At 64.0% G+C, this 55,777-nt stretch carries 50 protein-coding genes and 4 tRNA genes (2 of these 54 running past the window's edge); 27 read left to right on the top strand and 27 right to left on the bottom strand.

Annotated elements, in window-relative coordinates; all coding sequences use genetic code 11:
* On the top strand, positions 1–675 hold the 3' portion of the coding sequence (gdhA, locus tag ACIPK7_RS25600; RefSeq protein ID WP_192431708.1) for an NADP-specific glutamate dehydrogenase. 660 nt of this gene lie to the left of the window's left edge; the window shows 675 of its 1,335 coding nt (coding positions 661–1,335); its start codon lies beyond the left edge, outside the window; its stop codon occupies positions 673–675.
* 161 nt (positions 676–836) lie between these two features.
* On the opposite strand, the gene ACIPK7_RS25595 is transcribed toward gdhA, so the two are convergent.
* From ACIPK7_RS25595 to ACIPK7_RS25555, 9 genes are all read right to left on the bottom strand, one after another.
* A complete protein-coding gene (locus ACIPK7_RS25595) occupies positions 837–1,868 on the bottom strand; it encodes a cytochrome-c peroxidase (protein ID WP_401090980.1) in 1,032 nt (343 codons plus the stop codon).
* Positions 1,869–1,996: 128 nt separating this feature from the next.
* Entirely contained in the window at positions 1,997–2,356 is a 360-nt protein-coding gene (locus ACIPK7_RS25590) for a hypothetical protein (RefSeq protein ID WP_401090978.1), read from the bottom strand.
* Positions 2,357–2,458: 102 nt separating this feature from the next.
* The gene (gene rtcA, locus ACIPK7_RS25585) at positions 2,459–3,484 is read right to left on the bottom strand and encodes an RNA 3'-terminal phosphate cyclase (protein WP_401090976.1); all 1,026 of its coding nucleotides are present in this window, start codon (positions 3,482–3,484) and stop codon (positions 2,459–2,461) included.
* Entirely contained in the window at positions 3,481–4,281 is an 801-nt protein-coding gene (locus tag ACIPK7_RS25580; RefSeq protein ID WP_401090974.1) for a nucleotidyltransferase domain-containing protein, read from the bottom strand. Before ACIPK7_RS25580 ends, rtcA begins: the two co-directional genes overlap by 4 nt.
* A gap of 18 nt (positions 4,282–4,299) precedes the next feature.
* Positions 4,300–4,878 carry a hypothetical protein gene (locus tag ACIPK7_RS25575; RefSeq protein WP_192431804.1) on the bottom strand — a complete coding sequence of 193 codons (579 nt, stop codon included), beginning with the start codon at positions 4,876–4,878 and terminating at the stop codon, positions 4,300–4,302.
* Positions 4,879–4,887: 9 nt separating this feature from the next.
* Positions 4,888–6,114, bottom strand: coding sequence for an RtcB family protein (locus ACIPK7_RS25570; RefSeq protein WP_192431703.1), 1,227 nt, complete (start codon positions 6,112–6,114; stop codon positions 4,888–4,890).
* Positions 6,111–6,509, bottom strand: a complete 399-nt coding sequence (locus ACIPK7_RS25565) for a zinc-ribbon domain containing protein (RefSeq protein WP_401090972.1) — start codon at positions 6,507–6,509, stop codon at positions 6,111–6,113. The genes ACIPK7_RS25570 and ACIPK7_RS25565 overlap by 4 nt, the downstream gene beginning before the upstream one ends.
* A 31-nt stretch (positions 6,510–6,540) precedes the next feature.
* Positions 6,541–7,683: a slipin family protein gene (locus ACIPK7_RS25560; protein WP_401090970.1), complete on the bottom strand. Its 1,143-nt coding sequence runs from the start codon at positions 7,681–7,683 to the stop codon at positions 6,541–6,543.
* 362 nt (positions 7,684–8,045) lie between these two features.
* A tRNA-OTHER gene (locus ACIPK7_RS25555) sits at positions 8,046–8,118 on the bottom strand.
* A gap of 285 nt (positions 8,119–8,403) precedes the next feature.
* On the opposite strand from ACIPK7_RS25555, the gene rtcR reads away from it, so the two are divergent.
* Entirely contained in the window at positions 8,404–10,005 is a 1,602-nt protein-coding gene (gene rtcR / locus ACIPK7_RS25550; protein ID WP_401090968.1) for an RNA repair transcriptional activator RtcR, read from the top strand.
* A 13-nt stretch (positions 10,006–10,018) separates the two neighbouring features.
* On the opposite strand, the gene ACIPK7_RS25545 is transcribed toward rtcR, so the two are convergent.
* Both ACIPK7_RS25545 and ACIPK7_RS25540 read right to left on the bottom strand, forming a co-directional pair.
* Positions 10,019–11,884 (bottom strand): DUF4105 domain-containing protein, encoded by a 1,866-nt coding sequence (locus tag ACIPK7_RS25545; RefSeq protein WP_192431699.1) that lies wholly within the window; start codon positions 11,882–11,884, stop codon positions 10,019–10,021.
* 61 nt (positions 11,885–11,945) lie between these two features.
* Entirely contained in the window at positions 11,946–12,434 is a 489-nt protein-coding gene (locus ACIPK7_RS25540; RefSeq protein WP_038803701.1) for a DUF3015 domain-containing protein, read from the bottom strand.
* A 231-nt stretch (positions 12,435–12,665) separates the two neighbouring features.
* Between ACIPK7_RS25540 and ACIPK7_RS25535 the strand changes: the two genes are divergently transcribed.
* The 6 genes from ACIPK7_RS25535 to ACIPK7_RS25510 all read left to right on the top strand — a co-directional run bounded on the left by ACIPK7_RS25535 (position 12,666) and on the right by ACIPK7_RS25510 (position 17,901).
* Positions 12,666–12,989 (top strand): TraR/DksA family transcriptional regulator, encoded by a 324-nt coding sequence (locus ACIPK7_RS25535; protein ID WP_192431698.1) that lies wholly within the window; start codon positions 12,666–12,668, stop codon positions 12,987–12,989.
* 96 nt (positions 12,990–13,085) lie between these two features.
* A complete protein-coding gene (locus tag ACIPK7_RS25530) occupies positions 13,086–15,590 on the top strand; it encodes a Lon protease family protein (RefSeq protein ID WP_401090966.1) in 2,505 nt (834 codons plus the stop codon).
* 146 nt (positions 15,591–15,736) lie between these two features.
* Positions 15,737–16,078: a hypothetical protein gene (locus ACIPK7_RS25525; RefSeq protein WP_401090964.1), complete on the top strand. Its 342-nt coding sequence runs from the start codon at positions 15,737–15,739 to the stop codon at positions 16,076–16,078.
* Positions 16,079–16,265: 187 nt separating this feature from the next.
* Complete coding sequence (locus ACIPK7_RS25520) at positions 16,266–16,760, top strand: TIGR00645 family protein (protein ID WP_017521628.1); 495 nt, start codon at positions 16,266–16,268, stop codon at positions 16,758–16,760.
* Between the two features lie 125 nt (positions 16,761–16,885).
* Positions 16,886–17,182 carry a DUF6482 family protein gene (locus ACIPK7_RS25515; RefSeq protein ID WP_045217224.1) on the top strand — a complete coding sequence of 99 codons (297 nt, stop codon included), beginning with the start codon at positions 16,886–16,888 and terminating at the stop codon, positions 17,180–17,182.
* 101 nt (positions 17,183–17,283) lie between these two features.
* Entirely contained in the window at positions 17,284–17,901 is a 618-nt protein-coding gene (locus ACIPK7_RS25510; RefSeq protein ID WP_401090962.1) for an FKBP-type peptidyl-prolyl cis-trans isomerase, read from the top strand.
* Positions 17,902–18,034: 133 nt separating this feature from the next.
* Here the strand turns inward: ACIPK7_RS25510 and ACIPK7_RS25505 are convergent, their stop codons facing one another.
* Together ACIPK7_RS25505 and ACIPK7_RS25500 are read right to left on the bottom strand one after the other, a co-directional pair.
* Entirely contained in the window at positions 18,035–18,259 is a 225-nt protein-coding gene (locus tag ACIPK7_RS25505; RefSeq protein WP_017521625.1) for a hypothetical protein, read from the bottom strand.
* Between the two features lie 170 nt (positions 18,260–18,429).
* Entirely contained in the window at positions 18,430–19,398 is a 969-nt protein-coding gene (locus tag ACIPK7_RS25500; protein WP_401090961.1) for a polyprenyl synthetase family protein, read from the bottom strand.
* 242 nt (positions 19,399–19,640) lie between these two features.
* Between ACIPK7_RS25500 and rplU the strand changes: the two genes are divergently transcribed.
* The 5 genes from rplU to ACIPK7_RS25475 all read left to right on the top strand — a co-directional run bounded on the left by rplU (position 19,641) and on the right by ACIPK7_RS25475 (position 23,275).
* A complete protein-coding gene (gene rplU, locus ACIPK7_RS25495; protein ID WP_138212169.1) occupies positions 19,641–19,952 on the top strand; it encodes a 50S ribosomal protein L21 in 312 nt (103 codons plus the stop codon).
* Positions 19,953–19,990: 38 nt separating this feature from the next.
* On the top strand, positions 19,991–20,248 hold the full coding sequence (gene rpmA / locus ACIPK7_RS25490; RefSeq protein ID WP_017521622.1) for a 50S ribosomal protein L27: 258 nt from the start codon (positions 19,991–19,993) through the stop codon (positions 20,246–20,248).
* Between the two features lie 159 nt (positions 20,249–20,407).
* Entirely contained in the window at positions 20,408–21,628 is a 1,221-nt protein-coding gene (cgtA, locus tag ACIPK7_RS25485; RefSeq protein ID WP_192431694.1) for an Obg family GTPase CgtA, read from the top strand.
* 61 nt (positions 21,629–21,689) lie between these two features.
* Entirely contained in the window at positions 21,690–22,808 is a 1,119-nt protein-coding gene (proB, locus tag ACIPK7_RS25480) for a glutamate 5-kinase (RefSeq protein WP_401090960.1), read from the top strand.
* 11 nt (positions 22,809–22,819) lie between these two features.
* Positions 22,820–23,275: a CreA family protein gene (locus ACIPK7_RS25475; RefSeq protein ID WP_081517335.1), complete on the top strand. Its 456-nt coding sequence runs from the start codon at positions 22,820–22,822 to the stop codon at positions 23,273–23,275.
* A gap of 130 nt (positions 23,276–23,405) precedes the next feature.
* Here ACIPK7_RS25475 and rpsT read toward each other — a convergent pair whose 3' ends face one another.
* Entirely contained in the window at positions 23,406–23,675 is a 270-nt protein-coding gene (rpsT, locus tag ACIPK7_RS25470; RefSeq protein WP_009617555.1) for a 30S ribosomal protein S20, read from the bottom strand.
* A gap of 253 nt (positions 23,676–23,928) precedes the next feature.
* Here rpsT and murJ point away from each other — a divergent pair, with 253 nt between their 5' ends.
* The 6 genes from murJ (at position 23,929) to ispH (ending at position 31,357) form a co-directional block, all read left to right on the top strand.
* The gene (murJ, locus tag ACIPK7_RS25465) at positions 23,929–25,467 is read left to right on the top strand and encodes a murein biosynthesis integral membrane protein MurJ (protein ID WP_401090958.1); all 1,539 of its coding nucleotides are present in this window, start codon (positions 23,929–23,931) and stop codon (positions 25,465–25,467) included.
* 106 nt (positions 25,468–25,573) lie between these two features.
* A complete protein-coding gene (gene ribF, locus ACIPK7_RS25460) occupies positions 25,574–26,512 on the top strand; it encodes a bifunctional riboflavin kinase/FAD synthetase (protein WP_401090956.1) in 939 nt (312 codons plus the stop codon).
* A gap of 21 nt (positions 26,513–26,533) precedes the next feature.
* Positions 26,534–29,368 carry an isoleucine--tRNA ligase gene (gene ileS / locus ACIPK7_RS25455; RefSeq protein WP_401090955.1) on the top strand — a complete coding sequence of 945 codons (2,835 nt, stop codon included), beginning with the start codon at positions 26,534–26,536 and terminating at the stop codon, positions 29,366–29,368.
* Positions 29,361–29,870, top strand: coding sequence for a signal peptidase II (gene lspA / locus ACIPK7_RS25450; protein WP_401090953.1), 510 nt, complete (start codon positions 29,361–29,363; stop codon positions 29,868–29,870). Before ileS ends, lspA begins: the two co-directional genes overlap by 8 nt.
* Positions 29,863–30,315 carry an FKBP-type peptidyl-prolyl cis-trans isomerase gene (gene fkpB, locus ACIPK7_RS25445; RefSeq protein WP_192224654.1) on the top strand — a complete coding sequence of 151 codons (453 nt, stop codon included), beginning with the start codon at positions 29,863–29,865 and terminating at the stop codon, positions 30,313–30,315. Before lspA ends, fkpB begins: the two co-directional genes overlap by 8 nt.
* A gap of 97 nt (positions 30,316–30,412) precedes the next feature.
* Positions 30,413–31,357, top strand: coding sequence for a 4-hydroxy-3-methylbut-2-enyl diphosphate reductase (gene ispH, locus ACIPK7_RS25440; protein WP_401090951.1), 945 nt, complete (start codon positions 30,413–30,415; stop codon positions 31,355–31,357).
* A gap of 65 nt (positions 31,358–31,422) precedes the next feature.
* Here the strand turns inward: ispH and ACIPK7_RS25435 are convergent, their stop codons facing one another.
* The 7 genes from ACIPK7_RS25435 to ACIPK7_RS25405 form a co-directional block, all read right to left on the bottom strand.
* Positions 31,423–31,851 carry a type IV pilin protein gene (locus tag ACIPK7_RS25435; protein WP_401090950.1) on the bottom strand — a complete coding sequence of 143 codons (429 nt, stop codon included), beginning with the start codon at positions 31,849–31,851 and terminating at the stop codon, positions 31,423–31,425.
* Complete coding sequence (locus ACIPK7_RS25430; RefSeq protein WP_401090948.1) at positions 31,848–36,563, bottom strand: pilus assembly protein PilY; 4,716 nt, start codon at positions 36,561–36,563, stop codon at positions 31,848–31,850. The genes ACIPK7_RS25435 and ACIPK7_RS25430 overlap by 4 nt, the downstream gene beginning before the upstream one ends.
* An 18-nt stretch (positions 36,564–36,581) precedes the next feature.
* Positions 36,582–37,061, bottom strand: coding sequence for a PilX N-terminal domain-containing pilus assembly protein (locus ACIPK7_RS25425; RefSeq protein ID WP_401090946.1), 480 nt, complete (start codon positions 37,059–37,061; stop codon positions 36,582–36,584).
* Positions 37,058–37,735, bottom strand: coding sequence for a PilW family protein (locus ACIPK7_RS25420; protein ID WP_401090944.1), 678 nt, complete (start codon positions 37,733–37,735; stop codon positions 37,058–37,060). Before ACIPK7_RS25420 ends, ACIPK7_RS25425 begins: the two co-directional genes overlap by 4 nt.
* Positions 37,732–38,214: a type IV pilus modification protein PilV gene (gene pilV, locus ACIPK7_RS25415; protein WP_401090943.1), complete on the bottom strand. Its 483-nt coding sequence runs from the start codon at positions 38,212–38,214 to the stop codon at positions 37,732–37,734. Before pilV ends, ACIPK7_RS25420 begins: the two co-directional genes overlap by 4 nt.
* A complete protein-coding gene (locus ACIPK7_RS25410) occupies positions 38,211–38,738 on the bottom strand; it encodes a GspH/FimT family pseudopilin (protein WP_401090941.1) in 528 nt (175 codons plus the stop codon). Before ACIPK7_RS25410 ends, pilV begins: the two co-directional genes overlap by 4 nt.
* 150 nt (positions 38,739–38,888) lie before the next feature.
* Positions 38,889–39,419 carry a GspH/FimT family pseudopilin gene (locus ACIPK7_RS25405; RefSeq protein WP_401090939.1) on the bottom strand — a complete coding sequence of 177 codons (531 nt, stop codon included), beginning with the start codon at positions 39,417–39,419 and terminating at the stop codon, positions 38,889–38,891.
* A gap of 194 nt (positions 39,420–39,613) precedes the next feature.
* Between ACIPK7_RS25405 and thiO the strand changes: the two genes are divergently transcribed.
* Positions 39,614–40,723: a glycine oxidase ThiO gene (thiO, locus tag ACIPK7_RS25400; protein ID WP_401090938.1), complete on the top strand. Its 1,110-nt coding sequence runs from the start codon at positions 39,614–39,616 to the stop codon at positions 40,721–40,723.
* Positions 40,724–40,736: 13 nt separating this feature from the next.
* Here the strand turns inward: thiO and ACIPK7_RS25395 are convergent, their stop codons facing one another.
* The 4 genes from ACIPK7_RS25395 to ACIPK7_RS25380 form a co-directional block, all read right to left on the bottom strand.
* Complete coding sequence (locus ACIPK7_RS25395) at positions 40,737–42,074, bottom strand: sigma-54-dependent transcriptional regulator (RefSeq protein WP_401090936.1); 1,338 nt, start codon at positions 42,072–42,074, stop codon at positions 40,737–40,739.
* Between the two features lie 15 nt (positions 42,075–42,089).
* A complete protein-coding gene (locus ACIPK7_RS25390) occupies positions 42,090–43,679 on the bottom strand; it encodes a PAS domain-containing sensor histidine kinase (protein WP_192431677.1) in 1,590 nt (529 codons plus the stop codon).
* The gene (locus tag ACIPK7_RS25385) at positions 43,669–43,911 is read right to left on the bottom strand and encodes a PP0621 family protein (protein ID WP_401091003.1); all 243 of its coding nucleotides are present in this window, start codon (positions 43,909–43,911) and stop codon (positions 43,669–43,671) included. The genes ACIPK7_RS25390 and ACIPK7_RS25385 overlap by 11 nt, the downstream gene beginning before the upstream one ends.
* A gap of 154 nt (positions 43,912–44,065) precedes the next feature.
* Positions 44,066–45,091: an outer membrane protein assembly factor BamD gene (locus ACIPK7_RS25380; RefSeq protein WP_138212188.1), complete on the bottom strand. Its 1,026-nt coding sequence runs from the start codon at positions 45,089–45,091 to the stop codon at positions 44,066–44,068.
* A gap of 147 nt (positions 45,092–45,238) precedes the next feature.
* Here ACIPK7_RS25380 and rluD point away from each other — a divergent pair, with 147 nt between their 5' ends.
* From rluD to clpB, 3 genes are all read left to right on the top strand, one after another.
* A complete protein-coding gene (gene rluD / locus ACIPK7_RS25375; RefSeq protein WP_192431674.1) occupies positions 45,239–46,198 on the top strand; it encodes a 23S rRNA pseudouridine(1911/1915/1917) synthase RluD in 960 nt (319 codons plus the stop codon).
* Positions 46,195–46,920 carry a peptidoglycan editing factor PgeF gene (pgeF, locus tag ACIPK7_RS25370; RefSeq protein ID WP_401090933.1) on the top strand — a complete coding sequence of 242 codons (726 nt, stop codon included), beginning with the start codon at positions 46,195–46,197 and terminating at the stop codon, positions 46,918–46,920. The genes rluD and pgeF overlap by 4 nt, the downstream gene beginning before the upstream one ends.
* Before the next feature lie 254 nt (positions 46,921–47,174).
* Entirely contained in the window at positions 47,175–49,739 is a 2,565-nt protein-coding gene (clpB, locus tag ACIPK7_RS25365) for an ATP-dependent chaperone ClpB (protein ID WP_401090931.1), read from the top strand.
* Between the two features lie 126 nt (positions 49,740–49,865).
* Here the strand turns inward: clpB and ACIPK7_RS25360 are convergent, their stop codons facing one another.
* Together ACIPK7_RS25360 and ACIPK7_RS25355 are read right to left on the bottom strand one after the other, a co-directional pair.
* Complete coding sequence (locus ACIPK7_RS25360; RefSeq protein ID WP_192431671.1) at positions 49,866–50,219, bottom strand: PilZ domain-containing protein; 354 nt, start codon at positions 50,217–50,219, stop codon at positions 49,866–49,868.
* Between the two features lie 11 nt (positions 50,220–50,230).
* Positions 50,231–52,531: a DUF1631 domain-containing protein gene (locus ACIPK7_RS25355; protein WP_401090929.1), complete on the bottom strand. Its 2,301-nt coding sequence runs from the start codon at positions 52,529–52,531 to the stop codon at positions 50,231–50,233.
* A 216-nt stretch (positions 52,532–52,747) separates the two neighbouring features.
* On the opposite strand from ACIPK7_RS25355, the gene ACIPK7_RS25350 reads away from it, so the two are divergent.
* The 4 genes from ACIPK7_RS25350 to ACIPK7_RS25335 form a co-directional block, all read left to right on the top strand.
* A tRNA-Asn gene (locus tag ACIPK7_RS25350) sits at positions 52,748–52,823 on the top strand.
* Between the two features lie 9 nt (positions 52,824–52,832).
* Positions 52,833–52,909 (top strand) — tRNA-Pro (locus ACIPK7_RS25345).
* 6 nt (positions 52,910–52,915) lie between these two features.
* A tRNA-Lys gene (locus tag ACIPK7_RS25340) sits at positions 52,916–52,991 on the top strand.
* Between the two features lie 603 nt (positions 52,992–53,594).
* On the top strand, positions 53,595–55,777 hold the 5' portion of the coding sequence (locus ACIPK7_RS25335; RefSeq protein ID WP_401090927.1) for a type I secretion system permease/ATPase. Its footprint extends 7 nt past the window's final position; 2,183 of the gene's 2,190 nt are visible here — the first part of the coding sequence; its start codon is at positions 53,595–53,597; its stop codon lies off the right edge, out of view.

Below are 55,777 nucleotides of genomic sequence, written 5' to 3'. Positions count from 1 at the left end.
CTCAAGGCCCGCGAAAGCGGCTTCGACGGCCAGCGTGTGGCCATCTCCGGCTCCGGCAACGTGGCCCAGTACGCCGCGCAGAAGGTCATGGAACTGGGCGGCAAGGTGATCTCGCTGTCCGATTCCGAAGGCACTCTGTTCTTCGAGGCCGGCCTGACCCTGGAACAGTGGGAGGCCGTGATGGAGCTGAAGAACGTCCGTCGCGGCCGTCTCAGCGAAATGACCGGCCCCGGCCTGCGCTTCATTGCCGGTGAGCGCCCCTGGTCGCTGGCCTGCGATATCGCGCTGCCCTGCGCTACCCAGAACGAGCTGGATGCCAACGACGCGCGCACCCTGCTGGCCAACGGCTGCATCTGCGTGGCCGAAGGCGCGAACATGCCGTCGACCCTGGAGGCTGTGGATATCTTCATCGACGCCGGCATCCTCTACGCACCGGGCAAGGCTTCCAACGCCGGCGGCGTCGCCACCAGCGGCCTGGAGATGAGCCAGAACGCCATGCGCCTGCTGTGGACCGCCGGTGAAGTGGACCAGCGCCTGCACGGCATCATGCAGAACATCCACCATGCCTGCGTCGCCTACGGCGAGGAAAATGGCCGGATCAACTACGTGAAGGGCGCGAACATCGCCGGCTTCGTCAAGGTCGCCGATGCGATGCTGGCCCAGGGCGTGGTCTGATCGCTCCCTGTAAATGAAAGACGGGCCCGATGGGCCCGTTTTTCTTTGTGGCTCGTGCAGGCTTTTCGTAGGAGCGAGCTTGCTCGCGAATCGGTCTGGCTCCCCTGCTCGGCTCGATCTCGAGCAAGGGCTGGGCGCCCCTCGGTCCTACAGGCCTGTCGTTAATCCACCGGTTTGGGCGTGGTCGCGGTACTCGGCGGCAGCAGCGGGTATTCCACCTTCGGCTGATTTCCGGTGGCGGTCTTGAGGAAGGCGACGATGTCGCCGACTTCCTCGGCGTTCAACTGTTTGCCCAGCTGCGCGGTACCCATGATTGCCACTGCTTCCTCCAGGTCCCAGACCTGCCCGCTGTGGAAGTACGGTGCGGTTAGAGCGATGTTGCGCAGGGGCGCGGCGCGGAACACGTACTGGTCGTTCTGCGTCTTGGTCACTTCGAAGCGGCCCTTGTCGCCGGTGGGCAGAATCTTGCCGTCGGGCTTCTTCACCAGGCCGAACGGGAAGTAGGCCTGGCCGCCCATGTTCACGCCGTTGTGGCAACTGATGCAGCCCGAGCTCATGAAGGTCTGCAGGCCCTTTTTCTCCTTGGCATCGAGGGCATTGTCATCGCCCTTGAGGTAGAGGTCGAAGCGCGAGTCCGGGGTGATCAGGGTCGACTCGAAGGCCTGCAGCGCGCGGGCCATGTTGTCGAAGCTGACCGGTTGCTTGTCGCTGGGGAAGGCCTTTTCGAAGGAGGCGACGTACTCCGGCATGCTGCGCAGCGTGGCCTCGACGTTCTTCGGCGTGTTGTGCATCTCCACCGGGTTCTGCACCGGGCCCTTGGCCTGTTCCTCCAGATCCTTGGCGCGGCCATCCCAGAACTGCGCGACGTTGAAGACCGCGTTGAATACGGTGGGCGAGTTGCGCGCACCTTTCTGCCAGGCGTGGCCGCTGGAAGCGGGCACGTTGTCGGCGCCGCCAGTGCCGATGTTGTGGCAGGTGTTGCAACTGATCACATGGCTGGCGGACAGGCGTGGCTCGAAGAACAGTTGCCGGCCCAGTTCAACCTGGTTGGGGTCGAGCTTGTCGCTGGCCTGCTCGGGGATCGGTTTGAAGATGCTGTTGGCTTGGTCGCGCAGGGTGTCGGCATCGGCGTGGGCTGCCGCCGTGCTCACGGCCAGCAGCAGGCTGCCCAGGGCCAGTTTGATGGGCTGCATGTGGAGTCTCCTTGTCTCAGGCTTTGGTTTCTTTCTTCTGAGTTCAAGGAGAGGGCAGCGGGAGGATTGGCGGCTTGACCGAAATCAAGCGGGTGCTCCGGCGTGGGTGTGGATGGTTGCCGCAGCGGTCAGTTGCCGCGCAGGGCGCGGGATAGCGCGCGGTCTTTCTGTTGTTCCCAGTCGCGGTCCCGGTCGCTGTTGCGCTGTTCTTCGTACTGCTGGCGCTCCTGGCTCACGCGCATGGCCTGGCATTGCTGGAAGCCGTCGTTCCAGCCCAGGGCGTATTTCGGCTCGCCGAGGTAGCGCGGCACGTTCTTGCGGAATTCGCCGGTGATGGCTCCGGCCGCCTGGCGACCGCTGCCGCAGCCGTCGTCATAGCCGTCGGCATAGGCGGGCGGGTAGCCCTGGGCGATGAGAGTTTCGTGGGTGGTTTCGCAGCCGGCGAGCAGCGCGGCGCAGAGCAGGCCGAGGGCGGCGCGGTGCGCCATGGAGACTCCCGTGTGCCGATGGGGCGGGCACACACGCCGGAAGAGTTGGCGCCACTCTGGGTGACGTGGCGCCAATCTAGCCAGCGGCTCGTGAGGAAAGCGTCAAGCCGGCGTGATGCGGATGTGCTGGCCAGCTGCCGGCCTCGTCGCGCAATCGATCCGCACCGGTAGGAAAGCTTCGATCACCGCGCGATTGCTCAGCAGATGATCGCTCAGCGTCGGCGTGATGAAACTGCCGCCGCCGGCCAATGCCATGGGCAGCAGCAACTGGTCGGCGAGGTGCTCCTCGACGCTGGTGCCGCCGCGGCGCCAGTCGTCGGCCTGGCGTAGCGCCTGGCTGGCCACGCGCTCGGCGCTGACCCCGGACTGACCGAAGGCGCAGAACACCAGGGTCAACTGCTCGCACTCCACTTCCAGTAGCAAGGCGTTGCCCGGACCCTGGTCTTCCGGAAGGCGGACGACCTGAGCGGAAGCGGCGTGCCAATCCTGGTGCCGCTTCACCTTCTCCAGCTCGCGATCCCCCACGTGACCGGGAATGGCCGCCAGCAGGGCGCGGGCCGAGCGCGAAAGCACGGCGCCGGCTTCCGGCAGATGCAGCGGCTGCAACTCGCCGGGCGTGGTGCGCACCAGCAGCTCACCGCCGCCAGCCGGCATGAAGCCGTGGCGCAGCAGCTCGAAGTCGACCTTCGCGCCCATGCGCCGCAGCAACGGCAGCCAGCTGCGCTCGATAAAGTCCGCCGGCGGCGCCAGCGGGTTGTGCGTGCCGCCGCTGATCTCCAGGCTGCTTGGCCCATCGGCGAACAGCATGGCCGGCAGCAGCGTCTGCAACACCAGCACAGCGCTGCCCGCGCTGCCGATGGCGAAGCGGTAGTCGCCGCCGCGAATCGCGCCGGGGCGGAAGCTCAGGCTGCGCGAACCGAGCTCGTCGCCTTCCACCTCCGCGCCACAGATTTTCGCCGCCGCGCGCACGGCCGTCAGGTGCTGACGCAGCAGCCCCGGCCGCGAGCGGCGGCCACGGATGTTGACGATGCGCAGCGCCTTGCCGGTGATCATCGACAGACTCAGCGCGCTGCGCAGTATCTGCCCGCCGCCTTCGGCGCCGTCGAGTTCGATCAGGTGTTTGTTCATCTGGCGTATTTCCTCACCTGCTCGCGCAGGTAACGGTCCAGGCGCTCCGTGTCGTGACAGCCGCCACGGAGGGCGCCGAGGGTTTCCGCGCGTTGCAGTTGTTCCTCGATCAGCCGGTGCAGGGCCGGGCGCGCCGGGCCGTACTCGGCCTCTACCGCCTGGCGCTTGAGCACCAGCAGTTCCTCGACTTCGGCGCGCTGCGCGGCATCGTCGAGGGTCGCTTCCATCAGTGTCTCGAAGACCATCGGCGGCATGCCGAGGCCCTGGTCGATCCAGCGCACCGCCAGCAGCGGGCGCAGCACGTAGAGGTACTTCTTGTAGCGAACCTCTTCGCCCTGCAGATAGCCGCGGAAGTTCTTCTTCGCCATCGACAGGTAGTGCGCCCTTGCGGCGGCGGGCGAGTAGAAATCCCGCGCCAGCTGGCGCAGGCCTTCGGTCGCTGCTGGTTCGCTGCGGTACACCAGCGGCGAGTCCAGCCACTCCAGCAGCGTCGGGTTGGATTTACGCAGCAGCCGCAGCGTCTTGCGCAGTTCCCAGCCGCTGAGGTCCAGTTCGTCGGTCAGCGGGCGCTCCAGCACGTCGCGCGGCTCTTCTACGCGCAGGTACCAGTCCGGCTGGTGCACGTAGACGAAGCGCACGTCGTAGTCGCTGTCCGGTGAGGCGAAGCCCCAGGCGCGGCTGCCGGATTCGCATGCGTAGAGCACGGTCACGCCGCGCTCCTGTTCCAGTCTTGCCAGTTCTTCCAGTACCCGTTCGCGCATGGCGGCGGGGAGTGGATGGCGCTCGTCCCTGTTCATCGGGTGTTCCTTGTTCTTTCAGTCCGTCGCGCTGGCGGCCAGCGCGGACAATGTTCGTCGTCGCGGGTTGTACAGGGTGAGGCACCAGATGCCCCACCACTCCTTGCCGTCGTCGAAGTAGATGCTCCAGTTGCTGCGGTGCGGTTCGGCATCGCCGTCGCCAACCCAGTCGAGCACCTGCAGGCCTTCGTCCGGATACAGCCGCAGTGCCTGCAGCCATTCGCGGAAGTCCGCGACCTGCAGCTGGGTGCCATAGGGCGGATCGCGGAAGGCGCGGCACAGCGGGCCGTCGTCGCGGTTCAGCTCGCGTATTTCCTCGATGCCGAGCGCCTGCGGGCGGGCCTGGGCCAGGTCCGGCGTCAGGTCTGCCCACTTGTGGTTGGCGTACTGCGGGTGGTGGGCGATGACTTCCGCCTGCCACTTGCGCGCGCGTTCCTGGATGGAATCGAACAGCAGCTGCAACGCCAGGCGATGTTCCACCTCGCCGGGCGTGGCGGTCGGGTCGAGTGTCAGCACACGGAAGTCGAAGACGCAGCGCTCCTGTTCCAGGCGGCTGCGCAGGGCCTGTATGCGCTGGTTTTCCATGGGTTGCAGCATGTCTTCACTTCATCCTTTCACGCACACCACCTGGCGCAGGGTATGCAGCACTTCCACCAGCTCGCGCTGGGCGTCCATCACGGCGTCGATGTCCTTGTAGGCCATCGGGATCTCGTCGATCACGTCGGCGTCCTTGCGGCATTCGACGTGGGCGGTGGCGCGTACCTGGTCCTCGACGCTGAACAGCTTCTTAGCCTTGGTGCGGCTCATGGTCCGCCCGGCGCCGTGGCTGCACGAGCAGAACGCCTCTTCATTGCCCAAGCCGCGGACGATGAAGCTCTTCGCACCCATCGATCCCGGAATGATGCCCAGCTGACCCTTCTGCGCAGACACCGCGCCTTTGCGCGTCACCAGAACCTCTTCGCCGAAGTGGCGTTCCTTCTGTACGTAGTTGTGGTGGCAGTTCACCGCTTCCAGGCTCGCTTCGAACGGCTTGCGGATGATCTGCCGCGCCGCCGCGATCACCGAGTGCATCATCAGCTCACGGTTCTGCCGGGCGAAGTCCTGGGCCCAGCCCACGGCTTCCACGTAGTCGTCGAAGTGCTGGCTGCCTTCCTCGAAGTAGGCCAGGTCACGGTCTGGCAGGTTGGCGATGTGCTGGCGCATATCGGCCTGGGCCAGTTCGATGAACAGGTTGCCGATGGCATTACCCACACCACGCGAACCGCTGTGCAGCATGAACCAGACGCGGTTGGCCTCGTCGAGGCAGACCTCGATAAAGTGGTTGCCGGTACCGAGGGTTCCCAGGTGCTTGCGGTTGTTGGTTTTCTCCAGTTTCGGATGCTTGTCGGTAATCACCTTGAAGCGGCCGGCCAGCGCGCGCCACGCGTCGTCGGCGTGCTCGGGCACGTTTTCCCAGGCGCCTTTGTCGCGGCCTGCCCGGGTGTTGCTGCGGCCGTGCGGTACGGCTTTCTCGATGGCAGTCCGCAGGCCGTGCAGGTTGTCCGGCAGGTCCGCGGCCATCAGCGAGGTGCGCGCCGCAATCATTCCGCAGCCGATATCCACACCCACGGCCGCCGGGATGATGGCGCCTTTGGTGGGAATCACGCTGCCGATGGTCGACCCCTTGCCCAGGTGCACGTCCGGCATCACGGCCAGGTGCTTGAAGATGAAAGGCATCTTCGCGGTGTTCATCAGTTGCTGCCTGGCGTCGTCTTCCACCGGCACGCCCTGGGTCCAGAGCTTGATCGGTTTGCCGTTGGCGACTTCCAGCAGTTGGAAGGTCTTGGTGCTCATGTTTCGACTCTCTTCATTTGCTTGGCGGGCTGGCCGGCAGCGGGTTGTGCCCGGCCATCGCGAATTCGTTTGTTCAATCGACAGGCGCGGCAGCGTATCGCCGTGGAAAACACCTGTCCCTTACAGTCTTCGTACCACCACTTCTGCTGGGCGGCGGTCCAGGTCTGCTCGGCGCCGCAGTCGTGGCAGATGAAATCCCGGTCCTCGTACCAGCCACGGCGCACGAACAACGGGTCGCCGTAGCTGTTGTAAGGCGCCAGGTTCGAGCGGTTGACAGGGACGCTGCCGGGCGGAACGACCTGGCCCGAAGGATGCCAGGCTGGCGCGGCCTTCTTCGCCTTGCGTTGCTCGCGCGCCTGGCGGATTTCCCGGCGGCGTTGCTTGTTGCTCTTCACCGTGCTGTCTCCTGCGCCGGGCTGGCCTGTGTCAGGCCTGCTTCAGCGTTACCAGTCCATTCAATACCTGATCCAGGCCGCCGAATACCGAGATGCGGTCGATTCGTTCGGCTACCCGCTCCAGGGTTTCCAGTTCCTTCAGGCGCAGGGCAGTGGGGTTGTCCTCCATCACCTTGGCTGTGTTCAGCAGCGAGCGGGTCGCCGAGGTTTCTTCGCGACGACGGATCACGTTCGCCTGCGCGGCCTTCTCCGCTTCCACAACCTGGGCCAGCAGGGTCTTCATCTCGCCCGGCAGGATGATGTCGCGCACGCCCAGGCCGCTGACCTCGATGCCGGTGCCCGGCAGGCGCTCCTTCAGGTAGGCGCTGACCGAGTCGTCGATGAGCTGCTTGTTTTCCAGCAACTCATCCAGCGAGCGGGTGCCCACCGCCGCGCGCAGGCCGAATTGCAGCTCGCGGTAGAGGTGTTCCAGCGGCTTGGACAGGCTGGAAAACGCTGTCAGCACGTCGCTGTAACGCCAGTTGGCGGCCAGGTTCAGGCGCAGGCTCACCTTGTCGCGGGTGAGGATTTCCTGGCCGCTGACTTCCAGCGCCTGGATCCGCGTATCGATCAGCTCCACGCTGACCTGGCGGTTGTAGCGCCAGAAACCGTACTGGCCTGCCGGCAGCAACTCGATCACCGCACCGTCGACCTTCAGCACGCCGACCTGGTAAGCCGGTACCAGGGTCACCAGCAGCGCCTCGACGCCGACCACGCTGCGACCGCGCAGGTTGCCCTGCATCTGCTGCAACAGCGCCGGAGCCACGCGGTACTCCTGGCTCAGGTCGATGCGCTCCAGGCGCTGTTCGGTCTGGCCTTTCCAGTACAGCCGGCGGCTGCCCGGCGCGAGGATTTCCGCCAGCACGCCGTCCTCGAAGCGCAGGCCGGCCTCGTTCTCGGCCAGGTCCATGCGGGTGAAGTAGCGTTCGACCAGCGCCGGTTCGGACTGGCGCAGGTAGCCAGCCAGGCGGTGATCGAACAGCGGGGTGTTCAGGCTGAAGGTTTCCACGCTCAGGCGGTTGTGCAGGTCCAGGTGACGGTGGATGCCCGGCTCGAGGACTGCCAGGAAATCGCCCTCGGAGTACAGCAGGCCGCGTTCGTTCTTCTTCACGGTAAAGCGCTTCAGCAGTTTCATCTCTCTTCCTTCTTCTGTTGTGCGTGCTTCTTGTTGTGCTGGGTGCCGGTGTCCGCCAGCCCGTCGGGTGGCGAGGCGGGGGCCTGCGAGAGCCAGGTGCTGCGGACTGCCTGTCCATTGCGCCGAATCCATCGGCCAGCACTTGTCTTGTCGCGGGCCCGGTCCTCGTACCGGGCGGGCCGGCGGTGGCTTCGGGTCCCTGGCGTATTCGGCCTTCCTGGCCTGTTTGCGCCTGTCCCGTCGCCCACCGGCGGGGTGTTGCCTACATGAGTAGCTGCCTTAACAGGGCAGTGTTCGAGCGGGAGTCGAACCCGCGACAGGCCATTTCGTGGATGGCTGCTCTACCGGACTGAGCTATCGAACGGCGCGGGCAGGATTCGAACCTGCGACGGCTCCATCAAAGTGGAGTGCTCTACCGGGCTGAGCTACCGCGCCATCGACCGTGACTGCTGCAGCGGCATGCACGAAGCCGACACCAGGGGTGGGCTCGGGCACCGGCGGGAGTTGAAGTCCCTGCCCGTGGGCTGCATCAGCGATGCGGTCGAGGGAGATATAGCGAGGGGCGTGCCAAGGTTGCTTTCTGGTTATCTTGTTTTATTTCAAGTTGTTGATAGATAAGGATTTAAATTTGTTTTCAGTGTGAATTGCCGGATCTCCGGATTGGCCGGCTTATTGATTTGTGGATATTCTTGGATCGTTATTTATCTTTATGGATAAAAGATGAAAGCCAAGAAAACCGTCGCCATCGGCTTCCTCGGTTCGACGCTGGATCGCGTCGGCAAGGGCGCAGCGCGCTGGCAGAAATGGCGACCCACGGTCGGTCTGTGCCAGCAGCAGGACCTGCTGGTCGACCGCCTGGAGCTGATCCACGGGCTGGATGCGCGGGATGTCGGGCTGGCCGAGCGTATTGCCGCCGACGTGCGGCTCGTTTCCCCGGAAACCGAGGTGCGCCTGCAGCCCATGGCGCTGCGCAACCCGTGGGACTTCGAGGAGGTCTACGGCGCGCTGCACGATTTCGTTGGCGGCTACGCCTTCGATACCGAGCACGAGGATTACCTGGTGCACATCACCACCGGGACTCACGTCGCGCAGATCTGCTGGTTCCTCCTCACCGAGGCGCGCTACTTGCCGGCGCGACTGGTGCAGGCTTCGCCGTCGCGGCGCAAGGACGAGGCGCGGCAGCCGGAAGGGACGGTCACGGTCATCGACCTCGACCTGTCGCGCTACGACCGTATAGCCACGCGCTTCCGTCGCGAGCAGGAAGAGAGCCTGGCTTTCCTCAAGTCCGGTATCGCCACGCGCAACGCCGAATTCAACCGCTCCATTGAGCAGATCGAGCGGGTCGCCGGACGCTCCCGCGCGCCGATGCTGCTGATCGGCCCGACCGGTGCCGGCAAGTCGTTCCTTGCTCGCCGCGTCTACGAACTCAAGCGCGCGCGGCATCAGTTCCAGGGGCGCTTCGTCGAGGTGAACTGCGCGACCTTGCGCGGCGATGGCGCAATGTCCGCGCTGTTCGGCCATATCAAGGGCGCCTTCACTGGCGCGCAGAACGCCCGCGAAGGCCTGCTGCGGGCGGCGGATGGCGGCATGTTGTTCCTCGACGAGATCGGCGAGTTGGGCCTGGACGAACAGGCCATGCTGCTCAAGGCCATCGAGGAGAAGCGCTTCTTCCCGTTGGGCTCGGATCGCGAGGTGGGCAGCGACTTCCAGCTGATCGCCGGCACCCACCGCGATCTGCGCGAGCGCGTCGCCGAGGGGCTGTTCCGCGAGGACCTGTTCGCCCGCATCAACCTCTGGACCTTCGACCTGCCGGGGCTGGCCGGGCGCCGTGAAGACATCGAGCCGAATATCGATTTCGAGCTGGAGCGCCACGCCCGCGAGCAGGGGCGACTGGTGCGTTTCAACCGTGAGGCGCGCACGCGCTACCTGGCGTTCGCCAACTCGCCGCAGGCGCTATGGAGCGGCAGCTTCCGCGAGCTGTCGGCGTCAATCACGCGGATGGCGACGCTGGCTGATAGCGGGCGGATCGACGAGGCATTGGTGGAGGAAGAGGTCGGTCGGCTGCACCGTTCCTGGGGCGCTACCCAGGCGCAGAGTCCGCTGGAGAGCCTGCTGGGGGAGGGCGCCGAGGCGCTGGACCTGTTCGACCGCCTGCAACTGGAGGCGGTGATCGACGTCTGCCGGCAGGCGCGCAGCCTGTCCGATGCCGGCCGCCAGCTGTTCGCCGTCTCGCGCCAGGACAAGCAGAACCCCAACGACGCCGACCGCCTGCGCAAGTACCTGGCGCGCTTCGGCCTGGATTGGGCGTCGTTGCGGGACTGAGACGCGCTGCGCCTCAGTAGTGGTACCAGCGCAGCTCCAGCATTACTTCACTGCGCGGGCTGGCCTCATGGCTGAACTCGCGCTGGGCAGACAGGCGCAGGCCGAGGTTGCGCCCCAGCTCCACCTGCTGGCCGAAGCTCAGGGTGCGGCGCACTTCGCCATTGTGGAAGTAGTCACCCTTGCCCTCGAGGCTGAGGTTGCCCAGCGGGTTGCTCCACAGCACGCCGGTGTCGAAGCCCATGGCCGGGGCGATGGTGGCGGCGAAGTCCGGGTTGTTTTCGATGCGCGCGGTGCCCAGGGCGTAGGCCTGCAGGTCGTCGGTGAGCTTCCAGCTGCCGCCGGCGCCGCCATTTAGGTGGCCGACCAGGGTGTCGTGGTCGTTGTCGCTGTGCTTGCCGATCACCCGCTCCCAGCCACCAGCGACCTGCCAGGACAGCGGCTTCAGCAGCTCGTTGCGCGGCGTCATCGAGCGGATGGTGACCAGGTCCAGTTGCTGCAGTTGCCAGCGGTTGCCTTCGTACTGGCGCAGCTTGAGCTGGCCGATCTCGATCTGCGCGCCGAGGGGGAAGCCGTAGGCGTTGTCGTCGAGGTCGTGGTAGGCCATGCGCAGGCCGTATTGGGCGAAGGCTTCGCCGTCGCGGCTGCCCGCGCCAACCTGCCAGGTGCGTGACTCGTGGCCGTTCTCCGGCTGGCCGGGGCGTTCCACGTCCAGTGCCGGCGGCGGGTTGCGGTTGATTGCCTTGAGCAGGTTGTAGCTGCGCGAGGCGGTGGACTGATCGCGTTCCTGGCCGGTGGCGCGGTAGCGCACCAGGCGGAAGGCGGTGTCTTGCACCAGCGCCTGGCGGTCGGCAGGCAGGGCGGTGAACGCGGGGCTCTGCAGCTGGCTGTCATCGTCGGCGATGTGGCGGGCCAGCACCTTCTCGTCGTGGCTTAGCGGTTCGCCGCGGGCCAGCAGTTCGCGCTCGCGGGAGGGGCGGTAGTCCACCCGGTCGATCAGCCCGGCGTCCTTCACTGCGCGCACCGTGTCGGTGGGGATGGCGGTGAGCGGGAAGTGGTCGGTGAGCTCGGTGCCGGGGCGGGCGATCTCCAGCAACTCCAGCAGGCGGAACGAGCAGTTCTCGTCGAAGAAGTAGTACTTGAAGCGGATCTGCTTCAGCTCCCAGACGTGCTCGACCATGCGCGCGGTTTCTTCCGGCGTGAGGTTCAGGCGGTATTCCCAGAGGTCGCGGTTTTCCAGGCGGCTGTATTCGGAAAGTTTCTCGCGGTAGGGCACCAGGGCGAACAGGCCGGGGTAGCCGCCCATCAGGCCCTTCCAGGCGTAGAGGATGCTGTTGTCCATGCCCTCGATGTAGGCGCCGAAGTTGAGCGCGTAGCTGAGCAAGGCGGTGTTGTCGGAGTCGACATCGGCCTGGTCGATGCGCAACAGGGTGTGGCCGAACATCGAGGACGGGCTGTTCAGGTAGGCGGCCGGGAACACCAGCACGGCGCTGTGGGGGTTGATGTCCTGGTACCAGGTGGTGAATTCCTTGCACTCCACCGTCGGCAGGTCATCGAGCTGCAATTGCTGGCGCAGCCAGCGGGTACGCGCCGGGTAGACGCATTGGGCGTGCTTGTCGCCGAGGCTGGCCGGGGCGTAGAGGGCTTTCACGGAGGCGGCCAGTTCGGATTCCGGGTGGCGGTCTCCGTCCTTGGAGAGGAAGAACTTCGGGTCGTCGACGAAGCTGCGCCAGCCACCGAGCTTGGCGTGTTCGTAATGACCCAGGGCCAGCCAGTAGGGCTCGTTGGCCAGGCTCTGCAGGCGTTGTGGGTCGATCGCCGGCGAGGCCAGCAGGGGAGTGCAGGCGCACAGCGCCATCCAGGGCAACAGGCGTTTGGGCATCGAGTGGGCTTACTGGAGGGGAAGGATGAGCCCGCCGCAAGGCGGCGGGCTCGCGTGGCCGTCAGGCCTGTTCGGCGTACTTGGCCAGGGTGCTGTCCTGCTTCAGGACTGCCTGGGTGTTGGCGTAGACGTCCTCGGCGGTGACGTCGGACTTGTTGAAGATCTGCGCGAAATGCTCATGGGTGACCTGGGCGAAGTGCGCACGGTCCTCGGGCTTCACGCCCAGCACGACGGCGTAGGTGGTCAGCGCTTCGCCGTCACCCTTGGCCATGTCTTCGGAGAGTTCGTCCATCATGCTGCTGAGCACGATCATCGGCTTGCCGCCGTAGGTCAGTGCACCGTTGGTGTGGCAGCCGTTGGTGCCGGTGGTCATGCCGAAGGTGTTGTTGCCGCTGGTGCCGTTGGTGGTTGCTGCCAGGACGTGGGTGGCGGTGCCGCGCTGGCCCTTGAACAGCATGTTGCCCCAGCCGCAGCCGTCGCTGCCGGGTGCATCGGCGAGGGCGCTCAGGGAGGCGGTGGCGAGGAGGGTACCGAGCAGAATCCTTTTCATCGTTTTTCTCTCTTTATGAGGTCGTGGACCATTGAACAGTCGCTGACAGCAAAACAGCGCCTGGCCAGAGCTTTTCTCCAATGCCTTGCAGGTGTCAAGGCAACCGCTGCCTTGATCAGTATGGCCGGGGCTGGCGAGAGGGTCTCGGATGACCGGCAATTGATCGGTATCAGCGGCGGAAGTCTTGGAACCGACCACACTTGAATCAGTTCCCCTTGCGAGGAAGTAGTCATGGGCGATTTCGATCCACGGCCAGCGCTGGACCAGTTGGCAGCCGAGTATTCCAAGCGCGCCGAAGCCATCCGCCGCGACCTCGGCCGCAGTCATTCGCCGGACTTCGCCGAACAGGCCCAGCAGCGGCAGAACGACGACGTACTGCGCGCGCTGCTGGCCGAAGCGGAGGCGGGCATGCGCCTGGTGGGCTTGGCGCGCCTGCGCCTGGCCGACGGCACCTACGGCGAGTGCGCGCGTTGCGGCGAGGCCATCGAGGAGCGCCGCCTGCGCGCGCTGCCGGCTGCCGAGCACTGCCTGCGTTGCGCCGATGCGGTGGACTGAAACTGTCACCAATACTGCCTTGCCAGTGGCGCGCGGGCGGCGCGAGAATGCGGTCGAATCTCCGCGGCCTCGCGCCGCTCGAAGCAAGGACCTCCAATGCCCGATTCCGTTGCTGCCGGCCTGCGCCTGGCGCCCGATGAACTGACCCGCCCCTTCACCCCCGAACAGTTTCCCTTCAAAACCACCGAAGAACTGGAGCCTTTCCTGGGCGTGCTCGGACAGGAGCGTGCGGTCGAGGCGCTGCAGTTCGGCGTGGCGATGCCGCGTCCGGGTTACAACGTGTTCGTCATGGGCGAGCCCGGCACCGGCCGCTTCTCCTTCGTGCAACGCTATCTGAAGGCTGAAGGCAAGCGCCTGCCGACGCCAGCCGACTGGGTCTACGTCAACAATTTCGATGATTCGCGCGAGCCGCGCGTGATCGAGCTGCCGCCGGGCAGCGCCGCCGAGTTCGGCACCGATATCGACCACCTGATCGACAACCTGCTGTCCACCTTCCCCTCGGTGTTCGAGAACCCGGCCTACCAGCAGAAGAAGAGCGCCATCGACCGCGCGTTCAACCAGCGTTACGACAAGGCCCTGGATACTGTCGAGCGCCTGGCGCTGGAAAAGGAAGTGGCCCTTTATCGCGACAGCGCCAACATCGCCTTCACCCCGATGAAGGACGGCAAGGCGCTGGACGAAGCCGAATTCGCCCAGCTGCCGGAAGAGGAGCGCGAGCGCTTCCATGCGGACATCGCCGATCTGGAGGAGCATCTCAACGAGGAGCTTTCCAGCCTGCCGCAGTGGAAGCGCGAGTCGAGCAACCAGCTGCGCCAGCTCAACGAGGAAACCATCACCCTGGCGCTGCAGCCGCTGCTGGCGCCGCTGGTGGAGAAGTACAACAACAACTCCGGGGTCAGCGCCTACCTGCAGGCCATGCAGCTCAATCTGCTGAAGACCGTGGTCGACCAGTTGGTGGATGCCGAGCGCACCGACCCGCAGCGCAAGCAGAGCCTGGAAGAGCAGTACGCGCCGAACCAGGCGATCGGCCACCATGCCACCAGCGGCGCACCGGTGGTATTCGAGTCGCACCCGACCTACGACAACCTGTTCGGCCGCATCGAGTACGCCTCCGACCAAGGTGCGCTCTACACCAGCTACCGCCAGCTGCGCCCCGGTGCTCTGCACCGCGCCAACGGCGGCTTCCTGGTGCTGGAGGCGGAGAAACTGCTGAGCGAGCCGTTCGTCTGGGACGCCCTCAAGCGCGCGCTGCAGTCGCGCCAACTGAAGATGGAATCGCCCCTGGCCGAGCTCGGCCGCCTGACCGCCATGAGCCTGACGCCCCAGGTGATCCCGCTGAACATCAAGGTCATCATCATCGGCTCGCGGCAGATCTATTACACGCTGCAGGACCTCGACCCGGACTTCCAGGAGATGTTCCGCGTGCTGGTGGACTTCGACGAGGACATCCCGCTCGCCGAGGACAGCCTCGAACAGTTTGCCCAGTTGCTCAAGACCCGCACCTCGGAAGAGGGCCTGGCGCCGCTCAGCCGTGAAGCCGTGGCGCGCCTGGCGACCTACAGCGCTCGCCTGGCCGAACATCAGGGCCGCCTCTCGGCACGCATCGGCGATCTGTTCCAGCTGGTCAGCGAGGCGGATTTCATCCGCCAGCTGGCCGGCCAGGAAGTGACTGACCTGGGCCACATCGAGCGCGCCCTGAAGGCCAAGGAAACCCGCACCGGCCGCGTGTCGGCGCGGATTCTCGACGACATCCTTGCCGGCATCATCCTGATCGACAGCGAAGGCGCCGCAGTGGGCAAGTGCAATGGCCTGACCGTGCTGGAAGTCGGCGACTCCGCCTTCGGCATGCCGGCGCGCATCTCCGCGACCGTGTATCCGGGCGGCAGCGGCATCGTCGACATCGAGCGCGAGGTCAACCTCGGCCAGCCGATACACTCCAAGGGCGTGATGATCCTCACCGGCTACCTCGGCAGCCGCTATGCCCAGGAATTCCCCCTGGAGATTTCCGCGAGCATCGCCTTGGAGCAGTCCTACGGCTACGTGGACGGCGACAGCGCCTCGCTGGGCGAGGTCTGCACGCTGATCTCCGCCCTGTCGCGCACGCCGCTGCGGCAATGCTTCGCCATCACCGGCTCGATCAACCAGTTCGGTGAGGTACAGGCGGTCGGCGGGGTCAACGAGAAGATCGAAGGCTTCTTCCGCCTCTGCGAGGCACGTGGCCTGACCGGCGAGCAGGGTGTGATCATCCCGCGCGCCAACGTCGCCACCCTGATGCTCGACGAGCGTGTGCTGCAGGCGGTGCGCAACGGCCAGTTCCACATCTACGCCGTGCGCCAGGCCGACGAGGCACTCAGCCTGCTGGTCGGAGAGCCAGCCGGTGCGCCGGATGCCAAGGGCCACTTCCCCAAGGGCAGCGTCAACGCCCGCGTCGTCGAGCGCCTGAAGGAAATCTCCGAGCTGGGCATGGACGAGGAAGATAAGGAAAAGCCCGCCAAGGAGGCCGCCGCCAAGCCCGCCAGCAAGCCTAAGGCGGAGAAGGTGCCGGTCGAGAAGGCTCCCGTCGAGAAGGAACGCGCCCGCAAGAAGAAGGACGCCGACTGATTGACGTCAGGACAGGGGCGCCGCTTCGGCGTCCTGTCCGCGCGTTTTACACTCCGTTGCCGCCAAGATGACGGGATAAATCCGCGCTTTCGCGTGTCGGAACCTGGGTGTAGTCTCGAACTCAGGACAACCGCGAGGGTGCCGCCATGCCGCGTAACCTCTGCCTTATCCGCCCCTGTCTGGGGCTGACCACGCGCATCGAGTGCGAGATCAGGCCGCTGGCCGGAGATAATGGACTCTGGACCTTGTTGTGCGCTGCCGGCATGTCCGGCGCGCAGCCCACCGCCATCAAGGCGCAGGGCCCGTTCTGCGGGCCTTTCGTGGCTGAAGGCGTTCTCGAGGCGATCTCCGACTGCCTGGCCCAGCAGGGCTACATCGTGGCGGAGGATCCCCCCATCTGGCAGTTGCACCTGCAGGGCGAACTGCGGCGTCTGAACGGCGAACGCTCGCGCCATGTCGGCAATTTCCAGTTTCGGCCCGAAGGTTGAAAGCCGGTTGCGCAGCCCCTGCACAATCCGCTGAAGACCGCGGGACGCCTGGTCGCTACGGTTTCTTGCCGTGGCCATCCCAGCTATTTATCCAAAGACATATTTATCCATAGAAAGCCGGGATAACTCGCAAAAGCCATCCGCTATACTGCGGCGGCCCTTTCCCTAGATATTTCCCACAATCACCATGGAACGATTCGTCGAAAACTCGCTGTACGCCGCGCGCTGGCTGCTGGCGCCCATCTACATCGGCCTGTCGCTGGCCCTGCTGGCGTTGACCATCAAATTCTTTCAGGAAATCTTCCATATCCTGCCGAGCATCTTCAGCATCGCCGAGGCAGACCTGATCCTGGTGCTGCTGTCGCTGATCGACATGGCGCTGGTCGGCGGTCTGCTTGTGATGGTGATGTTCTCCGGCTACGAGAACTTCGTGTCGCAGTTGGACATCGATGAAGGCAAGGAAAAGCTCAGTTGGCTGGGCAAAATGGACGCCAGTTCGCTGAAGAACAAGGTGGCTGCTTCCATCGTGGCGATCTCCTCGATCCACCTGCTGCGCATCTTTATGGACGCCAAGAACATCGAAGACAACAAGCTGATGTGGTACGTGATCATGCACCTCACCTTCGTCCTCTCGGCCTTCGCCATGGGCTACCTGGACAAGGCCACGCGCCACGACCACTAAGGCGTTGCTGCGTCATTCCCGCCGCCCGCTCGTTGCAAAACGGACGGGCGGTTGCGTTTTCGCCTTGCGGTGAGCGCCTGCTGGTCAAGACTTCTGCGTGGATCAATCCGCAGGAGGTGCAGCATATGAATCTGCAGGAACTGACCAGCCGCTCCGTTGCCGGCGATATCGATGAGATCAACCTCGTGTCGCTGGAAGGAGATATATACGTGCTGGAGGCTCGTATGGGCGCGCGCTTCTACCCGGTCCAGGACGAGGCAGGGCATGTCATCAGCGTGCGTTCGGTCGCTCATGCGCGCGAGGTGCTCAAGGCGCTGCCCAACGTTCCGTTCCATCTGGTGCACGCGGTGGTGCATGACGAGATGTGCGGTATGGACGACGAGCGCGACATCGGCGCGGGCGTGACCATCCCGTTGCACTGAGTCTGTTGCATGGCCCGCTGCGCGAGGCTCGCGCGGTGGGGGAGGCGGTGCATCTGTGCTAGGCTGGCGGCCCTTTTTTGAACCCCCAGCGGAGCGCCGCCATGAGCGAACTCAACCTTTCCACCGACGAAGCCCGCGTCAGCTACGGTATCGGCCGTCAGCTGGGCGACCAGCTGCGCGAGAACCCGGTCCCGGGCATGACCCTCGACGCCATCGTGGCCGGCTTGTCCGACGCCTACGCCGGCGCTGAAAGCCGCGTTCCGGGCGAAGTCCTGTCCGCCAGCTTCCAGGTGATCCGCGAGCGCATGCAGGCCGAAGCCCAGGCGAAAGCCGAAGCCGCCGCCGGCGTGGGCCGTGAGTACCTGGTGGAAAACGCCAAGCGTGAAGGCGTGACTGTCCTGCCGTCCGGCCTGCAGTACGAAGTGTTGACCACCGGCGAAGGCGCCAAGCCGTCCCGCGAAGACACCGTGCGTACCCACTACCACGGCACCCTGGTCGACGGCACCGTCTTTGACAGCTCCTACGAGCGCGGCCAGCCGGCCGAATTCCCGGTAGGCGGTGTGATCGCCGGCTGGGTCGAGGCTCTGCAGCTGATGAACGCCGGCAGCAAGTGGCGGCTGCACGTGCCGAGCGAGCTAGCCTATGGCGGCCAGGCCGTCGGCAGCATCCCGCCGCACAGCGTGCTGGTGTTCGACGTCGAGCTGCTGGAAATCCTCTGATTCCCGAAGGTTCGCTGCGCAGCGCCATCCCTGGTGACTGCGCAGGAAAAGGGGCGCTCAGGCGCCCCTTTGTGCGTCCGCCTCCCGGGCGGCGGAGCACCGACGGCGCTTCCTGCGCCATCGTAAAGTGCGCCTAGCGCAATGCGCGGGCGTAACAGAACAGGAAGAGGTTGCGCACCAGCTCCTTGAGCACGCCCGGCTCGCTGGTGGATAGCTCCGACAGTTCCAGGCCGCCCTGTTCGCGCAGCTCGTCCAGGGCTTCTTCTTCCAGCACCGCGCAGACTTCCCCGGTGTCCCGATGCAGGATGCGCAGGTAGGGGTGCGGGCGATCCAGCCAGGCATCGATCATGTAGGTCATGGCGTGTTCCTCCGTGCAGACCGTTTAATGAGAATAATTCTTATTATCTCAATAGCAAGCCTGAATTGGAAAAAATTTCGCGCAGCCGACGATCTGTTGTTCCCGGTCAAAAGAAAGGCAACAAAAAGCCCGCCGCGGTGAACCGGGGCGGGCTTTGGTGAAGCGGCAGATCAGTGCGTGCGGGCGACGGCGAACTCGGCCAGTTCGATCAGCGCGGCGCGGTATTCGTTGTCCGGCAGCGCCTTCAGGCAGTCGACGGCGCGGGCGGCGTACTCGCGGGCCAGGTTGGCGGTGTAGTCCAGCGCACCGGCGGCTTCTACGGCGGCGCGGATGCCTTCCAGGTCCTGGCTGCCGCCCTGCTGGATGGCCTTGCGCACCAGCGCAGCCTGTTCCGGGGTGCCGTCGCGCATGGTGGCGATCAGCGGCAGGGTGGGCTTGCCTTCGGCGAGGTCGTCGCCGACGTTCTTGCCCAGGCTGGTGGCATCGCCGCGGTAGTCGAGCAGGTCGTCCACCAGCTGGAAGGCGATGCCCAGGGCGTCACCGAACAGGCGCAGCGCCTCGGATTGCTCCGGCTGGGCGTTGGCCAGCGCGGCGGCGCTGTGGGTGGAGGCTTCGAAGAGCATCGCGGTCTTGCCGCGGATGACTTCCATGTAGGTTTCTTCGGTGGTGCTGGCGTCGCGGACCTTGGACAGCTGCAGCACTTCGCCTTCGGCGATCACGCGGGTGGCCTGGGAAATGATGCGCATCACCGGCATGGAGCCCAGCTCGACCATCATTTCGAAGGAGCGCGCATAAAGGAAGTCGCCCACCAGCACGCTCGGCGCGTTGCCCCACTGAGCATTGGCGGTGGCGCGGCCGCGGCGCAGGCCGGAGGCGTCGACAACGTCGTCGTGCAGCAGGGTGGAGGTGTGCAGGAATTCGATGGTGGCGGCCAGTAGCTTCAGGTCATCGCCCGAATAGCCCAAGGCCTTGCCCGAGAGGAGCACCAGCAGTGGGCGGAGGCGCTTGCCACCGGCGGAGATGATATAGTCGCCGATCTTTTCCACCAGGGGAACGCGGGAAGTGAGTTGGCGACGGATGATGCCGTCGACGGCGGTGAAGTCGTCCGCCACCACGCGATAGAAAGCCTGGGGTTGCATTAAAGACAGCGCTCCTCGTAGATTGCCGCGGCATGCTAGGTGCCGCTGTTTGGGCTGTCAAGGCAAGGCCCCGTGGGGCTTGATCCGCACCAGGGGTTTGCGTACAATCGCGGCCCCGAACTTCCCTGGCATATCCTGCCTTACGCAATTGCACGGGCGTCCTTTCCGGCCCCATGCAGCCATGCCGACCAATTCCTCTTTCTATAAAGCGTCGGGTGAGCAGGTCTAACGGAGACATCCAGATGTACGCAGTAATTGTTACTGGTGGCAAGCAATACAAAGTCACCGAAGGCGAATTCCTCAAGGTCGAGAAACTCGACGTTGCCACCGGCGAAGCGATCAACCTGGATCGCATCCTGCTGGTTGCCAACGGCGATGACGTCAAGATCGGCCTGCCGGTGGTAGAAGGCGCGAAAGTGACCGCAGAAGTGGTTTCCCACGGTCGTCACGATAAAATCCGCATCATCAAGTTCCGCCGCCGCAAGCACCACATGAAGCGTCAGGGCCACCGCCAGTGGTTCACTGAAATCAAAATCACCGGCATCCAGGCCTAATTTTTTAGGGCTGCTTCCTGTTTTAGGAGAATTGACTCATGGCACACAAAAAAGCTGGCGGTAGTACCCGCAACGGCCGCGACTCAGAAAGCAAACGCCTTGGCGTGAAGCTGTTCGGTAGCCAGGCTGTGAAAGCAGGCAACATCATCGTGCGTCAGCGCGGTACCCAGTTCCACGCTGGCTACGGCGTTGGCATGGGCAAGGATCACACCCTGTTCGCTAAAGTCGACGGCGTGATCAAGTTCGAAGTGAAAGGCGCCTTTGGCCGTCGCTATGTAAGCGTCGTCGCTGCCTAAGCGAGCTCTCACTGAAAAAGCCCTGTCTCGCGACGGGGCTTTTTTGTTTCTGGCGTTTCCAGGCGAGGTGCGGTCGGTTCGGGCGTTTGCGCGGACTTGGCTGTATCCTATGCTCCTTTTCTTATTTTCAACCCGCAGCTGCTGCGGGAGGCGTTCGCAATGAAATTCGTCGACGAAGTATCCATCCACGTGAAAGCCGGTGACGGCGGCAACGGCCTCATGAGCTTCCGCCGCGAGAAGTTCATCGAGAAAGGCGGTCCCAACGGCGGTGACGGTGGCGACGGCGGCTCGGTGTACCTCGAGGCCGACGAGAACCTGAACACCCTGGTGGACTACCGCTACACCCGTCGTTTCGACGCCCAGCGCGGCGAGAACGGCGGTAGCAAGGACTGCACCGGCGCCAAGGGTGACGATCTCGTCCTGCCCGTGCCGGTCGGCACCACCATCATTGATGCCAATACCCAGGAGATCATAGGTGACCTGACTGCTGCCGGTCAGCGCATCATGGTTGCCCAGGGCGGCTGGCACGGCCTGGGTAATACCCGCTTCAAGTCCAGTACTAACCGTGCACCGCGCCAGACCACTCCGGGCAAGCCCGGCGACGCGCGTGACCTCAAGCTGGAACTGAAGGTCCTGGCGGACGTCGGTCTGCTCGGTCTGCCGAACGCCGGCAAGAGCACCTTCATCCGTGCAGTGTCCGCCGCCAAGCCGAAGGTCGCCGACTATCCCTTCACCACTCTGGTGCCGAACCTGGGCGTGGTCAGTGTGGGGCGCTTCAAGAGCTTCGTAGTCGCCGATATCCCTGGCCTGATCGAGGGTGCCGCCGAAGGCGCCGGCCTGGGCATCCGCTTCCTCAAGCACCTGGCGCGCACCCGTCTGCTGCTGCACGTCGTCGACATGGCGCCGCTGGATGAGAGTGATCCGGCCGATGCCGCGGAAACCATCGTCCACGAGCTGGAAAAATTCAGCCCGGCGCTGACCGAGCGCGACCGCTGGCTGGTGCTGAACAAGATGGACCAGATCCTCGAGCCCGAGGAGCAGGAGCGTCGCAAGCAGGCCGTAGTCGAGCGTCTGGGCTGGGAGGGCCCGGTCTATGTGATCTCCGCCCTGGAGCGTGAAGGCACCGAGAAGCTGAGCCAGGACATCATGAAGTACCTCGACGAGCGCACCCTGCGCATCGAGGAGGAGCCGGCCTATGGCGAAGCCCTGGCGGCCCTGGATCAGCGCATCGAGGACGAGGCCCGTGCCCGTCTGCAGGCCCTGGATGATGCTCGTGCACTGCGTCGCTCCGGTCTGAAGAATGTCGACGATGCGGATGACGATGATTTCGAGGATGACGAAGACGACGGCGATGGGCCGGAAATCTTCTACGTGCCTTGATCGGAACGGCGCCCGCCGGTCCGGATGAAACGTGTGAAGCCTGACTTCTAAGGTTGAGGGTATGCGTGAGAAGGTCACTGGCGCCAAGCGCTGGGTAGTCAAGATTGGCAGTGCGTTGCTGACCGCCGATGGTCGCGGTCTGGATCGTGATGCCATGGCGGTATGGGTCGAGCAGATGGTCGCGCTGCATTGCGCGGGCGTTGAGCTGGTTCTTGTGTCCTCGGGCGCCGTCGCGGCGGGCATGAGTCGCCTGGGCTGGGTTTCCCGACCTAGTGACATGCACGAGCTGCAGGCGGCCGCCGCGGTGGGGCAGATGGGCCTGGTCCAGGCCTGGGAGTCCAGCTTCGGCGTGCATGGCCTGCAGACCGCGCAGGTGCTGCTGACTCATGACGACCTGTCCGACCGCAAGCGCTACCTGAATGGGCGCAACACCCTGCGCACGCTGGTCGATCTCGGCGTGATCCCGGTGATCAACGAGAACGATACCGTCGTCACTGACGAGATCCGCTTCGGCGACAACGACACCCTGGCGGCGTTGGTGGCCAACCTGGTCGAGGCTGACCTGCTGGTGATCCTCACCGATCGCGACGGCATGTTCGACGCCGACCCGCGCAACAATCCCGATGCCGAGCTTATCTTCGAGGCTCGCGCTGATGATCCTGCCCTGGATGCGGTGGCTGGCGGTACCGGTGGTGCGCTGGGTCGTGGCGGTATGCAGACCAAGCTACGCGCTGCCCGTCTGGCGGCGCGTTCCGGTGCGCACACCGTTATCGTTGGTGGTCGTATCGAGCGTGTGCTGGATCGCCTGCGTGTCGGTGAGCGGCTCGGCACGCTGCTGACTCCCGAGCAGAGTCGCAAGGCGGCGCGCAAGCAGTGGCTGGCGGGGCATCTGCAGATGCGCGGCACGCTGGTGCTGGATGATGGCGCAGTGAAGGCTCTGTCGCAGGATCACAAGAGCCTGTTGCCGGTCGGCGTGAAGGCCGTACAGGGCAGCTTCCGTCGCGGAGAGATGGTGGTCTGTGTGGATCAGCGGGGTCGCGAGATTGCTCGCGGCCTGGCGAACTACAGCGCTCTCGAGGCGCAGAAGATCATTGGCCAGCCGACCGATGCCATCGAAGGCATGCTTGGCTATGTCGATGGTCCGGAGTTGGTGCACCGCGACAACCTGGTGCTCGTCTGAGGAGATTCTTCATGCGCAAGGGATTGATGGCGGCGCTGATGCTGCTGCCGGCGCTGGCCCGGGCCGACGTGGTCGGTGAGGTGTCCACCGTCTTCAAATGGGTCGGGCCGAACGACAAGATCGTCGTCGAGGCTTTCGATGATCCGAAGGTGCAGGGTGTCAGTTGCTACCTGTCTCGCGCCAAGACGGGTGGCGTGAAGGGTGGGCTGGGGCTGGCGGAGGATCGCGCCGAGGCGTCGATCTCCTGTCGTCAGGTCGGGCCGATCCGTTTTGCCGGCGAGTTGAAGGATGGCGAGGTGGTCTTCCAGCAGCGCACTTCGCTGGTATTCAAGACCATGCAGGTGGTGCGCTTCTTCGACAAGAAGCGCAATGCGCTGGTCTATCTGGTCTACAGTGACCGGGTGATCGAAGGTAGTCCGCAGAATGCGGTGACGGCGATTCCGATCATGCCGTGGCCTGAGAAGTAAGAAAGAAAGGGGCGGGTGACCGCCCTTTCTTTTTGCCTTTGCAAAAGTGAGCTTGTGGATAACGCTGTGCTGATCAAATCGCAGGCAATAAAAAACCGGCCCTGAGGCCGGTTTTTCAAGAACGGAACGCTTACGCGGTGGCCAGGGCCTTCACGTGGGCGTTCAGGCGGCTCTTGTGACGAGCGGCCTTGTTCTTGTGGATGATGCCTTTGTCGGCCATACGGTCGATGACCGGTACAGCAGCAACCAGAGCGGCCTGGGCCTTCGGCAGGTCCTTGGCGTCGACTGCTTTGACTACGTTCTTGATGTAGGTACGAACCATGGAACGCAGGCTGGCGTTGTGGCTGCGACGCTTCTCAGCCTGTTTGGCGCGTTTTTTGGCGGAAGGTGTGTTGGCCACCGTCGAGCTCCTCGAAAAAAACTTGGGATGTTGCGAATAAATTAAGGCCGCGAATAATGCCGTTGCATCAGGGCCTTGTCAAGGGTATGCGCGGCCTCCGACGAGTGGTGCGACGGGCGCACGCTGTCCGGCGGATGGGGTGATTTATTCGCCCCGCGGCCCTACACTGCTGCGCTTCGCCTGACGGTCGAGCAATCGCTCTAGGCCAGGGCTGCACCCTGCAGGGGCGGCCATTCTACCAGTTCTGGACGCTATGAACCTACTCAAGTCGCTGGCCGCGGTCAGCTCGATGACCATGATCTCGCGGGTGCTCGGCTTCGTGCGCGACACGATCGTCGCGCGCATGTTCGGTGCCGGCATGGCGACCGATGCTTTCTTCGTTGCCTTCAAACTGCCCAACCTGCTGCGCCGGATCTTCGCCGAGGGCGCGTTCTCCCAGGCTTTCGTGCCGATCCTGGCAGAGTACAAGACCCAGCAGGGCGAGGAGGCGACCCGCACCTTCATCGCCTATGTGTCCGGCCTGCTGACCTTGATCCTGGCGCTGGTCACCGCGCTGGGCATGCTCGCCGCGCCCTGGGTGATCTGGGTGACGGCGCCCGGCTTCGTCGACTCGCCGGAGAAGTTCGAGCTCACCAGCTCCCTGCTGCGGGTGACCTTCCCTTATATCCTGCTGATCTCGCTGGCCTCGCTGGCGGGGGCGATTCTCAATACCTGGAACCGTTTCTCGGTGCCGGCCTTCGTGCCGACCCTGCTGAACGTCAGCATGATCCTCTTCGCGCTGTTCCTGGCGCCGTACTTCGACCCGCCGATCATGGCGCTGGGCTGGGCGGTGCTGGCCGGCGGCCTGGCGCAGCTGCTCTATCAGCTGCCGCACCTGAAAAAGATCGGCATGCTCGTGCTGCCGCGCATCAACCTGCGCGATTCCGGTGTCTGGCGTGTGCTCAAGCAGATGGGCCCGGCGATCCTCGGTGTTTCGGTCAGCCAGATCTCGCTGATCATCAACACAATATTCGCTTCCTTTCTGGTCGCCGGTTCCGTCTCCTGGATGTACTACGCGGACCGCCTGATGGAGCTGCCGTCCGGCGTGCTCGGCGTCGCGCTGGGCACCATCCTCCTGCCGTCGCTGGCCAAGACCTACGCCAGCGACGACCGTCATGAGTATTCCCGGCTGATGGACTGGGGCCTGCGCCTGTGCTTCCTGCTGGTGCTGCCGTGCTCACTGGCCCTGGCAGTAATTGCCGAGCCGCTGACCGTCGCGCTTTTCCAATACGGCAAGTTCGATGCCCACGACGCCTTGATGACTCAGCACGCACTGGTCGCCTACGCGGTTGGCCTGCTTGGCATCATCCTGGTGAAAGTGCTGGCACCGGGCTTCTATGCCCGTCAGAACATCAAGACGCCGGTAAAGATCGCGCTGTTCACCCTGGTGTCCACCCAGCTGATGAACCTGGTGTTCATCGGCCCGCTCAAGCATTCGGGGTTGGCGCTGGCGATCAGTCTGGCGGCCTGTCTGAACGCGGGCCTGCTGTTCTGGCAGTTGCGCAAGCAGCGGTTGTTCGAACCGCAGGCGGGTTGGGGCCGGTTCATCGCCAAATTAGTCGTAGCTGTACTGGTGATGTGCGCGGTGCTGATCGGCATGATGCATTTCATGCCGGCCTGGGATCAGGGCGGCATGCCGATTCGCCTGGTGCGCCTGGGCGCGCTAGTGGTGGCCGGTGTGGTCGCCTATTTCGGTATGCTGGCGATCCTTGGCTTCCGCTTGCGGGACTTCTCCCGCCGTGCGGTGCTGTAACCTTCGCCGTACAAAGCATTGCATCCGTTTTCGGCGACGGCATTTTGCCTGTCGCATGGCAGCGGGTGCAGGTATAATCGACCACTTTCTGAGCAATACGCGCGCTATGCAGCTGCTTCGAGGCCTTCACAACCTGCGGCCCCTGTCCGGGGGCTGTGTCGCCACCATCGGTAACTTCGACGGCGTCCATCTCGGCCACCAGGCGATCCTGGGGCGTCTGCGCGAGCGTTCGCTGGAGCTGGGTGTGCCCAGCTGCGTGGTGATCTTCGAGCCGCAGCCGCGCGAATACTTCGCTCCCGATGCGGCGCCGGTGCGTCTGACCCGTCTGCGCGAGAAGCTCGAACTGCTGCGCCAGTACGGCGTCGACTTCGTTCTCTGCCTGGCCTTCAACCGCCGTCTGCGCGAGCTGTCGGCCGCCGAGTTCGTCCGCCAGGTGCTGGTCGAGGGCCTGCGTGTCCGCCATCTGGAAGTGGGCGACGATTTCCGCTTCGGCTGCGACCGTTCCGGCGACTTCGCCTTCCTGGTCAACGCCAGCGCTGAGCAAGGCTTCACCGTCGAAGCCGCGACCACCGTGGAAGTCGATGGTATGCGCGTGAGCAGCTCGCGTATCCGCAAGGACCTGGCCGACGGCGATCTGCATATGGTCGAGCGCCTGCTGGGTCGCCCTTACAGCCTGAGCGGCCGCGTGCTGCACGGGCAGAAGCTGGGCCGTACGCTGGGCTCGCCCACCGCGAATATCCAGCTCAAGCGCCGCAAGGCGCCGCTCAACGGCGTTTACCTGGTCAGCACGATGGTGGCTGGTCAGCGCCGGAACGGGGTTGCCAACATCGGCACCCGACCGTCTGTGAATGGCGACGGCCGGCCCCATTTGGAAGTGCATCTGCTGGATTTCGCTGGCGATCTCTACGGCCTGCATCTGGACATCACTTTCCACCAGAAGCTGCGTGATGAGCAGCGTTTCGCCTCGCTCGAGGCACTCAAGGCGGCCATCCTCGCCGACATCGCCGCCGCCCGAGCCTACTGGCTGGGCCAACCGCTTGATTGAAGATCCTGAACAGGCCCTGAGATGACCGATTACAAAGCCACTCTGAACCTTCCCGAAACCGACTTCCCGATGAAAGCCGGCCTGCCGCAGCGCGAGCCGCAAACTCTCAAGCTCTGGAACGACATTGGCCTGTACCAGAAGCTGCGGAAGATTGGCGAAGGTCGCCCGAAATTCATCCTGCACGATGGCCCGCCCTACGCCAACGGCAGCATCCACATCGGTCACGCGGTCAACAAGATCCTCAAGGACATCATCGTCCGCTCCAAGACCCTGGCCGGCTACGATGCTCCCTACGTGCCGGGCTGGGACTGCCACGGCCTGCCGATCGAGCACAAGGTCGAGACCACCCACGGCAAGAACCTGCCGGCGGACAAGACCCGCGAACTGTGCCGCGAATACGCCGCCGAGCAGATCGAAGGGCAGAAGGCCGACTTCATCCGCCTGGGCGTGCTGGGCGACTGGGACAACCCCTACAAGACCATGAACTTCTCCAACGAGGCCGGGGAAATCCGCGCCCTCGCCGAGATGGTCAAGCAGGGCTTCGTGTTCAAGGGCCTGAAGCCGGTGAACTGGTGCTTCGACTGCGGCTCCGCCCTGGCAGAAGCCGAGGTCGAGTACGCCGACAAGAAGTCCGACGCCATCGACGTCGCCTTCCCGGTGGAAGACGCTGACAAGCTGGCCGCCGCCTTCGGCTTGGCCAGCCTGCCCAAGCCGGCTGCCATCGTCATCTGGACCACCACCCCTTGGACCATCCCGGCCAACCAGGCGCTGAACGTCCACCCCGAATTCACCTACGCACTGGTGGATGTCGGCGATCGCCTGCTGGTGCTGGCCGAGGAGCTGGTCGAGTCCTGCCTGCAACGCTATGGCCTGGAAGGCAAGGCCATCGCCACCGCCCAGGGCGAGTCGCTGGACCTGATCCGTTTCCGCCACCCGTTCTACGAGCGCTTCTCCCCGGTCTACCTGGCCGAGTACGTCGAGCTGGGCGCCGGCACCGGCGTGGTTCACTCCGCCCCGGCCTACGGTGAGGACGACTTCCGTACCTGCAAGCAGTACGGCATGAGCAATGACGACATCCTCAGCCCCGTGCAGAGCAATGGCGTCTACGTGGCCGACCTTCCGTTCTTCGGTGGCCAGTTCATCTGGAAGGCCAACCCGAATATCGTTGCCAAGCTCGATGAAGTCGGCGCACTGCTCAAGCACGCCAGCATCAGCCACAGCTACATGCACTGCTGGCGCCACAAGACTCCGCTGATCTACCGCGCCACCGCGCAGTGGTTCGTCGGCATGGACAAGCAGCCGCAGACCGGCGCCACCCTGCGCGAGCGCGCGCTGGAAGCCATCACCCAGACCGAATTCGTGCCCAACTGGGGCCAGGCGCGCCTGCACGGCATGATCGCCGGCCGTCCGGACTGGTGCATCTCGCGTCAGCGCAACTGGGGCGTGCCGATCCCGTTCTTCCTGCACAAGGCCACCGGTGAACTGCACCCGCGCACCGTCGAACTGATGGAAGCCGTGGCTCAGCGCGTCGAGAAGGAAGGCATCGAGGCCTGGTTCAAGCTCGACGCCGCCGAACTGCTGGGCGATGAAGCCGCGCAGTACGACAAGATCAACGACACCCTGGACGTCTGGTTCGACTCCGGCACCACCCACTGGCACGTGCTGCGCGGCTCCCATGCCGAGTTGGGCCATGCCAGCGGTCCGGCCGCCGACCTTTACCTGGAAGGCTCCGACCAGCACCGCGGCTGGTTCCACTCCTCGCTGCTGACCGGCTGCGCCATCGACGGCCACGCGCCGTACCGCCAACTGCTGACCCACGGCTTCACCGTGGACGAGTCCGGCCGCAAGATGTCCAAGTCCCTGGGCAACACCGTGGTGCCGCAGACCGTGATCGACAGCATGGGCGCCGACATCCTGCGCCTGTGGGTCGCGTCCACCGACTACTCCGGTGAGATCGCGGTTTCCCAGACCATCCTGCAGCGCAGCGCCGACGCCTACCGTCGTATCCGCAATACCACGCGCTTCCTGCTGTCGAACCTCTCCGGCTTCGACCCGGCCAAGGACCTGCTGCCCAACGACCAGTTGCTGGCCCTGGACCGCTGGGCCATCGACCGCGCCCTGCAGCTGCAGCGCGAGCTGGAAGAGGCCTACCGTGACTACCGCTTCTGGAACGTCTACTCCAAGGTGCACAACTTCTGCGTGCAGGAGCTGGGCGGCTTCTACCTGGACATCATCAAGGACCGCCAGTACACCACCCAGGAGAACAGCGTCGCCCGCCGTTCCTGCCAGACCGCGCTGTTCCACATCGCCGAGGCCCTGGTGCGCTGGATCGCGCCGATCATGGCCTTCACCGCCGAAGAGATCTGGAGCTTCATGCCCGGCGAGCGCGCCAAGTCGGTGATGCTCAGCACCTGGTACGACGGCCTCTCCGAGCTGCCGGCCGATGCCGAACTGGACCGCGCCTACTGGGACGAAGTCATGGCTGCCAAGGCTGCCGTGAACAAGGAACTGGAAAACCTGCGCAGCGCCAAGACCATTGGCGGCAACCTGCAGGCCGAGATCACCCTCTACGCCGAAGACTCCCTGGCCAAGCGCCTGGAGAAACTGGGCAACGAGCTGCGCTTCGTGCTGATTACTTCCGCCGCCACCGTCGCGCCGCTGGCCGATGCGCCGGCCGATGCGGTCGAGAGCGAACTGCCGGGCCTGAAGCTGAAGGTGGTCAAGTCCGCCCATGCCAAGTGCGGCCGTTGCTGGCACTTCCGCGCCGACGTGGGCAGCCACGCCGCGCATCCGGAGCTGTGTGGTCGCTGCGTCGAGAACATCGATGGCGCGGGCGAGGTGCGTCACTATGCCTAACGCTGATCGCTTCGGCCGCCTGCCCTGGCTGTGGATCACCGTGGTAGTGTTTGTTCTGGATCAGGTCACCAAGGCCTTCTTCCAGTCTGAGCTGACCATGTACCAGCAGATCGTGGTCATTCCCGACCTGTTCAGCTGGACCCTTGCCTACAACACCGGCGCCGCGTTCAGCTTCCTGGCCGACAGCTCGGGCTGGCAGCGCTGGCTGTTCGCGCTGATCGCCATCGTGGTCAGCGTCGTGCTGGTGGTCTGGCTCAAGCGCTTGAAGCGCGGCGAGACCTGGCTGGCCATCGCCCTGGCCCTGGTGCTGGGCGGCGCGCTGGGCAACCTGTACGACCGCATGGTCCTGGGGTACGTGGTGGACTTCATCCTTGTGCACTGGCAGGACCGCTGGCGCTTCCCGGCCTTCAACCTGGCCGACAGCGCCATCACCGTCGGCGCCATCATGCTGGCGCTGGACATGTTCAAATCGAAGAATTCCGGAGAGACCGCCAATGGTTGATTCCTCTGACACCATTCAGCGCATCGGCGGCGACTCGAAGGTCACCCTGCATTTCGCCCTGAAACTGGATGACGGCAACGTCGTCGACAGCACCTTCGACAAGCAGCCGGCCACCTTCAAGGTCGGCGACGGCAACCTGCTGCCGGGCTTCGAGCAGGCACTGTTCGGTCTCAAGGCCGGCGACAAGCGCACCCTGAGCATCGAGCCGGAGCAGGGCTTCGGCCAACCGAACCCGGCCAACGTGCAGGTGATGCCGCGCGACCAGTTCCAGGACATGGAGTTGGCCGAGGGGCTGCTGGTGATCTTCAACGATGCCGCCAAGACCGAGCTGCCGGGCGTCGTGAAGGAGTTCGACGAGCAGCACGTCACCATCGACTTCAACCATCCGCTGGCCGGTAAAACGCTAGCGTTCGAAGTCGATATCATCGACGTACAACCAGCCTGATTGGCTGCACGGCCCGCCGCTGGCGGGCCGTTGCGCTTGAGGCGAAGTATTCCTATCGGCCCCTCGTGGGCCGGCTTGCGTAGCACCCGAGGCCACCATGCAAATCAAACTCGCCAATCCCCGCGGCTTCTGCGCCGGCGTCGACCGGGCGATCGAGATCGTCAACCGCGCCCTCGACGTCTTCGGCCCGCCGATCTATGTGCGCCATGAAGTGGTGCACAACAAGTTCGTGGTGGAGAACCTGCGCAACCGCGGCGCCGTGTTCGTCGAGGAGCTTGACCAGGTGCCGGACGACACCATCGTCATCTTCAGCGCCCACGGCGTTTCCCAGGCCGTCCGCAAGGAAGCCGAGAACCGCGGCCTGAAAGTCTTTGATGCCACCTGCCCGCTGGTGACCAAGGTGCATCTGGAAGTCGTGCGCTACAGTCGCGACGGCCACGAATGCATCCTGATCGGCCACGAGGGTCATCCGGAAGTGGAAGGCACCATGGGCCAGTACGATGCCTCCAATGGCGGCACCATCTACCTGGTGGAAGACGAGGCAGACGTGGCGGCGCTGGAGGTGCGTAATCCTGAAGCGCTGCACTTCGTCACCCAGACAACCCTGTCGATGGACGACACTTCCAAGGTGATCGACGCCCTGCGTGCGAAGTTCCCGCACATCCAGGGCCCGCGCAAGAACGACATCTGCTACGCCACCCAGAACCGCCAGGACGCGGTGAAGGAACTGGCCGACCAGTGCGACCTGGTGCTGGTGGTCGGCAGCCCGAACAGCTCCAACTCCAACCGCCTGCGCGAGCTGGCCGAGCGCATGGGCACCCCCGGCTACCTGATCGATGGTGCCGAGGACATGCAGAAGGAGTGGTTTGATGGCGTGCAGCGCATCGGCATCACCGCTGGTGCCTCGGCTCCGGAAGTGCTGGTGCGCGGCGTGATCCAGCAACTGCGTGACTGGGGCGCGGAGCCTGAAGTCGAGCTGGATGGGCGGGAGGAGAACATCACCTTCTCGATGCCCAAGGAATTGCGGGTCAAGGCAATTTAACTGGGCCCGCTACGCCGATGATTAGAAACCCGCCGAGGCGGGTTTTTTATTGCTCGGCATTCGATTTAGAGGCCTCGGCAACTACCCCAGGCGCCGGCCAGATCTCCGGAGCCTCCACGCACACCGTTGGAGGTGAGGGTTATAGTACCGCGACCTGCCAATACGCCTCCATTCACGGGCGTTGCGGTCAGGCCGTAGCTGGTGCCGGTGTTGTCGATGGCGACAGCTATGGTGAAGACCGCGCCGCCGTCAACGGGGCTCTGAGCATAAGCTCCCAGCGTTGCGTTGCTGTAGGTGTTCTGTTGGGCGCGGAATCTTTCCAGTAGCCCGGCGGCACCGGTGAGGGTGCCCTTGGCGTCTTCACATGCCGCTCGGCGCACATAGGCCGTGTAGGAAGGAAGTGCAATGGCGGCAAGTATCCCCACCACTACGACGGCGATCATCAGTTCCAGCAGGGTGAAACCCTGCTGGGATTTTCTGGCCTTGATGCTCAAAGGTTATCCTCGTCAATCCAGTAGTACTCGTTAAGGTTCAGTTGCGGCGGCTTGCTCACTTGGGTGCCGTTGATCACGAAGCTGGTGCCGCCGATGCTGACCAGAGTCGGGTCGGGGAGCAGGCCGGTGGTCTTGACCACGTTGTAGCGGGCCGACGGCGAGGTGGAGTTGCCGGTGGTGCTGACCGGAGTTGCATCCGCCAGGTGAACCACGTAGGAGCGGTTCACACCGACGCTGGCCTGGCAGGAGTTGGCGGCTGCCGTGGGCTCGTAGGTGTTGAAGTAAAGGTAGCCGTTCACCGTCAGGGAGCGGGTGAGGACCTTTTCTCCGCCAGAGCTGTTCATCTTGATCATCCAGCCGCCGCTGGTAGCGCTGAAGGCGGTGGTGGCATCGGCTTTCTCTGTGGCGGTGCCGGCCTGAATCAGGTTGGCGGTAGCGTCGTAGAGGCTGCTCTCGGTCAGGGTGCTCTCGCTGGTGGAAGGTTTGGTCAGCACCGGGGTGCGGAAGGAGTAGAAGCGATCTTCCGTGAGCTTGTTGAGTGGGTGGCCGCGGTAGCCAGAACCGATGTTGACCGTCAGTACCAGGGTCCCATTGACGTTGACGATGGCCACGTCCGGTTCGTTGTAGAACCGGCGGATCTTAGCCTTGCGCTGGGTATCGGTGGTATCGGCAGTGTCGGCCGGAACCACGTTGGCGAACACGCCGTCGTTGCTGCTGCCGGCTGCAGTTACCAGGCCGGAGCCGCTGCTGCCATTGTTGATGTAGAAGCGCCAGATCTGGCCGCCCATGTCACCGACGAAGAACTGGTCGGCCAGTTGGTTCGCATCGTTGGCCAGGGTGCCGTCGGTGTTCTGCTGCAGGTCAATGACGCGTACGGCGGACGGCATGCTGTAGTTCATTTTGCTAAGGCGCAGGGTGCCGGTGGTCTTGCTGGCAGACCAGAGGCGCTCACCGGTACGAGCGTTGACGATGTAGATGGCATTGCCCATGGTGTCGGCGGTCTGAGTGCTGACGTTGTCCTGATTCGGGTCGTAGCCGCCGGCGAAGATCAGTACGTCGGTGATGGTGCCGTTGACGTTGATGCGGGTCTTGACCGGCGCAGACCAGGTCTGACCCAGCTGCTCGAAGCCCGTAGTGGTGCCGCCCTTGATCAGCCACAGCAGTTTCGGGTTGGAGCGGTCGGTAAGGTCCAGTGCGTAGATATCGCGACCGCCGCGCCCCATAGTGCCGTAGGCGTAGACGAACTCACCGGTGTTGAGCCCGGTGAGCAGGGTCGGCGTGGCAGCACTGGGGTCGAGGCCGCCGTAGAGCACCCCGTTCTTGTTGGCGTCGTTCACCCACAGGGTCACGGTGTTATCCATGCCGTAGGAGCGTGGCTTGGCACTGGTCGACTTCTGGTTGGCAGCCAGCTGCGGGACATGCGCCAGCAGGGGCTCGGGCATGAAGGCCATCTGTTCCTGGCCGTTGCTGGTGTTGAACAGGTGCAGGTAGCCCTCGTTGGTCGACATGACCACGCTCTGGTCTTCGCTGCTGCATGTTTTGTACGTGCTGTCGGTATAGGTGTTGCACGCGTAGGTGACCAGGCGCGGGGAGGAGTGCAGGGGGTCACCCAAGCCCTTGCGCTGCGCGCCGGCAGCGGTGAGGCCGCGGATGTAGTTGATCGCCGCGGTGCGAGCTGCAGTGTCGTTGGCATCACTGATGCCCAACTTGGCATTGGTAATGGTGGTGTTCGCCGAGTTGAGCAGGTAGTTGTTCTGGTTGAGGTTCACCGCCGCACTGGGCGAGGAGCCAATGAAGGTATAGAGCGAGCGAGTTGCCGCTTCCGGCAGGTTGGATGCTGCACCACCATTGGCGGTGTTGTTGCCGTCGGCGCTGGAGCTCCAGAAGCTGCGCGCTGAGCTTTTGAAGAAGCCGGTGAGCGGGTCCACGGCGGCGGTATTGTCCGCATCGACGATCTGTGCGGTGGCGGTGTCCAGGCGATAGCGCTTCAGGTTGCCCGGCCAGGTGTCGGTTTCCTGCGGTTTGAATACCGAGAAGTAGAGTTCGTCCTTGTTGTCCTGGCGGTTGAAGGTGTTCACCGGGGCACTGGCGCTGACGAAGGTACTGTCGGTGGCGAGGACCTGCTGAATGATGTCATTGAACGCCTTGGACAGGTCGCCAGCGGTGGTGGCGGTGTAGGTCGAGCCGCCGCCGCGCGAGGCCAGGTCGGCGAGGAATTTCTTGATATTGGCGCTATCGGTCGCACTGCTGGCATCCAAGGCGAAGCCTACGGTGTGGGTGGTTACCTGGTTGTCGCCATCGATGCTGGAGGCCTGGTCGTTGGCAGCAATCCAACTGGCGAGGGTGCGCGCGCATTTCTCGCCGTCGTCGCTGGCGTCGCTGGTGCAGGCACCTGCCAGTGCGGCGATGCCGTTCTTGGCGGCCGTGGTGTTCTGGTTGGCTTGGCCGTCGGTCAACAACACCATGTGGGTGGTCTGGCAGGCGCTGTTGATGGGGCTGGCATAGCCGTCCGCACCGTTACGCAGATACTGCACTGCGTCATACAGGGTCGGTACGATGGGCGTATTGCCATTGGCCGTCATGGTTTGCGCCAGGCTGTTGAGCTGGTTGCGCACGGTGAAGGGACTGGTGGTCATGCCACCGTTGGCCAGCTTGATGCGCAGGCGCAGGGACTGCGCCGGATTGCTCTCATAGGCCTGGGCGTTGAGGCTTGAGTTCGCGCTCTGGGTCATGAATACCGTCAGGGCATTGCCGGGCGCCCAGCCGCTGCGGTTGAACACCGTCTGCAGGGAAGAGGCAAGGCCGCCACAGGCGAAGCTGGTGCCGGCGGTCCAGCCACCATTGGTGTTGTTGATGGTGCAACTGACCCCGGAGGTGCTGCTACGCGAACCGATGTTGCCGCTGCTCGCCTGCATGGCCGGTGAGCTGTCGGTGTTCTCGAAGCTTATCGAAGTGCTGACGTTCGGGCCGGTGACCGTGTTGTTCGGCGTGATGAACAGCTTGGCATCCAGCACGGTAGCGCCCTGGATGATGGGCAGGTTCTCGTAGCGGGCGGCGATGGAGCCCGAGTTCAGCGGCAGTGTGCTGTCGCCCAGGGTTGGCGTGTAGTAGTTGCGTCCCGGGGCGGTTTCGAAGCCGTCATTCTTCGCGTCGGTGACACGGGTTTCGATGATCGGGTTCAGGCAGCCGCCGCTGCCGCCAGTGTAGGTCACTGTCAGCGATGGCTGCAGGCCGATACCGCCCTCGATGCTGGTGGCTGTTCGTGAGCCGGTGCCACTTTGGGGCGTGAGGATGATGGCGGCGGAGTTGTTGCCACACCAGCCTCCTTGGTTGACGATCTGTTGCACCACGTTCTTGATGTCCGGGCCTTCGACTGGCACGGGTGGGTTCTGTGCCCTCCATTCGGGAGCGGCCCAGTCGAGGTAGGCTGAAGTGGTGGCGCGCGCCGGGAGGTTCTCGGTGGCAGAGAAGGTGGTGGCGTCACTCACCAGCTGACCCTTGATCCGGAAGGTCACGGGGTCGCTATTGGAGGTGGCCGGAACGAAGGATAGTACCGCCTTGGTGACGGTCGCTCCTTGCGGAATGCCCAGGTTCTGGAAGCGCAGGGCGCCGATCCGGGTCTGCGCCACGGTGGAGGTGCTGGAGTAGTTTACAACTAGCGCCGGAGCGCTGTTGCCGCAGCTACGGGCGCAGAAGGTGTAGTCAGCCGCCTGGGTCGCACGAAAACTCATCACCACGTCACCAATGTCACTGGTGGTGGGCGCCGTTCTCTGCAATGTCCTCAGCTGGTTGGTGATGTCGACTTGGGCCGCGTTGCCGTTGATCCAGCTGGATGCGGTGGCAGTCGCGGTGCTGAATGTCCTGGTACCTACCGGACTGTTGTCGTTCAGGGCTGCCGGTGTTTTCGACAGCTCCATCTTCACATTCATTGTCGGCGGCGCGGTCCTGTTGGTGTTGGTAGGCACCAGCACCAGATAGGCGCTCTGGATGGTCGCGTTGGCCGGGACGCCCAGTGAGCGGAAGTCGAACAGCGCCGTCTGGTAGTTGCTGTTATTGGTCGCGTTGACGTTCAGCTCGGTCATGTTGCCGTTGGTGCAGACCGGTTTGCTCGGGCGGTTGAGGCCGGAAGTACGCATCCGGCACGCGTAGTCGGTGTTGCTCTGCGTGACGATGAAGAAGGCATCGTTCTGGACCAGCGTCGAGTTCGGCGTGCCAACCACCGTCGTTGTCGTGCTGGTATAGCCCATGGGCAGGCTGGATTCACCGATATCGCCGGTGCTGTTGGTGATGTTCTGGGTGGCGTCGTCGCTACCCTGACCGATTTCCGGGCTGCCGGCGTACTGGGTCGCGGAGCTGGGTATCACCGAGTCGATGTTGGTTACCGGATACAGCAGACGGTTGTCACCGTTGAGTACCATCAGGCCGGCGTTGATGCCGCTGGTGTTCTGGATGATGTCGGAGAACGCCTGCTTGAGCAGGGTCATCCGCGATTGCTGGCCACGCGAAGGGTTGCTGTTGCTGTCGGTACGCCAGGCCATGGAGCCGGAATTGTCCAGCACAAACAGCACGTTGGGCCGTACGTTCTGGTCGATGGATTGGCCGCCGAAGAAGATTTCGGTGTCGTCGGCGTAACTGAGGGTCGCGCAGGCTATGCCCGAGGTCAGCAGGGCACCGCTCATCAGGCTGCGGAGGAAGGACTGTGGACGATTCATTCTATGCACCTGATGCGATTAGAGGTGGGTAGCCTGGATGTAGCTGCGACGATGCAGTGCACGCGCCTGGCCGTCCGAAGTGGTGACGTTGCAGCTGCTCAGATTCTTGCAGGCCTTGGCTTGGCTGCTTACCTGGTAGCAGGTGTAGCTCAGGGTGCCGGCAGCGACGCTCAGGCTTTGCGCCGGGATAAATTTGGCGCATTCGATGAAGCTGGCGTTCAGGTTCACCTGTGCTGAGCCAGAGCTGCCCGACGTTGGCTCCACCGCGATGGAGGTGCCGTTGGTGGGGGCGACGCCACTCTGGGCGAACCGGTTCACCCAGAACTGCAGGCCGCTTTCCGCTGCCTGGAAGGCGATGTTCTGTTGCTGGGCGTTGGCCGAGATGCGTTGCTGCATGGTCGAATTGCTGGCCATGGCAATGGCCAGCACTGTGAGGATCAGCAGCAGCACGAGGCTGACGAGCAGCGCCATGCCGCGTTGAGTCTTGGATGAAGTCATAGCCGGTTCCTCAGCTCGACGGTGCCGGTGAAGTTGCGGGAAATGTTTTGCGCAGCGTCGATGGCGGTGATACTCAGTTGCACGCGATCGGCACTCTGGGCTTCTGCGGCGCTGATGCTGCCGGCGGTTTTCCAGACGATCTTGCCTGCCGATTCGAAGCCCAGGGTAATGGCGGTTATGGTGGCGTTATCGACCACCGTCTGGTCGCCCCCACTGGTGCTGGAGTTCATGCAGATCGAGGTGCCGTTGGCGCAGTTGCTGTAGGTGACCGAATAGAGGTACAGCGTCTGATTGGTGCAGGTCTTGTTGACGCCGGGCATCGCCACCGAGGTGGTGGTGGTCGTGGCGTAGTTGAAGCTCACGCTGGTGCTCACTCCGTTGGTGGTGGTGACCGCGTCGCGAGGGAATTGGACTCCGTTGCTGACGGTCACGACGCTGCTTGGCAACTGGCAGCCCTGATAGCCTGCACGGCGAGCATCCATAGAAACCAGGTCGAGGACGACTCGGCCACTGTCCTGCACGCGGGTCAGAGCGCTGCTGGTCTTGTCCGATGCTGAGCTGTTGCTGAACATCTGCAGTACGCCCAGCAGCAGCAGGGTGCTGAGGAGCAGCGCTACCATCAGTTCGATCATCGACAGGCCACGCTGCCGGTAGGAATATTGCCTGGTAGTCATAGGTTCACCCGCAGCGTGAAGTTCTGGGCCTGAGAACCGGTGCTGTGTTGCTGTGCATCGGACTCGGTCCAGCTGATGACGACCTGGTATTCATTGGTGTTCGCTTTGGTGACGGTGGCGCTGGAGCCGGGGATCGCGGCCTGCAGGTTGCCCCACCAGTCAAAGATGTCCTGGTTGGCCAGTTCCGAAGCCGTGCAACCAGCGGTCTTGGTGCGGCAGTCCGGATTGGTCCGGGTAGCACCGGAGGTTAGGCTGATCACATAGGGTGAGGTCGCCAGCAGCGCTTGGGCCGAGTTGCCACGCATCCGTTCCACGTAGTCATAGGCAAGCATGCTGGCCTGGCCGCGCAGGTAGGCCCCTTGGTTGCTTTGCAGGCTGGTCATGGTCAGTGAGGCCATGCCCAGCAGGCCGATAGCCAGAACCAGAAGGGCGATGAGCACTTCGATAAGGGTGAAGCCGCCTTGGCCGCGCTGGATCATGGGCATGTTCCATTCGCTCCGCTTGTGGCGACGCCGGCGATATTAAGGGTAATTGCGCGCGAGCTCGCTGTGCCCCGTGAGTCGCAGACCCTCAGCGTCGCTGCCGTGGTCAGGGTGCCGTTCGGATTGAAGGTCAGGGAGCCGCTGCTGCGCAGGGTCAGGCCGCTGGAGTTCGGCGGCAGCACACGGATTACGGCAGCCTGCGCGACCGACGTCGTCGTGGCGTCAGGACTGCGGAAAACGATGGCGCCGGCCTCCCAGCTGTTGCTGTTGCAGCTGTAGTTGACTTGGTTGAGACCTGCGTCGCTGCTGCCGCAGACGCGCACGATACTGCGCTGGGTAATGGCTTCGCTGCGCGCCGATTGAAGCAACCCGATCACCATGTTGGTCTGGCTGGTGATCTGGTTGTTCAGCATCAGGGTGCGGAAACTAGGTATGGCGATGGTCGCCAGAATGGCGGCAATCGCCACCACGACCATTAACTCGATCAGCGTAAAGCCCGCCGATTCACTGGGGCGCGACATGGCGCATTCCTCACATTTTCGATAGCGGCAATGCTGCCTAGTCGTGTGGGAAATGTCTTTTTTCTATGGATGACCGTTCGTATTACGGCGATGTTCGGTCATGCCCGCCGAGGTTCTGTGAACACCGTCGCGCAAGGGGTGAGAAGTCGGTCAGCGGGGGCAGTAGTCCTCGGTGTTTCCGGCCTCGGTGCGGATGCGTCCCGCCTTGTTGAACACGATGTGATAACTCGTTCGGCCCGCGCCGCAGAGCGTCAGCGTGCCGGCGTGGAAAGCGCCTTTGGGCTGGATTGCGTTGCCGCGCGGGGTGAAGTGGAGGTAACGGCGCGAGGTGCTGTCGGTACGGATGCTGATACCGCTCAGGGGGCCGTGGGCCGCAAGTGGCTGTTGCTGAGGGGCGCGGACGCCGCTATTGGCGGAGTCGGCGAAAACCTCCCAGCCGGCAGCCCAGTCGCCATGTGTCGCGGCGATACTGATCGGTTGCCCGCTGTGCACGGCCGATTCGCGGGCGAAGTTCAGGGCGTTGCGCAGTTCCTGGGTGGCTGTGCTTGCCCGCTGGTTATGCAGGAGTTCGCTGAAGTCTGGGGCTGCGATGGAGAGTGCGATCGCCAGTATCGCGAGAGTGAACAGCAGCTCGACAAGGGTGAAGCCCTGCTCACTGATAGTAGATTGCTCCTTGGCCATGGTTCGCTTCCGGGCAGTTGAGGAGCGGGAAGTATTGGTCGCCGGATAGCCTGCGCCTGCCAGCGAGTTGGACAGGCGCTGTAGGAGCGGTCCGATGCCGCACTGACTTCCGTCGTGCTCCGTCGTCAGCCCATGCCCGGTATAGTGTGCGGCCGGCGATGGGCCGTTGATTTTCCTGTGATGTGGGGCGTGGTATGCCGGACATGATCGTGGTGGGCGGTGGAGTGGTGGGCATGCTGACTGCCTGGACTCTGGGGCAGGCGGGCGCCGAGGTGGTGCTGCTGGAGAAGGGCGAGACCGGGCGCGAAGCGTCCTGGGCCGGCGGCGGCATCGTCTCGCCGCTCTATCCGTGGCGCTACAGCGCGGCGGTCGCCAACCTGGCCCACTGGTCGCAGGATTTTTATCCGCAGTTGGGCGAGCGCCTGCTGGCGGATACCGGTCTCGACCCGGAAGTGCACGTCACGGGCCTCTACTGGCTGGACCTGGACGACCAGGCCGAAGCCCTGGCGTGGGCCAGGACCCATGGCCGCCCGCTTGCGGAAGTGGATATAGGCGCCGTGCATGAAGCTGTCCCGGTACTGGGGCAGGGCTTCGAGCGCGCCGTGTACATGTCCGGCGTGGCCAATGTGCGCAACCCGCGCCTGGCCAAGTCGCTTCGCCAGGCGCTGATGCAGCTGCCGAATGTGAGCGTGCAGGAGCAGGTCGAGGTAACCGGTTTCCTGAAGCAGGGCGATAGCGTGACGGGCGTCCGCACGCCGCAGGGTGATTTCACGGCCGATTCGGTGGTGTTGGCGGCCGGCGCCTGGAGCGGCGAATTGCTGGCAGAGCTGGGGCTTGAGCTACCGGTTGAGCCGGTGAAGGGACAGATGATCCTTTATCGCTGCGCCCCGGACTTCCTTTCCAGCATGGTGCTGGCCAAAGGTCGTTACGCGATTCCGCGTCGCGATGGGCACATTCTGGTGGGCAGCACGCTGGAGCACGCCGGTTTCGACAAGACCCCGTCGGACGAGGCTCTGAGCAGCCTGCGTGCATCGGCGGAGGAACTGCTCCCCGCGCTCAAGGGCATGGCGCCGGTGAAGCACTGGGCCGGACTGCGTCCGGGCTCGCCTCAGGGCATTCCTTTCATCGGCGAGGTGCCCGGTCACCGTGGACTGTGGCTGAACACCGGCCATTACCGCAACGGCTTGGTGTTGGCGCCGGCGTCCTGCCAGTTGCTGGCGGACCTGATGCAGAAGCGTCAGCCGATCATCGAAGCGGCACCCTATGCGCCAGAAGGGCGCCTGGTGGCGACGCCCATCGTCTGAAAGCGGACGGGGATCAGTCGATCCCCAGTTTCTTCAGGCGGTAGCGCATGGAGCGGAAGGTCAGGCCCAGGCGCTGCGCCGCCGCTGTCCGGTTCCAGCGCGTCTCTTCCAGCGCCTGCATGATCAGCTTGCGCTCGATGTCTTCGAGGTAGTCCTCGAGGTTGTCGATCTGCGCCAGGCTTGCGTCACCACCGCTGTCCACCATGCTGGTTTCGGCCAGGCGCAAGTCGTGAGGCTGGATGACGTCGTCCTCGCAGAGCGTGTAGGCGCGCTCCAGCATGTTTTCCAGTTCCCGAACGTTGCCGGGGAAGCGGTAACTCTTGAGCTTCTCCAGCGCATCGGGGCTGACCGTCGCGGCAGCCAGTCCGTTGTCCCCGGCCAGGCGCTTGAGGACGCGGTCGGTCAGTAGCGGGATATCTTCGCGGCGCTCGCGCAGCGGCGGAACGCGCAGTTCGATGACATTCAGTCGGTAGTAGAGGTCCTGACGGAAGCGGCCAGCTGCCACTTCGGCGGCCAGGTCCTTATGGGTCGCGCAGAGGACGCGCACGTCCACCGCGACCTCCTGCTGTCCGCCCACGGCGCGCACGGCCTTTTCCTGGATGACGCGCAGCAGCTTGACCTGCATCGGCAGTGGCAGGTCGGCGACTTCGTCGAGGAACAGCGTGCCGCCGTTGGCCGCCTGGAACAGGCCGAGCTTGTCTTCCACGGCACCGGTGAAGCTGCCTTTCTTGTGGCCGAAGAATTCGCTCTCCATCAGTTCGGACGGGATGGCGCCACAATTGACCGGCACGAAGGTCTGGCTCTCGCGCGGGCCCTGCTCGTGGATCAGTCGGGCCACCAGCTCCTTGCCGCTGCCGGATTCGCCGCTGATGTACACCGGCGCCTGGCTGCGGGCGAGTTTGGCCACCTGGTTGCGCAGGGTGCGCATGGGTGGCGAATCACCGAGCAGGCGGCTGTCCACCGGCGCTTCCTCGGCCTCCGGCGAGCGCAGACGCAAGGCGGAATTCACCAGCTCGCGCAGGCGGGCAAGGTCGACCGGCTTGGTCAGGAAGTCGAAGGCGCCGGCCTTGAGAGCCTGCACCGCGGTGTCGAGGCTGCCGAAGGCTGTGATCATCGCCACCGGCATCTGCGGATGGCGCTGCTGGATGTACTGCACCAGGTCCAGGCCGGTGCCATCGGGCAGGCGCATGTCGGTGAGGCAGAAGTCGAAGGGTTCGCGGGCCAGGAAGTCGCGGGCTTCCTTGACGTTGCGGGCGCTGCGGGTGTCCAGCTTCATGCGGCCGAGGGTGATCTCCAGCAGCTCGCGGATGTCGGGTTCGTCGTCGACGATCAGGGCTTTTTGACGGCTCATGCTCTTTGCGTCTTCTTAGCTTTGTTTGCGCGGGTGGGCGAAGGTGAGGCGGAAGCAGCTGCCGCCTTCGTCACGCGTCTTGTAGTCCAGCCGGGCCTGGTTGCTTTCGCACAGCTCGCGGGAGATGTACAGGCCAAGGCCGGTGCCCTTGCTTTCAGTGGTGAAGAACGGCTCGAACAGCTTCCCCCGCTGTTCGTTGGCGATGCCGGGCCCGTCATCGAGGACTTCGAGTACGGGCAGGTCGGTCTCGCTGTCGCGGAACAATCGCAGCCATACTTGGCCGGTGCCGTTCTTCTGAGTGCTGTACCGTAACCCATTCTGTACGAGGTTGGTCAGTACCTGCGTCAACTGGTGCGGGTCCATGCGCGTCTGCACGGTGCCCTGGCCGGTTTCCACGTGAATCTGCTGGCCTTCCCGAAGGCCTTCGCGCATCTCGCCGGCATAGCGATGCAGCCAGTACTTCAGGTCGAGCAGTTGCGGCTCGGCCTGGCGCCGGCGCGACAGCTGGAGGACGTTCTCGATGACCAGGTTCATGCGCCGCGACTGATCCTGGATGATTTGCGCCAGGCGCCGGTCGGGCTTGTCCAGCTCTTCGGACTCCAGCAGCAACTGCGCCGCATGGCTGATGGCGCCCAGCGGATTGCGGATCTCATGGGCAATGCCCGCGGTGAGGCGGCCCAGGGCGGCGAGCTTGAGTTGCTGGGCTTGCTGGGCGATCTGCGAGATGTCTTCGAGGAACATCAGGATGTGCTGTTCGTTGTCCCGACGCAGCGGGATGAAGCTTGGCTGTACGGTCGGGCCGGATTCCACGGGTTGCAGGCTTGGCGGGCGCAGCGCGGGATTCTGTTGCCACTGCTGCAGGCTGGAGACCAGGGGCGGGCTGTACTCGGCCAGCGAATGGCCGGGAAGGTCGTGGCCACCCAGCAGGGTGGTGGCGCTCTGGTTGGCCAGCAGTACCCGGTGGCGATCGCCCAGGACCAGGATGCCGGTGCGCATGCGCTGCAGGATCAGCGCGTTGAGCTCTTCGAGGTTGGCCACCGTGGTGGCGCGCTGCTCGGCGATGCTTTCGACGATCTGCTGGCGCCGCGCCAGGGCCTGGATCAGCAGGGCCGAGGCGAAGCTCAGGGCGCCCAGCCCGCCTGCCTGCACGTAATGATTGATGGCTGTGGGTTGGCTGAGGCTCAGGTAGAAGGTCAGGTAGATCAGGCCGATGGCGGCGATCGCGGCGATAAGCAGGCCGATGCGGCCCCGCAACAGGATGTTGGCGATGGCTACGGCAACCACCATCAGGTTGCCGATGCCGCTGGGAATGCCGCCTGCGGTATAGAACAGGGCGCTGAGCAGGAGTATGTCCAGTGCCGCCAGGAGGAAGATCGGCAAGAGTTGTCGCGGTGTTGGCATCAGCACCGCGATCAGAATGTTGAGGACCAGGTAGATCCAGCAGCCGACGTGGAACAATTCGGGGTGGGCCAGCTTCAGCAGCTCATCGTCCAGGCTGCTGGAAATCAGCAGCACCAGCACCAGCCCTATGGTCAGGCGATACAGGTGATACAGGCGCAGGACCCGCAGGCCCTGCCCCGTGAGCGAGATGCCTTCAGCGACCACGGTCAGTGCGGTCCTGTTCGATATGTGCGCGGCTGCAGTACCACTGGCTCTCGTCCTGCAGGGCATGGCTCTGCGGCACATGCACGCCGCACTGTGCACAGCGGACCATCGGCGCGGCCGGGTCGTCGCCTTTGGGCTTCTCGACAGGGCGGGCAGGCCGGGTAGCTTTGCGCCACAACCACCAGCCAAAGGCGAAGAGGGCGATCCAGAACAGCAGACGGGTCATGGCAATCCCTTGTGCATAAAGAGCGGCAGTTTATCCAAGCCACGCGGCGCCGCACAGTGAGCCCGTGCGCGCACCCGCCTGGCGATGGGGAAAGCGTCCGTGCTTTGCGCCAATGAAAAAGGGAGGCCGAAGCCTCCCTTTTTCGTCGAACCTGCCGGTATCAGTCGAAGATGCCGAAGGTCATGTAGCTGAACCAGGAGCGGTCGCTGCTGCCAGCGTTGCCTTCGGACTCGTGCTGTTCTTCCTGCACGTCGCTCTGGTTCTCGGGCTTGAGTTCAGCCGGAATCTGCTGTTCGGCGTCTTCGTACTGCTTGATCACGTCCTTGGATGCCTGGGTTTCCATATGCGGTGGGGCATCGTTGGTTTCGATCAGGCCCAGGGTGGCCTTGGCCAGCCAGGAGCGGTTGTCGGCTTCGTCTTCACGCGGAACGAACTGGCCATCCTTGAGGCTGGCGTTGTCCGGGTAGTTCGCCTTCAGGGTTTCCAGGCTGGAGTCGGCCAGATCGTTCAGGCCCAGACGCTGATAAGCCTCGACCATGATCGCCAGGCCATCGCCGACGGCCGGGGTTTCCTGGAAGTTCTCGACCACATAGCGGCCACGGTTGGCGGCGGCGACATACGCCTGGCGCTTCAGATAGTAGTGGCCGACGTGCACTTCGTAGGCCGCCAGCAGGTTGCGCAGGTAGATCATGCGCGCCTTGGCGTCCGGGGCGTAGCGGCTGTTCGGGTAGCGGCTGACCAACTGGGCGAACTCGTTGAACGAGTCGCGGGCGGCGCCCGGGTCGCGCTTGGTCATGTCCAGCGGCAGGAAGCGCGCCAGCAGGCCACGGTCCTGATCGAAGGAGGCCAGACCCTTGAGGTAGTAGGCGTAGTCGACGTTCGGGTGCTGCGGGTGCAGGCGGATGAAGCGCTCGGCGGAGGCGCGGGCGGCCTCAGGCTCCATGTTCTTGTAGTTGGCGTAGATCAGTTCCAACTGGGCCTGCTCGGCGTAACGGCCGAACGGATAGCGGGACTCCAGCGCCTTCAGCTTGGCGACGGCGTTGGTGTAGCTCTTGTTGTTGAGGTCGTCCTGTGCCTGCTGGTACAGCTGGCTTTCGCTCAGGTTCTCATCCACCTTCTCGCCCTTGGAGGAGCAGGCGGTGACGAAGGCGAGGATGGCGATCAGCAGCAGGTGTTTCACTTGCATGGCGAGTTGCGTCCCTGGACGGTCGGCTGTCGCGGCCGCAACCGTCTGTTATGATTGGCGCCCCAGGGATACCCCTGGGACAAAGGCCCCGTATTTAACCACAGCGTGCAGCCGAACCAAAAGGCCGCGCGCCCTTCGTGTCCCGTCATGTCCAATATCATCCAACTCGCGGCAGAAGTGCCGTTCGACCTCGGTGGTCAGCGTCTCGACCAGGTCGCCGCCCAGCTCTTCTCCGACCACTCCCGCTCGCGCTTGGCTGGCTGGATCAAGGACGGCCGTCTCAAGGTCGATGGCGCTGTGCTGCGGCCGCGCGACATCGTCCATTCCGGCTCGCGCCTCGAACTGGATGTCGAACTGGAGGCCCAGGGTGAATGGGTTGCCCAGGACATCGAGCTGGACATCGTTTATGAAGACGACCAGATCCTGGTCATCGACAAGCCGACCGGCCTGGTGGTTCACCCCGCCGCCGGCCACCAGGACGGCACCTTGCTCAACGCATTGCTGCATCACGTGCCGCACCTGGCCAACGTGCCGCGCGCCGGCATCGTGCACCGCCTGGACAAGGACACCACCGGCCTGATGGTGGTGGCCAAGACCCTGGAAGCGCACACCAACCTGGTCGCCCAGTTGCAGGCGCGTAGCGTCAGCCGCATCTATGAAGCCATCGTCACCGGCGTGATCGTCGCCGGCGGCACCGTCGACGCGCCCATCGGCCGTCACGGCGTGCAGCGCCAGAAGATGGCGGTGATCGAGACCGGCAAGGTCGCCATCAGCCATTACCGCGTACTGGAGCGCTTCCGTGCGCATACCCACACGCGGGTGAAGCTTGAAACCGGGCGTACCCACCAGATCCGCGTCCATATGACGCACATCGGCCACCCGCTGGTAGGCGACCCCACTTACGGCGGGCGTTTCCGCATTCCGCCGGGGGCCAGCCCAACCCTCGTCGAATCCCTGCGCGATTTCCCGCGCCAGGCCCTGCACGCGCGCTTCCTGGAGCTGGATCACCCGGCCACCAACGTGCGCATGAAGTGGGAGTCGCCGCTGCCGGATGATTTCACTTGGCTGCTGAGCCTGCTGCGGCAGGACAACGAGTCTTTCGTATGAGTCCCTGGCTGGCGCCTGACTGGCCGGCCCCGGCGAACGTCCGCGCCTGCGTGACTACTCGTGCCGGCGGCGTCAGCGTCGAGCCTTTCGACAGCTTCAACCTCGGTGACCACGTCGGCGACGAGCCGGCCGCCGTCGCCGAGAACCGCCGCCGCCTGACTGCCGAACTGGGCTGCCAGCCGGCCTGGCTGAGCCAGGTGCATGGCACCGATGTCGTCGAGGCCGATCCTTCCGTCGTCGCCACCGCGGATGCGAGCTGGAGCGCCGCGCCCGGCATCGCCTGCACCATCATGACGGCCGATTGCCTGCCGGCGCTGTTCTGTGACCGCGCGGGGACCCGTGTCGGTGCTGCCCACGCCGGCTGGCGCGGGCTGGCGGGCGGCGTGCTGGAGGCGGCCGTGGACGCCATGGGCGTCGCGCCGGCGGAATTGCTGGTCTGGCTCGGCCCGTCCATCGGCCCGCAGGCCTTCGAAGTCGGCGCGGAAGTGCGTGAAGCCTTCCTGGCGGACCACGCCGAAGCCGCACGCGCCTTCGTGCCGAGCGCCAATGCTGGCAAATTCATGGCCGACATCTATGAGCTGGCGCGCATCCGCCTAGCGGCGAAAGGGGTGACTGCCGTCTATGGTGGGGATTTCTGCACCTTCACCGACACCGAGCGTTTCTATTCCTACCGCCGCAGCTCCCGCACCGGCCGACTTGCCAGCCTGATCTGGTTGGCCTGACAGTCTGTTTGCAGGAGCGAGCTTGCTCGCGAACAGTTGGATACCTTTGTGTCAGGCGAGGTTCGCGAGCAAGCGCGCTCCTACAGGTTCAACTCCATTCCTGAGGTCCTTTCGAAGGCACTAACTGACGGGTGTCATGGCCAAATGGCTTGAACCGACCAAAATCGTCCTTATCTATCTGACATCCCGGCGGGTTAGTCGTGATCAGGGGCACTCATCGCTCCGGCCCGCTATAGAAAGGAAGGACGACCCTCATGCGAATCGACCGTTTGACCAGCAAGCTCCAGCTTGCACTCTCCGATGCCCAGTCCCTGGCCGTTGGACATGACCACCCGGCCATCGAGCCTGTGCACCTGCTGTCCGCGCTCATCGAGCAGCAGGGTGGCTCCATCAAGCCCCTGCTGATGCAGGTCGGCTTCGATATCCCTGCGCTGCGTGCCTCCCTCAATAAAGAGATGGACACGCTGCCGAAGATCCAGAACCCCACTGGCGACGTGAACCTGTCGCAGGATCTGGCGCGCCTGCTCAACCAGGCCGACCGCCTGGCGCAGCAGAAGGGCGACCAGTTCATCTCCAGCGAACTCGTGCTGCTCGCCGCTATGGACGACAGCACCAAGCTCGGCAAGCTCTTGACCAGCCAGGGCGTCTCCAAGAAGGCCCTGGAGAATGCCGTGGCCAACCTGCGCGGCGGTGAAGCGGTCAACGACCCGAATGCCGAAGACTCGCGCCAGGCGCTGGACAAGTACACCGTCGACATGACCAAGCGCGCCGAAGACGGAAAGCTCGATCCGGTGATCGGCCGTGACGACGAAATCCGCCGGACCATCCAGGTCCTGCAGCGCCGCACCAAGAACAACCCGGTACTGATCGGCGAGCCCGGCGTCGGCAAGACCGCCATCGTCGAGGGCCTGGCCCAGCGCATCGTCAATGGCGAAGTGCCGGACGGCCTGAAGGACAAGCGTCTGCTGGCCCTGGATATGGGCGCGCTGATCGCCGGCGCCAAGTTCCGTGGCGAGTTCGAGGAGCGCCTGAAAGCCGTCCTCAACGAGCTGTCCAAGCAGGAAGGCCGGATCATCCTGTTTATCGACGAACTGCACACCATGGTCGGCGCCGGCAAGGCCGAAGGCGCCATGGATGCTGGCAACATGCTCAAGCCGGCCCTGGCCCGTGGCGAATTGCACTGCGTGGGCGCCACCACCCTGGACGAATACCGCCAGTACATCGAGAAGGACGCCGCCCTGGAGCGCCGCTTCCAGAAAGTCCTGGTGGATGAGCCGAGCGAGGAAGACACCATCGCCATCCTGCGTGGCCTGAAAGAGCGCTATGAAGTGCACCACGGCGTGACCATCACCGACGGCGCGATCATCGCCGCGGCCAAGCTTAGCCACCGCTATATCACCGACCGCCAGCTGCCGGACAAGGCCATCGACCTGATCGACGAAGCCGCCAGCCGCATCCGCATGGAGATCGACTCCAAGCCGGAGGAACTGGATCGCCTGGATCGCCGCCTGATCCAGCTGAAGATCGAGCGCGAGGCGTTGAAGAAGGAAGATGACGAGGCCACCAAGAAGCGCCTCGCCAAGCTGGAAGAAGACATCGCCAAGCTCGAACGCGAGTACGCCGATCTCGAGGAAATCTGGAAATCGGAGAAAGCCGAGGTCCAGGGTTCCGCGCAGATCCAGCAGAAGATCGAGCAGGCCAAGCAGGAAATGGAAACCGCGCGGCGCAAGGGCGATCTGGAAACCATGGCCCGTATCCAGTACCAGACAATCCCGGACCTGGAGCGCAGCCTGCAGATGGTCGACCAGCACGGCCAGACCGAGAAGCAACTGCTGCGCAACAAGGTGACCGACGAGGAAATCGCCGAAGTCGTCGCCAAGTGGACCGGTATCCCGGTGTCCAAGATGCTCGAAGGCGAGCGCGAGAAGCTGCTGCGCATGGAAGACGAGCTGCACAAGCGCGTCATCGGCCAGCACGAGGCCGTGGTGGCCGTCTCCAACGCCGTGCGCCGTTCCCGTGCAGGCTTGGCGGACCCGAATCGCCCCAGCGGCTCGTTCCTCTTCCTCGGCCCGACCGGGGTGGGCAAGACCGAGCTGTGCAAGGCCTTGGCCGAATTCCTCTTCGATACCGAGGAAGCGCTGGTGCGCATCGACATGTCCGAGTTCATGGAGAAGCACTCCGTGGCTCGCCTGATCGGTGCTCCTCCGGGCTACGTCGGTTATGAAGAGGGCGGTTACCTGACCGAGGCCGTGCGCCGCAAACCCTACTCCGTGGTGCTGCTCGACGAAGTCGAGAAGGCCCACCCGGACGTCTTCAACGTGCTGCTGCAGGTGCTCGAAGACGGTCGCCTGACCGACAGCCACGGCCGTACGGTGGACTTCCGCAACACCGTGGTGGTGATGACCTCGAACCTCGGTTCAGCGCAGATCCAGGAACTGGTCGGCGACCGTGAAGCCCAGCATGCGGCCGTCATGGACGCGGTGAATTCGCACTTCCGTCCGGAATTCATCAACCGGATCGACGAAGTGGTGGTGTTCGAGCCGCTGGCCCGCGAGCAGATCGCCGGCATCGCCCGCATCCAGATGGGCCGTCTGCGCAAGCGTCTGGCCGAGCGTGAGCTGAGTCTGGAGCTGAGCGAGGAGGCGATGGACAAGCTGATCGCCGTGGGCTTTGACCCGGTATATGGCGCGCGGCCGCTCAAGCGTGCGATCCAGCGCTGGATCGAGAACCCGCTGGCGCAACTGATCCTGGCCGGCCGGTTCAACCCTGGCACCCAGATCCACGCCAAGGTTCAGAACGACGAGATCGTCTTCTCCTGATCCATGCCCCACGAAAAAGCCCGCCAATTGGCGGGCTTTTTCTTTGGCTATTTGTAGGACCGAGGGGGGCGCCTAGCCCTTGCTCGCGAACCGCAGGACACGGCGCTCCTACAGGTGTTTCGGCGGTCAGCCGGTTTCACGGGCTCCGCCCAGCATGACCAGCAGTTGCTCGATCAGCTCGGCCTGATCCTCGGCGATATCGATGATGTGGAAACCCGCCCAGCCCAGTTGGCCGTCGGTGCCGGCGCGGCTCCACAGGCAATCGGCGCCGAGCTGGATTTCGCCGATCTCGTCCAGCGGCGGTGCCGGCACGAGCAGGCAATCCCAGACGGAGTCGGCCTCCGGAACCTCAACGCCACAGAGCATGAACCCTTCGGCGGACAGGTCGGCGAGCCGACCGAGGCTGCGCCTGGAATGGCGGTCGAAGACTTCCACGGTCAGCCCGGTCTGCTGCCGGCTGTGCTGGCGACGCTCACTCATCGACTGCTCCTTCAGGTCTGGGCCGGGCTGCGCCCGGAGGTAAAGCGTTGCAGGACCCGGTAGATCGCATTCAGGGCACGATCCATCAGCGGGGCGGACTGTTCCGTCGGCACCAGGCGGACCTTGCCCGCTTCCATCTCCTGGGCCAACTGCACTATCGGTTTGACCGCCACCCGCTGCCCGGTGTGGTCGACGAACATGTAGTTGCGCGTGGTCGGGCTGAACCATGAAAGCTTGAGCCGGCGTGCCGGGGTGGTGTCGCTGAACTCGAACCAAGTGCCGAATTCCAGGTGACTGAGTTCCTTCATCAATACCCGCACGCGTTCGGACAACGCTTCGCCGTTGGGTTTGACCAGAGTGTGCCCCTCGGCGCCGAGCATGGCACCCAACGGGCTTTCCGGCAGGTCCTGCTTGAGCTGCGCAGCGATCTGGGGCTGCTGCGCCTGGATTGCGTGCTGGCAGGCGACCAGGTCCTGCAGTAACCGGCGGATGCCGTCCTCGTGGTAACCACCGAGCACCTCCAGGCCCTTGCGCAGCTCTTCCAGCAGCGCCAGGCGTATCGCCTGGAGGTGCTCGCGGCCGGCGGCGTCCAGCGGCGTCACGCTCCAGGCCAGCTGTTCGCCGACTTCGCAGGCGCGTTTCCATTCTTCGCTGTGCTCACCGCTGCGTAGCACGATGAACGTCAGAGCATCGCACCAGCTCATTTCCAGGAAGCTGCGCACCAGCTCCGGCAGGTGGCGGTCGTGGGTCACCTTGGCGATGGCATCCAGCGCCTGCTCCCGCGCCGCCAGCAGGCGATCGCGGCCGCGCGCGGCCTCCATAGCGCGGCGTTCGCGCAGCTCGACCTTCTGCCTCAGGTTGGTGACGTATTCGTTGAAGTCGCCCAGCAGGGTGTCGAACAGCGCCAAGTCACCGACGAAGTCCTGGATCACCCGTTCGACAATCCAGTGCATCTTCGCCAGCAGCGCGCGCTCCTCTCCCTCGCCGCCATACAGCACGCCGGCCTGGGCCATGGCGTTGAGCAGCTTGCGCGCAGGATGATGATGTTGGGTGAACAGCTGCTTATCCAGCAGCGCCACCTTGAGGAAGGGCGTATGCAGGTGGGAAAGCGTGGTCTTGCAACTGTCGGGCAGGTTCTCGTCGTCGAGAATGAAGTCGAAGACCATGCCCACCAGGTCGATGACATCGGCTTCCTGGTCGGTCAGTCGGGTGTTGTTCGGTTGCGCGCTGCCGGCTTCCAGCTGGCGCTGCAGGTCGGCCTTCAGCGCATCGACAGGCTGCGGATGGCGCAGCCGGTGGGCCAACTCTTGGGCAGACTCGCGCTGCAGTCGATTCAGCGCCTCCAGCAGCTCGTTGGCGCTGTAGGTTGTGGTGGCCGAACGCGGTCCGAAGCTGACGATGCTCTGGGTACTTCCGAACAGCGTGGCCTTGTCGCCGCGCCGGCGGTATTCGGCGAGCAGCACTGCGAGGCCGCCGAACAGGGCGTTGCGGTCTCCCGGAGGCATATCCGGCAGGTCGCTCGCGGCGTAGGTCGGTGGTGCCGCCGCTCCGCCGCTCGTCGTTGCGGTGTTTTTCTCGGCCACAGCCGGGCGCGGCGGGGGTGGGGAGGTCTGTCGCTGCGCTTGCGGACGGTACTTCAGGTTGGGTAGGACACCGCCCTCGGCCAGGCGCTTGTTCAACTGCTCATATAAAGGTTGCAGATGCTGCATGACCTGCTGATCGAACAGCACATAAAGGATGGTCTTGATCCGCAACGGGAAGGCACTACGCGCCAGGATGTCGCGAAACGCCTGGGCAATGGCCTGCGGGCCAAAGGGATTGCGGTCCTCGCCCAGCTTGCTGCCATTGTTGAGTAGCGCTAGGCGCTGATCCAGTGCGAACAGTTGCTGGGCGCAGTGGGCGCGCACCTGGTTGACCATGTTGGTCACCAGCAGCGTTTCTTCATATTCGTCGTTGCCGACCAGGGTCAATTGGTCGATATCCAGCTCTTCCAACGGCTCCGCGAGAGGCAGTTTGCCCTCGAGGAAGTCGCTCAGGCCCTGGGCGATGCGCTGGTGGTAGAAACGCTCGAGGTTCGGGCGCTCGCGGCGAACTTCGCGCATGGCGTCGAAGAACAGTGCCTGGACCTGGTTGTTCTCGGCTTTCTCGGCGCATTCGAAGAGTGTGTCGTCCACCTGAGCAAAGACATTACCCAGGAGCTCGGCGAGGTGATTCATCGCCAACTGACGGCAGCCCTGCACCAGTTCGCCGAAGCGCGGCTGGATCATCCGGCTGGCGATGGGGGAGGGTGGTGGGGTGTCCTTGTTGCTCATGGCCATCCTGTGCGTGATCGTTCCGTTAGCACCCGCGGTGGATCACTCGAATTTATCCATGCAGATATAGCAATCAGCCCGGCCCGCTGCAAAGCAGAGAAAAACTTTTTGGATCAGAGTGTTGACAGGCGTTTCGATATACGTAAAATGGCGCGCCTCTGATACGGGAATCCGGTGAAGCCGGAAGAAAGTAGAGGAGATTGAAAGGCTTGTTGTTCCGCGATAGCTCAGTCGGTAGAGCAAATGACTGTTAATCATTGGGTCCCTGGTTCGAGTCCAGGTCGCGGAGCCAACTTTCAAACGGGGTATAGCGCAGTCCGGTAGCGCGCTTGCTTTGGGAGCAAGATGTCGGGAGTTCGAATCCCCCTACCCCGACCAACATTTGGGTCGTTAGCTCAGTCGGTAGAGCAGTTGGCTTTTAACCAATTGGTCGTAGGTTCGAATCCTACACGACCCACCATATTCAAGGCATCAGCATTGCTGAGTGCCTGAAGCGGTCCCCAAGCCGCTTCTAGCAAAAAGCCCACCTCTCGAGGTGGGCTTTTTCGTTTCCAGGCCTGATTCGATCCTTTGCCCCTTTCCTCCCTACGTCCGGGTCCTCCCGGTCTTCGTTGAAAGTATCCCTCAGTGAACGGCCGCGCCAGGGCGGAGTAATTTGTTCCGCGCAGACGGCGAAGGTTAGCTATCGAGTAATGCCCTCGCTGCCGGTTGGGGCTGTGGTTTCGTGGGTATTGGGTTGGCGGTGCGCAAGATGTCGCTCCCTGCGTCGCACAAACTCCCGTAATACACCGAGGTACCGCGAGCGGCTGGCCAATCAGGCTCGGCCGAATGGAACGTTCAGCTGGCGCTCGTCTGTCCACACCTGCATGACTCCCCGAGTCGCGCTTGTGATGGGCGCTCAGAACGGCGTTTTGCGGTGTCTGCCAGCTCCTACCTGCTGCCGTACAGTGCCAATTGCTCGGTGAAGGAAAGGTACGTCAGGCCAATCAGGCTTTTCTGATGCCGCGCTCAGCGGTGCATTTCTAACATGCGCACAGCTTTCCCCTCTTACGAAGGTGTGCACATGAATTCCTCCTCTGCGCCCGCGACTACTGAAGTCGAACTGGGCATTTCATCACAAAGTGACAGCCTGCTTGCAGGCGTGCGCTGGCTGTGCACCCATTTCGAGCGGAACACGACTCTCGAGTCGCTCTATGCCGGCCTGCCGCGCGATCGCAAACTGCGCCCCAGCCTGGTGGCTCGGATGCTCGAGCAGGCCGGCATCGGTGCCGGCTGGGTCAAGCGCAGCCCTGCTGAGTTGTCATCGTACCTTTTTCCTCTGCTGCTGCTGTTCCGCAACGGCGAAGCTCGCATTCTAGTTGCCCGTCGTGGCGAGGAATTCGAACTGGTGGTGCCCGAGGCCGGCGGTGGGAGCATCACCATGAGTGCGGCGGAGCTGCAGGAGAACTACCTGGGCTATGCGTTGCTGGCACGTCCCAAGGCGGCTCCCGATGCTCGCACTGAAGTGCCCAGATCGGAGGGAAAAGGCCACTGGCTGTTCTCCACTCTCTGGAACTACCGCCGCTTCTATTACAGCGCGGCGCTGTCGACCGTTCTGATCAACATCCTGGCACTGGCAAGTACCTTCTTCATCATGAACGTGTACGACCGAGTCGTACCGAACCAGGCGTACGTGACGCTCTGGTCGCTGGCCATCGGCGTGATGGTGGCGATCGGCTTTGAGTTCACTTCGCGTCAGGTCCGTGCCTACCTGATCGACAACGCCGGCAAGAAGGCCGACCTGATCCTGGGCTCGATCCTGTTCCGTCAGTTGATAGAGGTCCGGCTCGAGCACAAACCGCCGTCCGCGGGGTCCTTCGCCAACCAGTTCCGCGAGTTCGAGTCGGTACGTGACTTCATCACCTCGGCGTCGCTGGCAACGCTGGCTGACCTGCCGTTCTGCCTGCTGTTCGTCTTCGTGCTCTTCGTGATCGGCGGACCGCTGGCGCTGGTGCCGCTAGGGGCGATGATCGTTCTTCTCGGCCTGTGTGCCTACATCCAGTGGCCACTGTCCAAGCTCATGAAGGTGAATCTTCGCGAAGCCTCGCAGAAGCACGGCCTGCTGATCGAGGCTATCGAAGGCGTTGAGACGCTCAAGGCGGTCCGTGCCGAGGGCAGCATGCTGCGCCGCTGGGAAGACTTCAGCGCGCAACTGGCCGCCTCGGGGATCAAGACCAAGGCGCTGTCGAACATGGCCGCGAACTCGGTATCGCTGATCACACAGCTGACCACGGTGATCACCGTGCTCTGGGGGGTTTACCGGATAGGCGATGGCGACATGACCCAGGGCGCGCTGGTTGGCATGGTGCTGCTCAGCGGCCGTGCCCTGGCGCCACTGGCTAGCTCGGTAGGTCTCGCGGTGCGCTACCAGCAGGCGAAGACAGCATTGAATTCGCTGAACCAGTTGATGGAAATCCCCACGGTGCGCGACAGCAATCGCCGTTATCTGGATGTCCCGAAGAGCGCGACACTGTCGCTGCGCAAGCTGAAGTTCTCCTACCCCGCACCGCCGATGCAACCACGCCCCACGGTACTGAACAACATCAGCCTGAGCATCAAGCACGGCGAGCGCGTGGCCATTGTCGGCAGCATCGGCAGCGGTAAGTCGACCCTGTTGCGAGTGATGGCCCGCCTGTACCAGCCGGTGGAGGGACGGCTGCTGATCAACGGCATCGACGCCGAACAGATCGACCCGGCGGATTGGAGCTCCACGGTGGGCTTCGTCGGCCAGGATGCGCGGCTGTTCTTCGGCTCGCTGCGCGAGAACCTGATGATCGGCAACCCGGCGGCGAGCAGCGAAGAACTGCTGCACGTGATGCGCCTGACCGGGCTGGACGCCGTGGTTGCCAACCACCCACTGGGTTTCGACCGCCCCGTAGGTGAAATGGGCCAGGCCCTGTCCGGTGGGCAGCGTCAACTGCTCGCCCTGGCTCGCACGCTGTTGCTGCATCCGCAGGTGCTGCTGCTGGACGAGCCCACCAGCGGCATGGACATGCAGACCGAGCGCCTTTTCCTGCAGCGCCTGGAAGCGGCCACGCGTGACTGCACAGTCGTGGTGGTCACCCATCGCTTCTCGGTGCTGGAGCAGGTCGACCGCTTAATCGTCGTGGATGCCGGGCAGATCGTCGCCGACGGCCCCAAGGACGAAGTGCTGCGAGCCCTGCAGGCCAACAATTCTCAAGCGCCTGGCAAGGCGCCGGCCACTAC

Origin of the sequence: Pseudomonas sp. NPDC086581 (genome assembly GCF_044746165.1) — a bacterium.
Taxonomy (GTDB): domain Bacteria; phylum Pseudomonadota; class Gammaproteobacteria; order Pseudomonadales; family Pseudomonadaceae; genus Pseudomonas.
Note: the sequence above shows the minus strand (reverse complement) of the source record. Positions and strands in the feature narration are given on the sequence as shown.

What these genes read in the sequence shown, in the direction of transcription:
- ACIPK7_RS25595 (WP_401090980.1), bottom strand. Translation starts at nt 1,868, where the DNA reads ATGCAGCCCATCAAACTGGCCCTGGGCAGCCTGCTGCTGGCCGTGAGC.
- ACIPK7_RS25590 (WP_401090978.1), bottom strand. Translation starts at nt 2,356, where the DNA reads ATGGCGCACCGCGCCGCCCTCGGCCTGCTCTGCGCCGCGCTGCTCGCC.
- rtcA (WP_401090976.1), bottom strand. Translation starts at nt 3,484, where the DNA reads ATGAACAAACACCTGATCGAACTCGACGGCGCCGAAGGCGGCGGGCAG.
- ACIPK7_RS25580 (WP_401090974.1), bottom strand. Translation starts at nt 4,281, where the DNA reads ATGAACAGGGACGAGCGCCATCCACTCCCCGCCGCCATGCGCGAACGG.
- ACIPK7_RS25575 (WP_192431804.1), bottom strand. Translation starts at nt 4,878, where the DNA reads ATGCTGCAACCCATGGAAAACCAGCGCATACAGGCCCTGCGCAGCCGC.
- ACIPK7_RS25570 (WP_192431703.1), bottom strand. Translation starts at nt 6,114, where the DNA reads ATGAGCACCAAGACCTTCCAACTGCTGGAAGTCGCCAACGGCAAACCG.
- ACIPK7_RS25560 (WP_401090970.1), bottom strand. Translation starts at nt 7,683, where the DNA reads ATGAAACTGCTGAAGCGCTTTACCGTGAAGAAGAACGAACGCGGCCTG.
- rtcR (WP_401090968.1), top strand. Translation starts at nt 8,404, where the DNA reads ATGAAAGCCAAGAAAACCGTCGCCATCGGCTTCCTCGGTTCGACGCTG.
- ACIPK7_RS25545 (WP_192431699.1), bottom strand. Translation starts at nt 11,884, where the DNA reads ATGCCCAAACGCCTGTTGCCCTGGATGGCGCTGTGCGCCTGCACTCCC.
- ACIPK7_RS25540 (WP_038803701.1), bottom strand. Translation starts at nt 12,434, where the DNA reads ATGAAAAGGATTCTGCTCGGTACCCTCCTCGCCACCGCCTCCCTGAGC.
- ACIPK7_RS25535 (WP_192431698.1), top strand. Translation starts at nt 12,666, where the DNA reads ATGGGCGATTTCGATCCACGGCCAGCGCTGGACCAGTTGGCAGCCGAG.
- ACIPK7_RS25530 (WP_401090966.1), top strand. Translation starts at nt 13,086, where the DNA reads ATGCCCGATTCCGTTGCTGCCGGCCTGCGCCTGGCGCCCGATGAACTG.
- ACIPK7_RS25525 (WP_401090964.1), top strand. Translation starts at nt 15,737, where the DNA reads ATGCCGCGTAACCTCTGCCTTATCCGCCCCTGTCTGGGGCTGACCACG.
- ACIPK7_RS25520 (WP_017521628.1), top strand. Translation starts at nt 16,266, where the DNA reads ATGGAACGATTCGTCGAAAACTCGCTGTACGCCGCGCGCTGGCTGCTG.
- ACIPK7_RS25515 (WP_045217224.1), top strand. Translation starts at nt 16,886, where the DNA reads ATGAATCTGCAGGAACTGACCAGCCGCTCCGTTGCCGGCGATATCGAT.
- ACIPK7_RS25510 (WP_401090962.1), top strand. Translation starts at nt 17,284, where the DNA reads ATGAGCGAACTCAACCTTTCCACCGACGAAGCCCGCGTCAGCTACGGT.
- ACIPK7_RS25505 (WP_017521625.1), bottom strand. Translation starts at nt 18,259, where the DNA reads ATGACCTACATGATCGATGCCTGGCTGGATCGCCCGCACCCCTACCTG.
- ACIPK7_RS25500 (WP_401090961.1), bottom strand. Translation starts at nt 19,398, where the DNA reads ATGCAACCCCAGGCTTTCTATCGCGTGGTGGCGGACGACTTCACCGCC.
- rplU (WP_138212169.1), top strand. Translation starts at nt 19,641, where the DNA reads ATGTACGCAGTAATTGTTACTGGTGGCAAGCAATACAAAGTCACCGAA.
- rpmA (WP_017521622.1), top strand. Translation starts at nt 19,991, where the DNA reads ATGGCACACAAAAAAGCTGGCGGTAGTACCCGCAACGGCCGCGACTCA.
- cgtA (WP_192431694.1), top strand. Translation starts at nt 20,408, where the DNA reads ATGAAATTCGTCGACGAAGTATCCATCCACGTGAAAGCCGGTGACGGC.
- proB (WP_401090960.1), top strand. Translation starts at nt 21,690, where the DNA reads ATGCGTGAGAAGGTCACTGGCGCCAAGCGCTGGGTAGTCAAGATTGGC.
- ACIPK7_RS25475 (WP_081517335.1), top strand. Translation starts at nt 22,820, where the DNA reads ATGCGCAAGGGATTGATGGCGGCGCTGATGCTGCTGCCGGCGCTGGCC.
- murJ (WP_401090958.1), top strand. Translation starts at nt 23,929, where the DNA reads ATGAACCTACTCAAGTCGCTGGCCGCGGTCAGCTCGATGACCATGATC.
- ribF (WP_401090956.1), top strand. Translation starts at nt 25,574, where the DNA reads ATGCAGCTGCTTCGAGGCCTTCACAACCTGCGGCCCCTGTCCGGGGGC.
- ileS (WP_401090955.1), top strand. Translation starts at nt 26,534, where the DNA reads ATGACCGATTACAAAGCCACTCTGAACCTTCCCGAAACCGACTTCCCG.
- lspA (WP_401090953.1), top strand. Translation starts at nt 29,361, where the DNA reads ATGCCTAACGCTGATCGCTTCGGCCGCCTGCCCTGGCTGTGGATCACC.
- fkpB (WP_192224654.1), top strand. Translation starts at nt 29,863, where the DNA reads ATGGTTGATTCCTCTGACACCATTCAGCGCATCGGCGGCGACTCGAAG.
- ispH (WP_401090951.1), top strand. Translation starts at nt 30,413, where the DNA reads ATGCAAATCAAACTCGCCAATCCCCGCGGCTTCTGCGCCGGCGTCGAC.
- ACIPK7_RS25430 (WP_401090948.1), bottom strand. Translation starts at nt 36,563, where the DNA reads ATGAATCGTCCACAGTCCTTCCTCCGCAGCCTGATGAGCGGTGCCCTG.
- ACIPK7_RS25425 (WP_401090946.1), bottom strand. Translation starts at nt 37,061, where the DNA reads ATGACTTCATCCAAGACTCAACGCGGCATGGCGCTGCTCGTCAGCCTC.
- ACIPK7_RS25420 (WP_401090944.1), bottom strand. Translation starts at nt 37,735, where the DNA reads ATGACTACCAGGCAATATTCCTACCGGCAGCGTGGCCTGTCGATGATC.
- pilV (WP_401090943.1), bottom strand. Translation starts at nt 38,214, where the DNA reads ATGATCCAGCGCGGCCAAGGCGGCTTCACCCTTATCGAAGTGCTCATC.
- ACIPK7_RS25410 (WP_401090941.1), bottom strand. Translation starts at nt 38,738, where the DNA reads ATGTCGCGCCCCAGTGAATCGGCGGGCTTTACGCTGATCGAGTTAATG.
- ACIPK7_RS25405 (WP_401090939.1), bottom strand. Translation starts at nt 39,419, where the DNA reads ATGGCCAAGGAGCAATCTACTATCAGTGAGCAGGGCTTCACCCTTGTC.
- thiO (WP_401090938.1), top strand. Translation starts at nt 39,614, where the DNA reads ATGCCGGACATGATCGTGGTGGGCGGTGGAGTGGTGGGCATGCTGACT.
- ACIPK7_RS25395 (WP_401090936.1), bottom strand. Translation starts at nt 42,074, where the DNA reads ATGAGCCGTCAAAAAGCCCTGATCGTCGACGACGAACCCGACATCCGC.
- ACIPK7_RS25380 (WP_138212188.1), bottom strand. Translation starts at nt 45,091, where the DNA reads ATGCAAGTGAAACACCTGCTGCTGATCGCCATCCTCGCCTTCGTCACC.
- rluD (WP_192431674.1), top strand. Translation starts at nt 45,239, where the DNA reads ATGTCCAATATCATCCAACTCGCGGCAGAAGTGCCGTTCGACCTCGGT.
- pgeF (WP_401090933.1), top strand. Translation starts at nt 46,195, where the DNA reads ATGAGTCCCTGGCTGGCGCCTGACTGGCCGGCCCCGGCGAACGTCCGC.
- clpB (WP_401090931.1), top strand. Translation starts at nt 47,175, where the DNA reads ATGCGAATCGACCGTTTGACCAGCAAGCTCCAGCTTGCACTCTCCGAT.
- ACIPK7_RS25360 (WP_192431671.1), bottom strand. Translation starts at nt 50,219, where the DNA reads ATGAGTGAGCGTCGCCAGCACAGCCGGCAGCAGACCGGGCTGACCGTG.
- ACIPK7_RS25355 (WP_401090929.1), bottom strand. Translation starts at nt 52,531, where the DNA reads ATGAGCAACAAGGACACCCCACCACCCTCCCCCATCGCCAGCCGGATG.